Origin of the sequence: Silvimonas amylolytica (assembly GCF_014645555.1) — a bacterium.
Taxonomy (GTDB): Bacteria; Pseudomonadota; Gammaproteobacteria; order Burkholderiales; family Chitinibacteraceae; genus Silvimonas; species Silvimonas amylolytica.
On record NZ_BMLY01000001.1, the window covers coordinates 1,238,511 to 1,296,181 of the forward strand.

The 57,671-nt window shown below is 57.5% G+C and carries 48 protein-coding genes (1 of these 48 only partly in view); 27 read left to right on the plus strand and 21 right to left on the minus strand.

Features of this window, described 5'->3' with window-relative positions; translation table 11 throughout:
* From IEX44_RS05420 to IEX44_RS05445, 6 genes are all read left to right on the plus strand, one after another.
* Positions 1-171, plus strand: the 3' portion of a protein-coding gene (locus IEX44_RS05420; protein ID WP_373287762.1) for a NarK family nitrate/nitrite MFS transporter. Its footprint begins 1,230 nt before the window's first position; the window shows 171 of its 1,401 coding nt (coding positions 1,231-1,401); the start codon falls outside the window, past its left edge; its stop codon occupies positions 169-171.
* A gap of 153 nt (positions 172-324) precedes the next feature.
* Positions 325-4,077, plus strand: coding sequence for a nitrate reductase subunit alpha (locus IEX44_RS05425; RefSeq protein WP_188689899.1), 3,753 nt, complete (start codon positions 325-327; stop codon positions 4,075-4,077).
* 778 nt (positions 4,078-4,855) lie between these two features.
* Positions 4,856-6,415: a nitrate reductase subunit beta gene (narH, locus tag IEX44_RS05430; RefSeq protein ID WP_188689902.1), complete on the plus strand. Its 1,560-nt coding sequence runs from the start codon at positions 4,856-4,858 to the stop codon at positions 6,413-6,415.
* Positions 6,405-7,103: a nitrate reductase molybdenum cofactor assembly chaperone gene (gene narJ / locus IEX44_RS05435; RefSeq protein ID WP_229678764.1), complete on the plus strand. Its 699-nt coding sequence runs from the start codon at positions 6,405-6,407 to the stop codon at positions 7,101-7,103. The genes narH and narJ overlap by 11 nt, the downstream gene beginning before the upstream one ends.
* Entirely contained in the window at positions 7,100-7,804 is a 705-nt protein-coding gene (gene narI / locus IEX44_RS05440; RefSeq protein ID WP_188689909.1) for a respiratory nitrate reductase subunit gamma, read from the plus strand. The genes narJ and narI overlap by 4 nt, the downstream gene beginning before the upstream one ends.
* Before the next feature lie 2 nt (positions 7,805-7,806).
* Entirely contained in the window at positions 7,807-8,526 is a 720-nt protein-coding gene (locus IEX44_RS05445; RefSeq protein WP_188689911.1) for a peptidylprolyl isomerase, read from the plus strand.
* A 66-nt stretch (positions 8,527-8,592) separates the two neighbouring features.
* Here IEX44_RS05445 and IEX44_RS05450 read toward each other — a convergent pair whose 3' ends face one another.
* Positions 8,593-11,781, minus strand: coding sequence for a bifunctional diguanylate cyclase/phosphodiesterase (locus IEX44_RS05450; protein WP_188689913.1), 3,189 nt, complete (start codon positions 11,779-11,781; stop codon positions 8,593-8,595).
* 173 nt (positions 11,782-11,954) lie between these two features.
* Positions 11,955-12,599: an MliC family protein gene (locus IEX44_RS05455; protein ID WP_188689917.1), complete on the minus strand. Its 645-nt coding sequence runs from the start codon at positions 12,597-12,599 to the stop codon at positions 11,955-11,957.
* A 157-nt stretch (positions 12,600-12,756) separates the two neighbouring features.
* Between IEX44_RS05455 and IEX44_RS05460 the strand changes: the two genes are divergently transcribed.
* Complete coding sequence (locus IEX44_RS05460; RefSeq protein ID WP_188689920.1) at positions 12,757-13,353, plus strand: NAD(P)H-dependent oxidoreductase; 597 nt, start codon at positions 12,757-12,759, stop codon at positions 13,351-13,353.
* Positions 13,354-13,374: 21 nt separating this feature from the next.
* The gene (locus IEX44_RS05465; RefSeq protein WP_188689922.1) at positions 13,375-13,683 is read left to right on the plus strand and encodes a putative quinol monooxygenase; all 309 of its coding nucleotides are present in this window, start codon (positions 13,375-13,377) and stop codon (positions 13,681-13,683) included.
* A gap of 26 nt (positions 13,684-13,709) precedes the next feature.
* On the opposite strand, the gene IEX44_RS05470 is transcribed toward IEX44_RS05465, so the two are convergent.
* A complete protein-coding gene (locus IEX44_RS05470) occupies positions 13,710-14,378 on the minus strand; it encodes an HAD-IA family hydrolase (protein ID WP_188689925.1) in 669 nt (222 codons plus the stop codon).
* Between the two features lie 173 nt (positions 14,379-14,551).
* The gene (locus IEX44_RS05475) at positions 14,552-15,631 is read right to left on the minus strand and encodes a BamA/TamA family outer membrane protein (protein WP_188689927.1); all 1,080 of its coding nucleotides are present in this window, start codon (positions 15,629-15,631) and stop codon (positions 14,552-14,554) included.
* Between the two features lie 262 nt (positions 15,632-15,893).
* Here IEX44_RS05475 and IEX44_RS05480 point away from each other — a divergent pair, with 262 nt between their 5' ends.
* From IEX44_RS05480 to IEX44_RS05490, 3 genes are all read left to right on the plus strand, one after another.
* A complete protein-coding gene (locus IEX44_RS05480; protein ID WP_188689931.1) occupies positions 15,894-16,109 on the plus strand; it encodes a hypothetical protein in 216 nt (71 codons plus the stop codon).
* Between the two features lie 192 nt (positions 16,110-16,301).
* Positions 16,302-17,927 carry a response regulator gene (locus IEX44_RS05485; RefSeq protein ID WP_188689934.1) on the plus strand — a complete coding sequence of 542 codons (1,626 nt, stop codon included), beginning with the start codon at positions 16,302-16,304 and terminating at the stop codon, positions 17,925-17,927.
* An 89-nt stretch (positions 17,928-18,016) separates the two neighbouring features.
* Positions 18,017-18,289, plus strand: a complete 273-nt coding sequence (locus tag IEX44_RS05490) for a hypothetical protein (RefSeq protein ID WP_188689937.1) — start codon at positions 18,017-18,019, stop codon at positions 18,287-18,289.
* Between the two features lie 61 nt (positions 18,290-18,350).
* Here the strand turns inward: IEX44_RS05490 and IEX44_RS05495 are convergent, their stop codons facing one another.
* From IEX44_RS05495 to xylB, 4 genes are all read right to left on the minus strand, one after another.
* On the minus strand, positions 18,351-19,553 hold the full coding sequence (locus IEX44_RS05495; protein WP_188689940.1) for a sugar ABC transporter permease: 1,203 nt from the start codon (positions 19,551-19,553) through the stop codon (positions 18,351-18,353).
* 59 nt (positions 19,554-19,612) lie between these two features.
* The gene (xylG, locus tag IEX44_RS05500) at positions 19,613-21,160 is read right to left on the minus strand and encodes a D-xylose ABC transporter ATP-binding protein (protein ID WP_188689945.1); all 1,548 of its coding nucleotides are present in this window, start codon (positions 21,158-21,160) and stop codon (positions 19,613-19,615) included.
* Positions 21,161-21,306: 146 nt separating this feature from the next.
* On the minus strand, positions 21,307-22,326 hold the full coding sequence (gene xylF, locus IEX44_RS05505; RefSeq protein WP_188689949.1) for a D-xylose ABC transporter substrate-binding protein: 1,020 nt from the start codon (positions 22,324-22,326) through the stop codon (positions 21,307-21,309).
* Between the two features lie 124 nt (positions 22,327-22,450).
* The gene (xylB, locus tag IEX44_RS05510) at positions 22,451-23,917 is read right to left on the minus strand and encodes a xylulokinase (protein ID WP_188689952.1); all 1,467 of its coding nucleotides are present in this window, start codon (positions 23,915-23,917) and stop codon (positions 22,451-22,453) included.
* 34 nt (positions 23,918-23,951) lie between these two features.
* Between xylB and IEX44_RS20910 the strand changes: the two genes are divergently transcribed.
* A complete protein-coding gene (locus IEX44_RS20910; RefSeq protein WP_229678765.1) occupies positions 23,952-24,239 on the plus strand; it encodes a hypothetical protein in 288 nt (95 codons plus the stop codon).
* Positions 24,240-24,473: 234 nt separating this feature from the next.
* Here the strand turns inward: IEX44_RS20910 and xylA are convergent, their stop codons facing one another.
* The gene (gene xylA, locus IEX44_RS05515) at positions 24,474-25,793 is read right to left on the minus strand and encodes a xylose isomerase (RefSeq protein WP_188689955.1); all 1,320 of its coding nucleotides are present in this window, start codon (positions 25,791-25,793) and stop codon (positions 24,474-24,476) included.
* A gap of 222 nt (positions 25,794-26,015) precedes the next feature.
* Between xylA and IEX44_RS05520 the strand changes: the two genes are divergently transcribed.
* From IEX44_RS05520 to IEX44_RS21230, 3 genes are all read left to right on the plus strand, one after another.
* Complete coding sequence (locus IEX44_RS05520) at positions 26,016-27,236, plus strand: XylR family transcriptional regulator (protein ID WP_188689958.1); 1,221 nt, start codon at positions 26,016-26,018, stop codon at positions 27,234-27,236.
* 85 nt (positions 27,237-27,321) lie between these two features.
* Positions 27,322-28,350: an aldose epimerase family protein gene (locus IEX44_RS05525; protein WP_188689961.1), complete on the plus strand. Its 1,029-nt coding sequence runs from the start codon at positions 27,322-27,324 to the stop codon at positions 28,348-28,350.
* 495 nt (positions 28,351-28,845) lie between these two features.
* A complete protein-coding gene (locus IEX44_RS21230) occupies positions 28,846-30,168 on the plus strand; it encodes a methyl-accepting chemotaxis protein (RefSeq protein WP_188689963.1) in 1,323 nt (440 codons plus the stop codon).
* 111 nt (positions 30,169-30,279) lie between these two features.
* On the opposite strand, the gene IEX44_RS05535 is transcribed toward IEX44_RS21230, so the two are convergent.
* Both IEX44_RS05535 and IEX44_RS05540 read right to left on the minus strand, forming a co-directional pair.
* Positions 30,280-30,918 (minus strand): response regulator, encoded by a 639-nt coding sequence (locus IEX44_RS05535; RefSeq protein WP_188689965.1) that lies wholly within the window; start codon positions 30,916-30,918, stop codon positions 30,280-30,282.
* A 463-nt stretch (positions 30,919-31,381) separates the two neighbouring features.
* A complete protein-coding gene (locus tag IEX44_RS05540; protein WP_188689968.1) occupies positions 31,382-34,081 on the minus strand; it encodes a cation-transporting P-type ATPase in 2,700 nt (899 codons plus the stop codon).
* Between IEX44_RS05540 and IEX44_RS05545 the strand changes: the two genes are divergently transcribed.
* The 4 genes from IEX44_RS05545 (at position 34,068) to IEX44_RS05560 (ending at position 37,117) form a co-directional block, all read left to right on the plus strand.
* On the plus strand, positions 34,068-34,385 hold the full coding sequence (locus IEX44_RS05545; protein ID WP_188689972.1) for a hypothetical protein: 318 nt from the start codon (positions 34,068-34,070) through the stop codon (positions 34,383-34,385). The genes IEX44_RS05540 and IEX44_RS05545 overlap by 14 nt on opposite strands.
* Positions 34,386-34,568: 183 nt before the next feature.
* On the plus strand, positions 34,569-35,030 hold the full coding sequence (locus tag IEX44_RS05550; protein ID WP_229678766.1) for an FKBP-type peptidyl-prolyl cis-trans isomerase: 462 nt from the start codon (positions 34,569-34,571) through the stop codon (positions 35,028-35,030).
* A 271-nt stretch (positions 35,031-35,301) separates the two neighbouring features.
* On the plus strand, positions 35,302-36,372 hold the full coding sequence (locus IEX44_RS05555) for an alpha/beta fold hydrolase (RefSeq protein ID WP_188689975.1): 1,071 nt from the start codon (positions 35,302-35,304) through the stop codon (positions 36,370-36,372).
* A gap of 451 nt (positions 36,373-36,823) precedes the next feature.
* Positions 36,824-37,117 carry a hypothetical protein gene (locus IEX44_RS05560; RefSeq protein WP_188689980.1) on the plus strand — a complete coding sequence of 98 codons (294 nt, stop codon included), beginning with the start codon at positions 36,824-36,826 and terminating at the stop codon, positions 37,115-37,117.
* A 304-nt stretch (positions 37,118-37,421) separates the two neighbouring features.
* On the opposite strand, the gene IEX44_RS05565 is transcribed toward IEX44_RS05560, so the two are convergent.
* Entirely contained in the window at positions 37,422-38,246 is an 825-nt protein-coding gene (locus IEX44_RS05565) for an SDR family NAD(P)-dependent oxidoreductase (RefSeq protein WP_188689982.1), read from the minus strand.
* 760 nt (positions 38,247-39,006) lie between these two features.
* Positions 39,007-39,591 (minus strand): cytochrome P460 family protein, encoded by a 585-nt coding sequence (locus IEX44_RS05570; RefSeq protein ID WP_229678767.1) that lies wholly within the window; start codon positions 39,589-39,591, stop codon positions 39,007-39,009.
* A gap of 464 nt (positions 39,592-40,055) precedes the next feature.
* On the opposite strand from IEX44_RS05570, the gene IEX44_RS05575 reads away from it, so the two are divergent.
* On the plus strand, positions 40,056-41,339 hold the full coding sequence (locus IEX44_RS05575; RefSeq protein WP_188689985.1) for an MFS transporter: 1,284 nt from the start codon (positions 40,056-40,058) through the stop codon (positions 41,337-41,339).
* Positions 41,340-41,477: 138 nt separating this feature from the next.
* Here the strand turns inward: IEX44_RS05575 and IEX44_RS05580 are convergent, their stop codons facing one another.
* Genes IEX44_RS05580 through IEX44_RS05590 form a run of 3 tightly spaced genes read right to left on the minus strand, consistent with a single transcriptional unit; the run spans position 41,478 to position 44,646 of the window.
* Complete coding sequence (locus IEX44_RS05580; RefSeq protein ID WP_188689988.1) at positions 41,478-42,164, minus strand: M24 family metallopeptidase; 687 nt, start codon at positions 42,162-42,164, stop codon at positions 41,478-41,480.
* Between the two features lie 14 nt (positions 42,165-42,178).
* A complete protein-coding gene (locus IEX44_RS05585) occupies positions 42,179-43,201 on the minus strand; it encodes an FAD-binding oxidoreductase (RefSeq protein WP_188689990.1) in 1,023 nt (340 codons plus the stop codon).
* A 29-nt stretch (positions 43,202-43,230) separates the two neighbouring features.
* Entirely contained in the window at positions 43,231-44,646 is a 1,416-nt protein-coding gene (locus tag IEX44_RS05590; RefSeq protein WP_188689993.1) for an APC family permease, read from the minus strand.
* A gap of 140 nt (positions 44,647-44,786) precedes the next feature.
* Here IEX44_RS05590 and pdxR point away from each other — a divergent pair, with 140 nt between their 5' ends.
* Entirely contained in the window at positions 44,787-46,301 is a 1,515-nt protein-coding gene (pdxR, locus tag IEX44_RS05595; RefSeq protein WP_188689997.1) for a MocR-like pyridoxine biosynthesis transcription factor PdxR, read from the plus strand.
* Between the two features lie 135 nt (positions 46,302-46,436).
* On the opposite strand, the gene IEX44_RS05600 is transcribed toward pdxR, so the two are convergent.
* Both IEX44_RS05600 and IEX44_RS05605 read right to left on the minus strand, forming a co-directional pair.
* Entirely contained in the window at positions 46,437-47,309 is an 873-nt protein-coding gene (locus tag IEX44_RS05600; protein WP_188690000.1) for a patatin-like phospholipase family protein, read from the minus strand.
* Between the two features lie 153 nt (positions 47,310-47,462).
* The gene (locus IEX44_RS05605) at positions 47,463-48,050 is read right to left on the minus strand and encodes a TetR/AcrR family transcriptional regulator (protein WP_188690001.1); all 588 of its coding nucleotides are present in this window, start codon (positions 48,048-48,050) and stop codon (positions 47,463-47,465) included.
* Between the two features lie 83 nt (positions 48,051-48,133).
* On the opposite strand from IEX44_RS05605, the gene IEX44_RS05610 reads away from it, so the two are divergent.
* From IEX44_RS05610 to IEX44_RS05625, 4 genes are all read left to right on the plus strand, one after another.
* The gene (locus IEX44_RS05610) at positions 48,134-48,934 is read left to right on the plus strand and encodes an SDR family NAD(P)-dependent oxidoreductase (protein ID WP_188690005.1); all 801 of its coding nucleotides are present in this window, start codon (positions 48,134-48,136) and stop codon (positions 48,932-48,934) included.
* Between the two features lie 232 nt (positions 48,935-49,166).
* Positions 49,167-49,985, plus strand: a complete 819-nt coding sequence (locus IEX44_RS05615; RefSeq protein WP_229678768.1) for an SDR family NAD(P)-dependent oxidoreductase — start codon at positions 49,167-49,169, stop codon at positions 49,983-49,985.
* 36 nt (positions 49,986-50,021) lie between these two features.
* A complete protein-coding gene (locus IEX44_RS05620; protein WP_188690008.1) occupies positions 50,022-50,330 on the plus strand; it encodes a hypothetical protein in 309 nt (102 codons plus the stop codon).
* A gap of 16 nt (positions 50,331-50,346) precedes the next feature.
* Positions 50,347-51,237 (plus strand): sigma-70 family RNA polymerase sigma factor, encoded by an 891-nt coding sequence (locus IEX44_RS05625; protein ID WP_188690471.1) that lies wholly within the window; start codon positions 50,347-50,349, stop codon positions 51,235-51,237.
* A 10-nt stretch (positions 51,238-51,247) separates the two neighbouring features.
* On the opposite strand, the gene IEX44_RS05630 is transcribed toward IEX44_RS05625, so the two are convergent.
* Positions 51,248-51,964 (minus strand): dienelactone hydrolase family protein, encoded by a 717-nt coding sequence (locus IEX44_RS05630; protein WP_188690011.1) that lies wholly within the window; start codon positions 51,962-51,964, stop codon positions 51,248-51,250.
* 366 nt (positions 51,965-52,330) lie between these two features.
* Between IEX44_RS05630 and IEX44_RS05635 the strand changes: the two genes are divergently transcribed.
* Positions 52,331-53,167, plus strand: a complete 837-nt coding sequence (locus IEX44_RS05635; RefSeq protein ID WP_188690014.1) for an SGNH/GDSL hydrolase family protein — start codon at positions 52,331-52,333, stop codon at positions 53,165-53,167.
* A gap of 58 nt (positions 53,168-53,225) precedes the next feature.
* On the opposite strand, the gene IEX44_RS05640 is transcribed toward IEX44_RS05635, so the two are convergent.
* Positions 53,226-53,852 (minus strand): TetR/AcrR family transcriptional regulator, encoded by a 627-nt coding sequence (locus tag IEX44_RS05640; protein ID WP_229678769.1) that lies wholly within the window; start codon positions 53,850-53,852, stop codon positions 53,226-53,228.
* Positions 53,853-54,149: 297 nt separating this feature from the next.
* Positions 54,150-55,289 (minus strand): NHL repeat-containing protein, encoded by a 1,140-nt coding sequence (locus tag IEX44_RS05645; RefSeq protein ID WP_188690020.1) that lies wholly within the window; start codon positions 55,287-55,289, stop codon positions 54,150-54,152.
* A 609-nt stretch (positions 55,290-55,898) separates the two neighbouring features.
* Here IEX44_RS05645 and IEX44_RS05650 point away from each other — a divergent pair.
* On the plus strand, positions 55,899-57,425 hold the full coding sequence (locus IEX44_RS05650; protein ID WP_229678770.1) for a DUF1214 domain-containing protein: 1,527 nt from the start codon (positions 55,899-55,901) through the stop codon (positions 57,423-57,425).
* Positions 57,426-57,671: the final 246 nt, after the last annotated feature.

A 57,671-nucleotide genomic window follows, 5' to 3' on the forward strand; every position in this document is an offset into this window, starting at 1 on the left:
AGCGCCATCGGGGCATATGGCGGGTATTTCATCCCGCAGAGTTTTGGCGTGTCGATGGATGCCACCGGCTCCGCCGAAGCAGCGCTCTATGCCTTTATCGTGTTCTACATCACCTGCGTTTTGCTGTGCTGGTGGCGTTATGCCCGCAAGGGCGCTGCCATGCCTTGCTGAACAGCGTGCTGAAATCGGCCCTGCAACGGCGTGGGGCACGGTAGATACCTCTGATGCGCGCCACTTCCTTGGGGTGAAATCGGCGCGCAGCGACACTTCACCCTACGACGAGCGCCGGGCCAAGCCCGACCACGCCATTTGCCGGGGCAAGTCATGAGCCATTTTCTTGATCGACTGACCTTTTTCACCCAGAAACGCGAACCGTTTTCCAACGGCCACGGCGAACTACGGGCCGAAGACCGGCAATGGGAAGACGCCTACCGCCTGCGCTGGCAGCACGACAAAATCGTGCGCTCTACGCACGGCGTGAACTGTACGGGTTCCTGTTCCTGGAAAATCTACGTCAAGGGCGGCATTGTGACGTGGGAAACCCAGCAAACCGACTACCCGCGCACCCGGCCGGACATGCCCAATCACGAGCCACGCGGGTGCTCTCGCGGGGCCTCTTACAGTTGGTATCTATACAGCGCCAACCGCATCAAATACCCCATGATCCGCGGCCGCCTGGTGCGGCTGTGGCGCGAGGCCCGCAAGACGCTGGCACCGGTCGAGGCCTGGAAATCCATCGTCGAAGACCCGGCCAAAACGCAGCAATACAAAGAGATTCGCGGCCGGGGTGGCTTTGTGCGCGCCACCTGGGAAGAAGCCAACGAGATTGTCGCCGCTGCCAATATCTACACCATCAAGACCCACGGCCCGGACCGGATCATCGGGTTCTCACCCATTCCGGCCATGAGCATGGTCAGCTACGCCGCGGGCGGCCGTTATCTGAGTTTGCTGGGCGGTACGCTGATGTCGTTCTACGACTGGTACTGCGACTTGCCGCCATCCAGCCCGCAAACCTGGGGCGAACAAACGGATGTGCCCGAATCAGCAGACTGGTACAACTCGGCGTTCATTATTGCCTGGGGCTCCAACGTGCCGCAGACGCGCACGCCAGACGCCCATTTCTTTGTTGAGGCCCGCTACAACGGCACCAAGATTGTGGCGGTAACGCCGGATTACTCTGAAGTCGCCAAGCTCTCTGACATCTGGCTACACCCCAAACAAGGCACCGACGCCGCGCTGGGCATGGCTATGGGCCATGTGATCCTCAACGAGTTTCACGTCAAACGCACTGTCCCCTACTTTGATGATTACTGCCGCCGCCTGACCGATCTGCCCTTGCTGGTACAACTGAAGAAACACGGCGAGCATTGGGTGGCTGATCGCTTTTTGCGCGCATCTGACTTTGCCAATCACCTTGACCAGGCTAACAACCCCGAATGGAAAACCGTCGGCTTTGATGAAACCAGCCAGCGCTTTGTCGCGCCTCAGGGTTCGATTGGCTATCGCTGGGGTCAGCAGGTTGAAGGTGATCTGGGCAAGTGGAATCTGGAACAAAAAGACGGCGCGGGCAGTGAGGTGAAACTGGCGCTCAGCCTGATCGAGGCCAAAGAAGATGTGGTTGGCGTGGCTTTCCCCTACTTTGGCGCAGAAGAACACGAACACTTTGCCCACAACGACCAGGGCGGTGACGTGCTGGTACGCAATGTACCGGTCAAGCATGTGGGCGAGACGCTGGTGACCACCGTGTTTGATCTGATGTGTGCCAATTACGGCATCGAACGCGGGCTGGGCGGTCAGGCAGCCCAAAGCTACGACGACGACATTGCCTACACGCCCAAGTGGCAAGAAAAGATCACCGGCGTGCCGCCGGACAAGGTGATTGAAGTTGCCCGCCAGTTTGCGCAAACGGCCGAGAAAACCGAAGGCCGCAGCATGGTCATCATCGGTGCTGCCATGAATCACTGGTATCACCAGGACATGAACTACCGCGCCGCCATCAATATGCTGATGTTGTGCGGTTGCATTGGCAAAAGCGGTGGCGGCTGGGCGCATTACGTGGGTCAGGAAAAACTGCGCCCGCAAACCGGCTGGACCGCGCTGGCGTTTGCGCTGGACTGGTCGCGCCCGCCGCGCCACATGAACAGCACGTCGTTCTTTTATGCGCACACCGATCAATGGCGCTATGAGTCGTTAACCACGGCGGAGGTCCTCTCGCCCCTGGCCGACACCAGCCGTTACGGCAAAACACTGATCGACTGCAATGTGCGCGCCGAGCGCATGGGCTGGCTGCCCTCGGCGCCGCAGATCAATATCAACCCGATCAGCGTGGCCGGCAAAGCCGCTGCGGCGGGCGTCGAACCCAAAGACTGGCTGGTGCAACAACTGAAATCCGGCCAGACGCGCATGGCCTGCGAAGACCCGGATGCACCAGAGAATTTTCCGCGCAATCTGTTTGTCTGGCGCTCTAACCTGTTTGGTTCATCCGGCAAGGGGCATGAGTATTTCCTCAAGCACTTTGTCGGGGCGCAGCATGGCATTCAGCAAGGGGATATGGGCGAAACCGGTGGGGAAAAACCGGAAGAAGTGGTGTGGCATGACAAGGCGCCAGAAGGAAAGCTGGACCTGATTACCACGCTGGATTTCCGGATGAGCACCACCTGCCTGTATTCAGACATCGTGCTGCCCACGGCCACCTGGTATGAGAAGAACGACCTCAATACCAGCGACATGCACCCCTTTATCCACCCGCTGTCTGCCGCCGTCGATCCGATCTGGCAAAGCCGCAGCGACTGGGAGATCTACAAAGGATTTGCCAAGAAGTTCTCTGAGCTCGTCCCCGGTCACCTCGGCGTTGAGAAAGACCTGGTGCTCGTGCCGCTGCAACACGATACCCCGGGGGAGCTGGCGCAACCCTTTGAAGTGCTGGACTGGAAAAAAGGCGAGTGCGATCTGATCCCCGGTAAAACCGCGCCCAACATGGTGATGGTTGAACGTGACTACCCCAACGTCTACAAGCGCTTTACCGCACTGGGCCCGTTAATGAAAAAACTGGGGAACGGTGGCAAGGGCATCAACTGGAACACCGACCATGAGGTCGATGGCCTTGGCAAACTGAACCGCCTTGTCACCGAAGAAGGCATCAGCAAAGGCTTGCCACGCATCGAGACCGACATCGATGCCGCCGAGACCATCATGCAACTGGCGCCTGAAACCAACGGTGAGGTCGCCGTCAAAGCCTGGCAAGCGCTGGAGAAATTTACCGGCCGCCAGCACAGCCATCTGGCCGATGTGCGCGAGGACGAGAAAATCCGCTACCGCGACATTCAGGCGCAGCCACGCAAAATCATCAGTTCCCCCACCTGGTCTGGCATTGAAAGCGAGCACGTCAGCTACACGGCCGGCTACACCAACGTGCACGAGCTGATCCCGTGGCGCACGCTGAGCGGCCGCCAGCAGTTTTATCAGGACCATCGCTGGATGCTGGATTTTGGCGAAGGCCTCGTGAGCTATCGCCCACCGATAGACACACGCACGGTCGCGCCGCTCAAGGGCAAGCAGTCCAACGGCTTTCCGGAGATCACGCTCAACTTCATCACGCCGCACCAGAAGTGGGGGATCCACTCCACCTATACCGACAACCTCATCATGCTGACGCTCAGCCGTGGCGGGCCGATTGTGTGGTTATCTGAACTGGACGCCCAAAAGGTGGGTATTGAAGACAACGACTGGATCGAACTCTTCAACGTCAACGGCGCCATCGCCGCCCGCGCCGTGGTCAGCCAGCGGGTGAAAGAAGGCATGTGCATGATGTATCACGCACAGGAAAAGATCGTGAATGTGCCGGTCTCCGAAATCACCAAACACCGCGGCGGCATTCACAACTCCGTGACCCGCGCGGTACTTAAACCCACGCACATGATTGGTGGCTATGCCCAGCTTTCCTACGGGTTTAACTACTACGGCACGGTGGGATCGAACCGGGATGAGTTTGTAATTGTGCGCAAGATGAACCGGGTGAACTGGGCGGATGCGGCGGAGGATCATGTGGCGGCGCTAGATGTGGATAAGGCGACGTAGAGCTCCCCGTCGAAGTTGCTTTTGAAGTTGCTTTTGAAGTTGCTTTTGAAGTTGCTTTTGAAGTTGCTTTTGAAGTTGCTGTTGGGGTTGTTCTTGACGTACCTCCCCTTCGGCAGCGCCGAGCATCGCAGCGAAGTCCGGGGTTTCGGCGCAAGGGTGTTTGAGGGCGTAGCCCGAGTTCCCTGGAGCCAGCCGGACTTTGCGAGAAGCGCAGGGAACCCACGTAGTGGGCGCTGTCGTCGGGGTCGCCTTTCTTTTGGTTACTTTTCTTTGGCGAAGCAAAGAAAAGTGACGTGGGCCCGGCACCCCGGGTTTGTACACACCGCGCCGTCAGGCGCTAACACAAGTTGCAACGGTGACCAATCAATGAACCGTGTTAGCGCCTATGGCGCGGTGTTAAAGGCGATTTGATACCGGCGGTGGCCGGAGCACGTCACTTTCTTTGCTTCGCCAAAGAAAGTGACCAAAGAAAGGCGACCCCAGCCTGGCGGCCCTCCGGGCTTCCCTCAGTCGGTCGGGAGCCTAAGGTCTCCCTCCACTCCTTCGGCGCTGGGCTTTGACGGGGGAGGAAAGTCAAAAACAACGGCAACACCGCAAACCCAACAGCAACAGCAACAACGAACCAGGCCAGCAACCCCGGATTTCGCCAAAGGCTCGGCGACGAAGTGGCATCTGCCAACGGCATTGCTGGCTTCCGGCTCAAGGCCGGAATGACGAAGTAGTCACGCAAGTACACGTGCAATCAACGCCCACCCGGCGTTCTGGAGAACACACGCAAATGAAAATCCGCGCCCAAATTGCCATGGTTCTGAACCTGGACAAATGCATCGGCTGCCACACCTGTTCGGTCACCTGTAAAAACGTGTGGACCAGCCGGCTGGGCGTGGAATACGCCTGGTTCAACAACGTCGAGACCAAACCCGGTGTCGGCTATCCCAAAGACTGGGAAAACCAGGAACACTGGAAAGGCGGTTGGGCGCGCAAGGACAACGGCAAACTCAAGCTCAAACAAGGCAGCCGCTTGCAGGTTCTGTTGAACCTGTTTGGCAACCCCAACCTGCCAGAGATTGACGATTACTACGAGCCGTTCACCTTCGATTACGAATACCTGCAAACCGCGCCAGAAATGAAAACCCAACCGGTGGCGCGGCCGATCTCCATTCTCACTGGCCAACGGATGGAGAAGATTGAATGGGGCCCGAACTGGGAAGAAATCCTCGGTGGAGAGTTCTCCAAACGTAGCCAGGACTACAACTTTGAGTCGGTCCAGAAAGAGATTTACGGCGAGTTTGAAAATACCTTCATGATGTATTTGCCGCGCCTGTGCGAGCACTGCCTGAACCCGGCGTGCGTGGCGTCCTGTCCGTCCGGGTCGATCTACAAGCGTGAAGAAGACGGCATTGTGTTGATCGACCAGGACAAATGCCGCGGCTGGCGTATGTGCGTGTCGGGCTGCCCGTACAAGAAGATCTATTACAACTGGTCGTCCGGCAAGGCCGAGAAATGCATCTTCTGCTACCCGCGCATTGAAGCCGGCCAGCCGACGGTATGCTCGGAAACCTGTGTCGGCCGCATCCGTTATCTGGGGGTGTTGCTGTACGACGCGGACCGGATCGAAGAAGCCGCCAGCGCTGAAAACCCGCAAACGCTGTACGAAGAACAATTGGGCATTTTCCTGGACCCGTATTCCGAAGCCGTGCGTGAGCAAGCCCGCAAGGACGGCATCCCGGAAAACTGGCTGGACGCCGCCCAGCAGTCCCCCGCCTACAAGATGGCGGTGGAATGGAAGATTGCCTTCCCGTTGCACCCGGAATACCGCACCTTGCCTATGGTCTGGTACGTGCCGCCGCTCTCCCCCATCCAGGCCCGCGCCAATGCGGGCGAAGTGGGCGTGAACGGGCATATTCCAGACGTCAACAGTTTGCGCATTCCGGTGCGTTATCTGGCCAACCTGCTGACTGCCGGCTCAGAAGCGCCCGTGGTCTCTGCGCTGGAACGCATGCTGGCCATGCGCGCGTTTTTCCGCCAGCGCCAGCTTGAGGGCACGGATGATATGGCACTGCTGGATCAGGTGGGCATGAGCCTCAATCAAGTGGAGGACATGCATCGCTATCTGGCCATCGCCAATTACGAAGACCGTTTCGTCATCCCTTCTACCCATCGCGAGTACGCGGAAAACGCCTATCAGCTGCGCGGCGAATGCGGGTTCTCGTTTGGCAATGGTTGTTCGGACGGGACCACCGAGACCAGTCTGTTTGGCGGCAAGATGGGCACCAAGAAGGTCTTCCCGCTCAAGACCATTGCCGGGAATTCGCCGGAGAAAACCGTTGACTACTGATACCGGATCGCACGCCTTACCCTTGCGCGCGCTGGCGGCGTTGCTCAGTTACCCGACACGGGAGATGGTCGCGGCTGTGGCAGAAATCCACAATGTGCTGATGGCCAGCCGGTTGCTGGCACAAGCACAGAAAGAGCAACTGATGCCGCTGTGCACGCGTCTGGCCACCAGCGACCAGCTCGATCTGGAAGAAACCTGGGTCAGCCTGTTTGATCGTGGTCGCCGCACGTCGTTGCATCTGTTTGAGCATCTGCATGGCGAATCACGTGATCGCGGCTCGGCCATGGTCGATTTGCTGCAAACCTACGAGACCGCCGGACTGTATCTCAAGGACGGCGAGCTGCCCGATTACCTGCCGGCGCTACTGGAGTTCTGCAGTTGCGTGGATGCCAAAACCGCGCAGACCTTCATTGCCGATTGCGCCCATCTGTTACGCCCGGTGGGCGAGACCTTGCTCGGCAAAGGGAGTGACTACGCTGCAATCTTCGAGGCCATCTTGCAATTGGGCCGGCAAGGCGGACTGGACTGGACCAACGCCACGCCGCCCGAGCCCGAAGACATCGACAAAGAGTGGCAAGAAGAACCCGCCTTTGGCCATCAGAGCAAACGCTGCGGTAACGAACCTGTTACGCAAACCATCCAGTTCATGTCCCAACCGGCCTTGCGCCGATCAGGAGCCTCATCATGACCGATCCCTGGTGGCATCAGTTTCTGTTCGGGTTTTATCCATATATCGCGCTGACCATGTTTTTTGTCGGTAGCCTTGTCCGGTTTGAACGTGAGCAGTACACGTGGGAGAGCGACTCGTCCCAACTCTTGCGCAAACGCCAGTTACGCCTCGGCTCCATGCTGTTTCACCTTGGTGTGCTGGTGGTATTTTTTGGTCACCTGGTCGGTTTTTTGATGCCAGAGCCCATCGTCCTGGCACTGATGAGCCCGCACGTGCACGAAATGATGGCCATGGTGGCCGGCGGCGTGGCCGGCGTTTTCGCCCTGATCGGCATTACCGTCCTCGCTTATCGGCGTTTTACCGACCCGCGCATCTGGTCCAATACGCGGACGTCTGACGTTCTGGTGCTGGTCATTCTATGGCTGCAACTGGTGCTAGGGCTGTTAACGGTGGTGTTCTCGCTCAACAAGCTGCCCGGCTACAGTTTTGAGGTGCTGGTGCAATATGTACAAGGCATCGTGACATTTCGCCCTGGCAACGCTGACCTGTTGATTGGTGTGCCATGGGTCTATCAGGTGCATATCTTTCTGGGGCTGACGATCTTTCTGGTGTTCCCGTTCACCCGACTGGTTCATATCTGGAGCGGCTTTGCCTCTGTGTTCTATCTGATCCGGCCCTATCAGATCGTCCGTACTCGCCGCCGTAGCCTGGAGCGTTGAGCATGCCATTTGCCACCATCAATGAAGTACGCATCGAAGCCGAAGATCAACACAGTCTGGCAAGCGCAGCGGTCGAAGAACTCTTGCGTCAGCGGGCTGTGGAACTGGGCTTGTTGACCCCGGACGCGGAGGATGACGACCTGGCGGCTGGCCTGGAACAATTGCTGGCGCAGGAAGTTCATATTCCCCAACCCGAAGCGGCGGAACTGGCGCGGTACTACGAAGCACATCAGAGTCGCTACAGCGCAGGTGAGTTGGTCTGGGCGTCGCACATCCTGTTGCAGATGACGCCAGGTATGCCAGTGCCAGCCTTGTTGACCCGGGCTGAGGGCATTTTGCATTACGTGCAGGCGCATCCAGAGCACTTTGAAGCCTCTGCCCGCGAGAACTCCAACTGCCCTTCGGCTGAAACTGGCGGCAGCCTTGGACAATTGCAGCGCGGCGATACCGTGCCGGAGTTCGAACAGTCACTGTTTGCCGATCAATCCATCGGGATCTGGCCCCAACTCGTGCGCACCCGCTACGGTTTTCATATTTTGCGTATTGATCAGCGCGAACCTGGCAAGGTGATCCCGCTGGATGCCATCACCGAGCGCGTGCGCAAAGATCTGCAGCGCCAGGCACTCAACAAAGCGCTGGCACAGTATGTGAGTGTGCTGGCAGGTTCAGCACAGATCGAAGGCGTCACGCTGGACCGGGCGACCTCGCCGTTGATGAATTAGGTGGAGTGACCGAGGGGTTGCAGAAAGCGCGTCAGGGTTTCAGCCGGCACACCTTCAGCATACGGCTCAACCCGTCGCGCTCAGCATGAAGTCTGTCGCTGGCACCGCCTTGCCCCAGTGATACCCCTGCCCCATATCGCAGCCAATGGCCTTCAGCCAGCCTGCCTGCTCGGCGGTCTCTACACCCTCTGCCACCACGCGCATCCCCATGCCATGCGCCATGGCAATGATGGACTGCACCAGCACCGCGCTGGAGGGCTTGTTGATGACGTCCTTGATGAATGAACTATCAATCTTGAGCGTGGTAATGGGGAAATGCGTGAGGTAACTGAGCGCGGAGTACCCGGTGCCAAAATCGTCCACGGCAATGTTCACGCCCATGGCATAGATGGTTTCCAGCGTGCTACGCGTGGCGGCGTGATCTTTCAGCAGCAGACTCTCGGTCATTTCCAGCTCCAGCCAGCGTGGGGCACAGCCGGTGGCCAGCAGCGCCTTGCGCACAGTGGCACCGATATCGCTCTGCTGGACCTGACGCGGCGAGATATTCACAGCCACGTGCAGATCACGCTTATGGGTGCGGTTCCAGTCCACAGCAACCTTGCAGGCATCCAGCAGCACATATTCGCCAATCTCGATAATCAGACCGGTGTCTTCAGCAATACCGATAAAACTATCGGGTGCTACCCAACCGCGTTCCGGGTGATGCCAGCGCAAGAGTGCCTCTGCGCCAATCACCTCCCCGCTGCCAAAATCAAATTTGGGCTGGTAATAAACCATTAGCTCGCCGCGCGCCATACTGCGGCGCAGGTCCGCTTCCAGCCCCAGCCGTTCATGATCACGCTGGCTGATTTCTTTTGAATAAAACTGGAAATTGTTGCGGCCTTTGGATTTGGCATCATACAAGGCGCCGTCCGCATTCTTGACCAGCGTTTCTGCCAGTACGCCATCTTGCGGGTACACCGCAATACCCACACTGCCAGTGACCACCAGCTCGCGCCCGTCCAGCATCATGGGCGCTGCCAACCGCCCCAGAATATGGCTGGCCAGCGAGTTCAGGCGCGTTTCCTCACGGATTCCCGGCAAGACCAGAATAAATTCATCGCCCCCCAGTCGGGCGACCGTGTCAGAGGCACGTACACAACTTTTCAGGCGCAGCGCGGTTTCACACAGCAGGTCATCCCCTGCCGAGTGCCCCAGTGTGTCATTGATGGTCTTGAAGCGATCCAGATCCAGCATCATGACGCCGACCTTTTCGCCATTGCGCTGCGCTGTCACCAGCGCCTGGGCAATGCGGTCGTTGAACAAGGCGCGGTTGGGCAAGCCCGTGAGCACGTCATAGAACGCCAGCGAGTGTATCTTCTGGCGGTAGGCCAGCAACTCCGTGATATCACGCCCCACCGCCAATACGGATACCACATTGCCTAGCGGGTCGAACTCCGGGTTCAGTCGCATCTGCCAGGTTTTGAGTGGCTGGCCGAATTCAACATCAATCACATCTGCCAGACCCGTATCGAGCACGTTGCCCAAGGCAATATTGAATGCCCCTGGATTGCGCAGGACGGAGCCCTCGGTCACCGGCTTGTTCACGACGTCGCTCAGTAGCTGGCCGGTGGCATCAGCAAAGGCCTGATTGGCATAGAGCCGGCGCGTATCGTGGTCGTAACGTACGATCAGATCGGGCGAGTTTTCCGCCAGTGTGCGGAAATCCTGCTCGTGAGCGATCAATTGCGCCTGCACGCGCTTGAACTCGGTGATATCCCGGCCAATGGTCAGCGCGCCGCGCACCGTGCCATCGGCATCGCGCTCTGCCACCAGCAAGATATGATAAGTGCGGGCCGTTTCATTGGGTGGCTGGATAACCAGTTCAACCTCATCGTCCGTGCCCATGGCAATGACTTTGCGCAGTGTTTTTACGAAAGTTTTCTGGCTGTTGCCCGGAAAGCGCTCGGGTGGAATCCGTTCGTTGGGGTCATCGGTGGTTTTGCCAAGAATCTGGTGCAGATGCGAATTCATGTACAGAATCTCGCCGCCACGCCCGTATCGGCACACGGCATCAGGCGAGTTCTCTGCCAGCGCCCGGAATTCACGCTCACGATCAGCCAGCAGGCGCTCAACGCGCATGCGCTCGGTAATATCCGCGACCAGTTCGGCGTTGGCATGCTTGAGGGCGGCGGTGCGTTTTTCAACCAGACGGCGGATTTCCACCGCTTGCATCGACTGCCGCCATAACCAGGCCGCCGCCAACAGACTGAGCAGCACACCACCCAGCAAGGTCATCATGGAGCCAACGTGATTCACAAAGAACGGCATGGGCGCGTAGACCACGACATGCCAGGACTGGCCGGCGACCGTAAACGTGCTGGCGCTGATCTCGGTGTTGTTCGGCGTTAACCAGGCAGGCAACCAGATTTGCGGCGCAACGGCAGGTGGCGGGCCGCCCGAGCGGAAGGCCAGATTGTGTTCATCCACCTTGTGCCCGGCGTAAATACTCAGGTTCACATGAGATTTGGGGTCGTACTCGCCGGCGCTATCGAGCAAGGTTTTGAAGAGGCCTTCGGTGCGAAACACTGCGGCAGTGTCACCAATGGAAGGTGTACCCGGTGGTGCGTTACGCGCATAAACCGGCATCAGCATCACGAAGCCAAGGCGGGACATAGTGCCAGGCCGCCCCTGCGCCAGTTGCAGCAGACCTGTAGAGGCCGGTTTACCCGTTGCCAGCGCATTGGCCAGTGCATCACGCTCAGCCAGATTACCGGTGACATCCAGCCCCAGTGCGGCTTCATTACCGGCAAGGGGTTCCAGGTAATCAACCACGGTATAAATCGGCCGATGCGGGCTGGGCAACACTTTGCCGTTTTTCAGATTGGTGATGGTAAAGCCAGGCCACGTCTTGCGCATTTGCGCCTCGTAGCTGGCTCGCTCACTGTCCAGAATAATGCGATGGAAGTTGAACGCCTGCACGTACGGATAGCGCGCCAGCAAGGGCTGGGTAAACACATGGAACTGTTCGCGCGTGACCGGGGTATCGACCGTGACAAACAGCTGGTTGAGCACCACCAGCACCTGCGACATGTCGTCCAGCCCATCACGCACGGCAAAAACGCGCTCGTTGGCCTGCTGCCGGAAATCGAGCGAGACCCGGTCGTATTCAAGCTGCCCGACTGCCAGAAACAGCAACGCGGTGGCAGACAGCCCCGCCAGCAAGGCAAACAGGGCCGCATAAGGAAACGCAAACAACCCGCGGGATCTGAACAAGTCAGCCGTCCTCTCTTGCCTGCGGACCGGGCAAAGCCATGCCGTTGCCTCCATTGCGTTGTCATTATTTCGGTAAACGCGAATCTAACCCAAGCCCCGCCGGACGGCTACGTTCTCTCCCCGCAATGATGCACGAGTGGAACAAACCGGTGCATTTGCGCCCCAAAACCGGCTCAGGAACCCTGATCGCTGTTGTCGATAGTGCATTGGGCATCCGGCTGGCCAGGTTGTTGCAGCAATACGTCGGGGCCCTTGTTCCACAGAGAGAACAGGCCCTCCCCGGTGTTGTGTTGATAGTGTGCGCCAGAGGCGGCTACAACTTGCGTCAGAACCAGTTTGCGGCCCGGCAGCGCCGCGTAGGCGTAGCCCGCCCCCACTTGCACAAAGGCGGTCGGGATGGCGTCGTCGACACCAGGACAATGCATGAGGAACGGCCCGGTGCTCGTACTGGCACCGCTGTTGCGATGCGTTGCCGGAAAGTCCGCGCGCAATTCATAAATACGCATGACATAGCTGGCAGTGATACAGGCATTGAGGTCGCTCTCCTTCCAGCAATCATTTCGGCCTTTGATCCAGCCCCGTTGTACAGCCTTCAGATTCTTGCGTGCGGCAGGATCGGCACTTTTGTCAGTGCTGGCCAGTTTGTACAACCGGCTGGTTTCTCTATCCAGTGCGGCCAGGTCGTCATCGGCGCAAATGGCTTTTTCCGCGCTGGTCGACACCCGTGCGCAATTGAATGAAGGCTTGGCCGCCTGCGCCATGTGACTGAGAAATAAAGCGAATGTGACGATACCAAGCACGATCGGGTTGAACTTCATGACGGCTTCCGGATGGGTTAGTGGCTGTTTTGTCATTCAAGCACGGATTTTCTTTGACTGCCGGTCAACAGTTTCTTTCCAGCCACATGGTTTTTCTGCCCGCGCGTGACGATTAATCTGGCGGCCTTGAATCAAAACCAACCCTGACAGGCACACCATGACCCGTTTTCTGATCATCAACGGCGGCAAACAATTTGGCCATTCCGCTGGCGAGTTGAATCGCACGCTGGCCGAATTTGCTGAAAAAACCCTGAAAGACTTCCAGTTTGAAGTCGAAACCACATTTGTTGATGGCGGTTACGATGTTGAAGCGGAAATCGAAAAGTACCTGCGCGCCGATGTCGTGATTTATCAGATGCCAGGCTGGTGGATGGGCGCACCGTGGACGCTGAAAAAATACATGGATGAAGTTTTCACCGCAGGTCATGGCCGCTTGTATGCCAGTGATGGCCGCAGCCGCGGCGATGCCAGTCTTAAGTATGGCTCTGGCGGCCTGATCCAGGGCAAGCATTACATGCTCTCACTCACCTGGAACGCCCCGATGGAAGCATTCACCGATCCGGCCCAGTTCTTTGAAGGCGTGGGTGTGGATGGCGTTTACCTGCCCTTCCACAAGGCTAACCAGTTCCTGGGGATGTCACCGCTGCCGACGTTTATCTGCAATGATGTGATCAAAGCGCCCGCCGTTGCGGCGGATATTGACCGTTATTTCGCGCATCTGGCCACTTTGTTTGCTCCGGCCAGCCGTGCTTGATCTGTATTTGTGGAGAAACCCATGCTGACTGTGATTGCCATCATCAAAGCCAAACCGGGCCAGCGCGAGAAATTGCTGGCAGAGTTTGCGAAGATTGTGCCTGCCGTGCTGGCAGAAGAAGGTTGCACGGCCTATGCGCCCATGGTCGACGCCGTGACGCAAGTCGCCTTTCAGACAACCTCGCCCGATACCGTATTCATGCTGGAACAATGGGCGACTATTGAGCACCTGCAAGCCCATATGAAAGCGCCGCATATGCTCACTTATCGTGAAGCGACCAAAGACCTGGTCGAGTCTGCCTCGATCCATATCCTGAACCCGGGGCTGTAACTACCCGCCCCGGGGCAGGCCGGTGGTCAGTCCCGGGTCATCAGGCTCAGACTGCCATCGGCGTTCACGGCGATGCTCAGCGCCTCATAGTTTGGCACGCAGGTATTGGTCGTATCGATGGGATGACTGTGGGTGGCCGTGATCACCACGACGGTCGCCCCGGCTGCTTCACCACCAGCAATTCCGGCGGGAGCGTCTTCAAACACCACGCATTGCGCCGGGTTCACGCCCAGCTTGCGGGCGCCCAGTTCAAAGCAATCCGGCGCGGGCTTGCCGCGCTCGACATCTTCGCCACACACCATCAAAGGCGGCATGGGCAGGCCGGCTGCGGCAATGCGTTTTTCTGCCAGCTCACGCGTGGCTGACGTGACCACTGCCCAGCGATCTTTCGGCAGCGATGCCAAAAACCTGGCCACGCCAGCAATGGGTTCAATGCCTTCCAGGTAATCGATTTCACCTTGCAGGATTTTGGCCGCTTCCGCTTCTTCATCAATCCCTGGCAGTTGCTGTTTCTTGATGGTTTCAATCGCCCGGACACCGTGAATGGTGGGCAGGAAGGTTGCGACATCCAGCCCATGCTCACGCGCCCAGTCGCCCCAGACTTTTTCGGCGGCGGCAATCGAACTGAGAATGGTGCCATCCATATCAAACAAGAAGGCGGAGAAAGTACGAGGAAACAGCGGTTGCGTAGACATGATGACTCGACAGGGAAGTGGCACGGGAACGGCGCGCGGGGTTTTGATTGCTGCGCTGCCGCAGAATTGATTATGTCACAGGCCGCTTCAAGCTTCAGTGAGATACCGGGTTGCAGGCGGAATGAATGCACCTGCCAGTCCACGGCGCTCCGGATTTTCCGGCCTGAGCGCACCTATCGCCATGCACTCCCCACCTGGATATACCACGCGTTCTGATCCCGGCTGTGAGCAATATCGATCCCCATGCCCAAGCCCAATTTGCGGGCGACCAGATAACGGAACCCCACGCCGATACCCACGGGGGTCTCGGCTTCGTCCCAGGTGTGCCAGCGGCCCCACGCACGGCCGGCGCCCACAAACCCCAGTGCAGCCCAGCGTTCGGTCACGTTCCAGCGCAGTTCGGTTTCCAGGTCGATCGTGTTCTTGTCCTGAAAACGCCCCTTCTGTACGCCACGCTGGTCTACATAGGGTTGCGCGTAAAAAGGGACATCCCCCGAAGACGCTTGCACCTGTCCGCGCAGGCCCCATACCCAGGTATTGCCAAAGGGTATCCACGTGTAGGCGCGTGCATCGTAGGTATCGAAATCCTGCGAACTACCCCAGGCGTCGCGCGCATATTGGGCTTCCATTTCTGAATACGTGCCGCGATTGGGCCAGAAGATATTGTCGCGCGTGTCATAGTCGACGACCGCGCCAAGCTTGCTGATCGTGACGTCTTTGTGGAAAGCGCCCAACTCTGTGGCGACGTTTCCGGTGAACTGCGTGTTGGCATCAAGATAAGTGTAACGCGGGCCAATATACCAGGGGCTGTCCAACACTTTGAACAGCACTTGCTGGACCAGAAAGTCGCCGCTCAGTGTGTAAGAACGGGCTACATCCAGCACGCCAAAATATTCCGTTTTGAGATCCATTTTGGCGATCGCGCCCAGGTAACGGATACGGTCACCATCCCAGGTATGAAAATGGAAAATACCACCACCCCAGGTGCCGTTTTCAGTGGCCACGCCCCCCACGCCGGTGATGTTGGGTGGTGCCTTCGCCGCGCCAGACTCTTTGGCCTCGGCACCGGCTTCGGCCAGGGATTTATCAAAGAACAAAATAGCCGCACCGCCCCCGTAACCAATGGCAGGCTCGGTAATGATGGTGGGAACGGGCAGGAAACCTTTCTGGTTCAGAAGGTAGTCGCTCATATCGAACGCGCCGTCTTCCGGATCTTGCATGGTGTTCCAGTCGAATGCGCTTGCACCCGGCATGAACGCCAGCCCGATGAGCGCCTGGCAAACCCGATGTAGCAGTCGGAATCTGGTAAAACGCACCGTATCTATACCCCGTGGCAGCGATGGATGTGTGCATTCAGCATAGAAATAGTTAATCCCGCGTGCAGGATTACCGGATATCACTGTGGCATCAGGTACGACATGCGCCTACGCGCGAATCAGTCGCGCCCCGGCTGTGGGAAGCCACTGACACGCGCAATCTGACCGTGCCAGCATATTTTGAATAGGGGTTATGTACATGAACCCGTCCCTGAAAACCGTCTCTGTCACCGAAGTGGAAAACGCCATTGCCAACGCGCTCAGTGATTTGCTGGACGGGCACGTGATCGTCGCGGTCCACAATATGCAATTCAAGCGCGAAGGCTTGTTCGACTCCGCCAATCATGCTGATTTCACGGTCTCTGCCAGTTTCAAACGCTGGCCCGATGCAGACGCGCCAGAAATTCCGATCTAGCTCATTTTTGCTGACAAGGCCTTTAGAACTCTGTTTTCTGGCTGTCAGACTACCTTTTGTCGCCCACTTAACCTGACCCTGCCGGTAAGCGCCGGTATTCCGGCAAACGGTCTTGAATTGCTGCGTCGCTGCGGACTAACTTGACTCTACAGTTACAAATCAAATCAAATTTGTGCCGTACGGAGTCTCGCTTTGGGCCGCATTCTGATTGCCGATGCTTCGCCACACTTCCGGCAGGCGCTTGTCCAGCTTGTCACGCTGGAAGGCCACCATATCGTGGCGCAAGCGAGCGATGGTCGCACGTTGTTTGAGCAGGTCCGCAAAGAACGGCCTGATCTCGTGATCATTGAGTTAACGCTGCCCGCGTTAGGCGGCGTGGACGGTTTGCGCTGTATTTGCGCGCTGTGTGCCTCCGCCCGCATTCTGACGTTCACCACGCAACCGGCCCGCCATTTTGCCGTGCGATGCGCACAAGCTGGCGCCAGTGGCTATGTCAGCAAATTTGCCGGTGCCCGCGCGCTACGTCATGGCGTTCGTACTGTATTGCAGGGGCGTCGTGTGTTTCCCGAAGCGCCCCCCGTCAAGCCGGCCGAAAATGCCGCGCGGCTCGATAGCCTCTCCGGGCTGGATATCGCCATCATGCAGATGCTGGCAGCCGGGTATTCCAGTGTCGAAATCGGCGAGCAACTGGCGACAGATCGCCAGAACGTGAACCAGTGCAAGCATCGTTTGCTGGAAAAATTCGGTCTGGAAACCCTGGCCGGATTGATTGACCTGACACGAGCGCACGGCCTGGATCTGGGCAACAGCCTGCGTTGCGACAACAGCAATGTGGCTGCCATGGACAACATGCATTTACTGCGGGCAATGATCGAGTCCTCGCCCAATGGCATGTTCCTGCGTGACCGGGAGGGCCGACTGGCGCTCTGCAACCCGCGCTTTATGGATCTTTACGCCGCAGCCCTGGCTGATCCTGATTACGCTGCGGTGGATGAAGCCACCTGGTTTGATCCGGCCCTGCAAGCGCATGTGGCTGCGCATTTCCAGATGCAGATGCAAACGGGCCGCACCATCGCGGTTGATACACACGTCCACGTCAACGGCTCATTACGCGCTTTGCACGTCTGGTGCACACCAGTGCGTGACGCAGCCGGGCAAATTCAGGGTGCCATCGGCGGCCTGATTGATTTCACCGATCGCGCCAACCCCGTTCCCCGCCTGACCGGGCCAGCCTCCGCGGCCAGACCAGCCCACGCGCCAGAGGACAGTTACACCACCTTCAAACACACCACCGCCGATACGGTGGTCGCCGGCGAAACCCGTGTGGTCAACCTGGTCGAAGCCAGTTCCCGCCTCTACCGCACGGTACTGGAACTCTCCGAGTTGATCCGGCTGGGTGCGGCTACACCCGTGCCGCAACCCGACCAGGTTGTTTCACTGCATGGGGTGGTACACCACTGGCAAAAGGCATACCGGGCGGCGCCATGGGCATCCACCTTTGACTTGCGTCGGGTCGCCGTCGATGAGATCTGGATGGATGGAGGTCGTCTTGCGCAATTGCTGGATAAATTGGCGCAAGTCGCCGCGCACCCGGCGCATCTGACGGTGGTCAGCCAGACGCAGCCGCAAACCACCGCGCGCATCACCATCACCGCCAAAGCGGGGCTAACAACACACACTGGCGGCGATATCGCAGTGACGTTGGCGTTGATCCAGGCCATGGCGCAGTCGCTGGGGGGCTCGCTGCAGATGGAGCGCACCGGGCATCTGGCAGTCACACTGGCAGCCAGCGTGGCTCGCCCAGCCAGGGCGGCTTGAAACACCCTGATCTTTTTACGGTTTTTTTATAAGGTCGATCGTTGTCGCAAGCTATAGTCAGCGCGTCACTGCATTGCAAAGAGGACACCATGCTGACCAATCAGGACGCCCGCGACCTGATGTATCGTTGTTATATCGGCTACTGGAGTGCGCTGTATTACGCTGCCGGTACCGGTATCGTGCAATCGTTTGATCACCTGCGCGAAGAATGCAGCCAGTTCACCCAACCGGCGCTCAGTGAATGGATCGACTATCAGGCACAGCACGCCCCGCCGCGTAAATCCGTTTTCGGCGGCACTTACTGGCTGTTGCCCTGGGCCAAAGCACTGACCAGAGCCACGCCCGACAAGCGCGATCATTAACCAGCATAAATAAAAAAAGCCGGTGCACAGGGCCCCGGCTTTTTTCAATGCTTCCGCAGCGTCAGCGGCTACTACCGCGCGACACGACGTCAATCCACACCGCGAGCAAGAGGATGGTGCCCTTGACGATCATCTGCCAGAACGAATCCACATCCAGCATCGACATCCCGTTATCCAGACTGGCCATCACCAGGGCACCGATCAGTGCGCCGTGAACCGTCCCTACCCCACCTCGCATGGATGTACCGCCAATGAAACAAGCGGCAATGGCGTCCAGCTCGCCCATCGACCCGGCAGAGGGCGAGCCCGCGGCCAGGCGTGCGGTATTGACCACGCCGGCAAACGCACACATCAAACCCATCAATGCAAAGATGGCCAGTTTGACACCGCGCACATTCACGCCAGACAAGCGCGTGGCCTCCATATTGCTGCCGACAGCGTAAATACGGCGGCCAAACACGGTCTGCGTCGCCATATAAGTAAACACGGCCAGCAATACCATCAACAGCAGGACGGGAATGGGGATACCGTCATAGGCATTGAGCACGCGCACGAAGCCCAGAATCACCAGACCGGCCACCACCACCCGCGCTATATCGCGCCACAGCGGCACCACCGGCAGGCCATAACGCACGTTGTTCATGCGGGCACGCCAGGTCACCACACCGGCGATGACAAAGATGATCACCCCCATCAAATCGCCCCACAGCGTAGGCAGATAGCCCTGACCGAGGTAAACCAGCTGCTCGGACACCGGTGCAATGGTCGAGCCCCCCGTCACGCCCAGCAGCACGCCACGGAACGCCAGCATGCCGGCCAGACCGACAATGAACGACGGCACGCGCAAGTACGCCGCCCAATAGCCGTTGAACAGACCGACTAGCAACCCCAGACCGCAGACAATGGCCAGGTTGACAGCCAATGGCATGTGGTAATGCACATCCAGCACTGCCGCCACGCCGCCCAGCAAACCCAGCAACGAGCCAACAGAGAGGTCGATCTCGCCCGAGATAATGACAAAGACCATGGCACTGGCCAGCATGCCGGTAATCGACATCTGCCGTAGCAGGTTAGAGATATTGCGCGGCGTCAGATACCCGCCCTCGGTTTTCCAGGCAAAGAATGCCCAGATCAAGGCAATGGCGATCAGCAGCGCCAGGATCTTGTTCTGGCTGAACAACTGCTTCACACCAGGAAAGCCGCGCGCGGGTTTGTCCTGACCCGCCAGGCTAGTGGTTGCGGCAACGGCGCCGGTCTTGATCATTGCGAACTCCTCGTCTTTCTGTGTTTTGTCAGGCGGCGCTTTGCGACGCCTGGTGTTCTTCAGGCGGCTTCCGGGATCACTTCATCAATGGGTTTAAGTGCTGCGGCCAGTACCTGCTCTTGTGTCAGTCCCTCATTACTGAACTCACCCCGCAATTCGCCCTCGCCCATCACCAGTACGCGGTCACTCACGCCCAGCACTTCGGCCAGTTCACTTGAAACCATGATGATGCTGATACCCTGACGTGCCAGATCGAACATCAATTTGTAGATTTCATATTTGGCACCCACGTCTACACCCCGAGTGGGTTCATCCAGAATCAGGATGTCCGGCTTGGGTTGCAGCATCTTGGCCAGGACCACTTTTTGCTGATTACCGCCAGACAGGCCTGTGATCTGCAAATGCGGACTGGCGGTCTTGATGCGCAGTCGGCCAATCTCATGCATGACCGTTTTCAGTTCAGCGCTTTTATCAATACGGCCCAAGTGCGTGTATTGGCCAAGCACCGGCAGCGAGATATTCCAGCCCACGCCAAACTCCGGCACGATGCCGTGATGCTTGCGGTCTTCCGGCACCATGCAGATGCCGTTACGGATCGCTTTTTCCGGCGTAGAGACATCCGCCACCTTGCCGTTGATGTAGACCGTCCCTTCCGACTTGCCACGCCACGCACCAAACAATGCGCTCACCAACTCTGTCCGACCCGCGCCAACCAGACCCGCGATACCGAGAATCTCGCCCTTCCTGAGGTTGAACGAGACATCCTTGACCTTGCGCCGCTGCGGGTTGCTGACGTCGTAGCAGGTGATGTTTCTGGCTTCCAGCACCACCTCACCGACCTCATGCGGTTCACGCGGATAAAGGTTGGCAATATCACGGCCGACCATCATCGAGATAATCCGGTCTACCGACATGGTGCTCATCGGCTGAGTGCCAATATGCGTGCCATCGCGAATCACCGTAATGGTGTCGCCGATTTCAGCTACTTCATCGAGCTTGTGCGAGATATAAACGCATGCCACACCGCGCGCTTTCAGGCCCTTGATAATGTTCAGCAAGACGCGAATCTCGGCCGTCGTCAGCGAGGATGAGGGTTCATCCAGAATCAGCAACCTGGCTTTCTTGTTGAGTGCCTTGGCGATCTCCACCAATTGCTGCTGACCACCGCCGTAGACGGACACGGGCAATGCCACGTTCACATCCGGCATTTCCAGTTCTTTCATCAGCGCCTGGGCGCGCTGATGCATGGCGGCATAATTGAGACGCCCACCCGGCAAAGTGATCTCATTACCGAGGAAAATGTTCTCGGTGACCGACAACTCAGGCACCAGCATCAATTCCTGGTGGATGATGACAATGCCGGCCTCTTCGGTTTCACGAATGGTGTGCGCGGCCAGCGGCTGGCCTTGCCAGAGGATTTCTCCCTCCCACGTACCGTGCGGATACACGGCGGAGAGCACTTTCATCAGCGTTGACTTGCCAGCACCGTTTTCGCCACACAAACCCACGCATTCGCCGGCCTGCACCCGCAGATCAATCCCGTCCAGCGCTTTCACGCCAGCGAAGGATTTGCGGATATTGCGCATTTCCAGCAGGTATTCAGACATACCAGTTTCCCGATGACTCAAACCAGTTCAACAAGCAGGGCAAACCGGGAGGACCGAGGTCTTCTGGTTTGCCCTGGCATTTCGCCGCCCGCGCCCTGGTCGTTGCAAACCGGGGCGCGGTCAGCGGGCCCTTGCCGGCCCGCTGATTACTGCGCGGCCAACTGAGCTTGAGTGTAGAACCCGTCCTTCACCAGGATGTCTGCTGCATTGTCTTTGGTCAGCATGGTCGGCTTGAGCAGGATGGTGTTGACCTTCTTCTTGCCGTTATCCAGTTGGGTATCGAACTTCACCGGTTTGTCTTGCACCAGGTTGATCGTCAGTTGAGCTGCTTCTGTGGCGATCAGCTTGAGCGGCTTGTACACGGTCATGGCTTGCGTACCACCGATCACGCGTTTCACAGCAGCCAGGTCAGCATCCTGACCGGATACCGGCACTTTGCCGGCCAGCTTTTGTGCGGCCAACGCCTGAATAGCGCCACCGGCCGTACCATCGTTGGAGGCCACAATCGCGTCAATCTTGTTTTGATTGGCGGTCAGTGCATCTTCAACAATGTTCAGGGCCTTTTGCGGGCTCCATTCGTCGACCCATTGCTGACCGACAATCTTGATGTCGCCCTTGTCGATATACGGCTTGAGCACTTTCATCTGACCATCGCGCAGCATGCGGGCGTTGTTGTCGGTCGGTGCGCCACCCAGCAGATAGAAATTGCCCTTGTTCTTGAACTTGAGCACGCCTTCCGCCTGCATCTCGCCAACCTTGGTGTTGTCGAATGTGATGTAGGCATCGATGTCGGCATCGTTGATCAGGCGGTCATACGCCACCACCTTGATGCCCGCCTTCTTGGCTTCCGCGATGGTGTTGGTCAGCACCTTGCCGTTGAACGGCACGATCACGATGGCATCTACACCGCGCGAGATCAGATTTTCAATTTGCGAAATCTGGCGTTGCTCGCTGGCATCAGCCGATTGCACAAACACCTTGGCACCCTGCTTTTCAGCCGCAGCGACGAAGAAATCACGATCGCGCGCCCAGCGTTCCACGCGCAGATCATCAATAGAGAAACCGATAACAGGCTTGTCCTTGCTTGCGTGTGCTGCCGGAGCGGCAAACAGCATCACCGAGGTCAGGGTGCTGGCGAGCAGGGTCGTGATCAATCTGGCTTTCATGGTGACTCCTCAGTTCATTTAGTTGTGGGCAAAACATTTACCGGGATGACGCTGCGGTTGCAGACGCCAGGGTGTTGCCGTACTTCTCCTCCTGCTATCTGGCCCTGTGCACGGGGCACGTGGTTCAGAACAGCGGTTCAACAGCCCGATACAAAGTGGCAAAGCGCGCGCGGCGCGGCGAGAGCCACGTCGTGCGTTTTGCATCGGGGGTAAAACGGCCCGTTACCGGTGGTACCGGGCAAACTTTTGCGATATCTGCGGTGGGATCAACAGCCAGGTGAGCAAGTCGCGCAGCGCCCAGCGCCGGGCCAACTTCACCCCCTTCACGACACACCAGTTCACGCCCCAGTACGTCGGCCAGCATCTGCACCCAATAGCTACTGCGTGAACCACCACCAATGACGGTGACCTCGTCGGGCACCACGCCAGTGGCTTCCAGCGCGTCGACACCGTCTGCCAGACCAAAAGCAACGCCTTCCAGCGTGGCATTGGCCAGATCCGCCGGGGTAGTGGCTGCGGTCAAACCAAAGAACGCGCCTTGAGCCGCCGGATTATTGTGTGGCGTACGCTCGCCGGTCAGGTAAGGCAGAAACAGAGGGGTACGCGCATCGAGACCCTTGCGCTCGGCGGCCTGCAGCAGGGCGGGCACATCGGCAAAACCAGCCAGTTGCGCAGTGAAATCAAGGCAGGATGCGGCGGAAAGCATCACCGACATCAGGTGCCACGTGCCCGGCAATGCGTGGCAAAAGCTGTGCACGGCCCGTTGCGGGTTGGCAGAGAAACCATCTGATGCGGCAAAGTACACGCCGGAAGTCCCCAGCGAGAGCATGGCCTGACCAGGAGCCACGATGCCGGCACCGATTGCGCCCGCCGCGTTGTCGCTGGCGCCCGCGACAACCGGGACACTGCGCAGACCCCAGCGGGCCGCAAGTTCTGGCTTGAGCTGGCCAGTAATCTGGTTGCCTTCAAACAATTTGGGCATGTGCGCACGGGTCAGACCGGTCGCAGCCAGAATCTCGTCACTCCAGTCCCGCTTGCCGACATCCAGCCACAATGTGCCAGCGGCATCAGACAGATCGGTGGCGTAGTTGCCACTCAGGCAGTAACGCAGGTAATCCTTGGGCAAGAGAACCGTCGCCACCTGCTTGAACACGTCGGGCTCGTGTTCGGCCACCCACAAGAGTTTAGGGGCGGTGAAGCCGGGCATCATCAGATTGCCGGTGATCTGGCGTGATTGCGGCACGCGCTTTTCCAGCGCAGTACATTGGGCAAAAGCGCGACCGTCGTTCCAGAGCATGGCAGGACGCAGCACGTTGCCGGATGTATCCAGCAAGGTGGCGCCATGCATCTGGCCAGTCAGGCCAATGGCTTCGATATCGCTGGCGACAATGCCTTCGCTGGCGGCCAGCGCCAGGACGGCAGGAATAGCGGACTCGCACGCAGCCCACCAGTCGGCAGGGTTTTGTTCAGACCACAAGGGTTGTGGGCGCGATACGGTTAATGGCGCGCTGGCGCTGGCACGCACGGTACCGGCGCGGTCCAGCACGATGGCTTTCAGGCTGGAAGTGCCCAGGTCAATACCAATAAACATCGTGACTCCTGCACCAGCTCGGTGCAATTCATGCATGACAAACAAGTGGACACAGGTTCTGCTTGTAGTCGGTTTCGGACAATTACAAAATCTGCCGAAACGAATGACGTTTTTTCAGCAGAAAATTCCGTTTGAAATCAAACACAAAAACACAGGACAAAAGAAAGGCGCCACGGAATACTCCGCAGCGCCAATGCTGTTAGCGCCGTCATTGCCACAGCGGCAAACAGCCAGCGAGGAAGGCCGTCATCGGCCCGATCTGCACGCCCCGCGAGCATGGGGTCAGGCGGGTTGTGCGGAACACAAAAGTGACCTCGGATGATCAGGGTGCAGGCTGGACTCACGAAGCTATCCGCCTTTACTTTCAGGTGGATGGTCGCTTTCGCTCCGAACCCACCCTGCGTCTATTGTCGAAGCCACCTGTGAGTGAGCGAGCCAAAGCAGTCTGATTTCGCCCGAAGCACAAAAACCGGCACGTACGAGTTGTCCGAGAGGATTTCGAACATTGGACGAAATCAAGAATGCGCAGGCGCAATCGCTCAGACAGTCACTCAAATCAGCCGTAGATGTAACGGTTGACGATGTTCTCCAGATGCTCCTGGCGACCACTGACATGCTTGGGCGAGATGTCGTTGGAGATCGCCCACTGCGCGACATCTTCCAGCGATTGCTGACCGGCCAGAACCTGCTTGCCAAACTCGCCATTCCAGCCGGCGTAACGCTTGTCTTTCAGCTCAGCCAGCGTGTCTTTCTCGATCATCTTTGCGGCACGCTTGAGTGCCAGCGCCAGCACATCCATGGCACCGATGTGACCGATGAACAGATCTTCCAGGTCGGAGCTTTGACGGCGAACCTTGGCGTCAAAGTTAAAGCCACCGTTGGTGAAACCACCGCCTTTCAGGATCTCGTACATGGCCAGCGTCATTTCTTCCACGCTGTTCGGGAACTGGTCGGTATCCCAGCCGTTTTGCGGATCACCGCGGTTGGCGTCGATCGAACCCATGATGCCCAGCGACACCGCCGTGGCAATCTCATGCTGGAACGAATGACCAGCCAGCGTCGCGTGGTTGGCTTCGATGTTGACCTTGATTTCCTTCTCCAGACCAAAGTCTTTCAGGAAGCCATACACAGTCGCGCTGTCATAGTCGTACTGGTGCTTGGTCGGTTCTTGCGGCTTGGGCTCGATCAGGATCGTGCCCTTGAAACCCAGTTTGTGCTTGTGCTCCACCACCATCTGCATAAAGCGGCCCAACTGCGCACGTTCACGCTTCAGATCGGTGTTCAGGAGGGTTTCGTAACCTTCACGACCGCCCCACAACACGTAGTTGGCACCACCCAGACGCTGGGTTGCACCCATGGCGTTGAACACTTGCGTGGCGGCGTAGGCAAACACTTCCGGATTAGGGTTGGTGGCAGCACCAGCGGCGTAGCGCGGGTTGCTGAATACGTTGGCGGTGCCCCACAGCAATTTCAGACCGGTTTCAGCCTGCTTCTTTTCCAGGTAATCGGTCATCTGGGCGAAGTTTTCTACGTATTCGCGGATGGAGTGCCCTTCCGAGACTACATCGCAGTCATGAAAGGTGTAGAACGGTACAGACAGCTTTGAGAAAAACTCGAACGCGGCATCTGCCTTGCCCTTGGCCACGCTGATCGCGTCACCGCTGCCAAACCAGGGGCGCTCAAATACGCCGGGGCCAAACACGTCAGAGCCCGGCCAGCAGAAGGTATGCCAGTAACACACCGCCAGACGCAGATGCTCGGCCATTGTCTTGCCCAGCACGACTTCATCCGGGTTGTAGTGCCGGAAAGCAAACAGGTTGTCGGATTGCGGACCTTCAAAACGGACCTTGCCGACGTTGGCAAAGACTTCAGCCATATGCGTAACTCCAGGAATAACGGGTTAGTTGAACCACCGAACGAGGCAAATGCTAGGACTTGTAGTCGTCATGCCACAATTACGAAATCGGCCAGCGACATTGCCGTTTTTTGGCAAGGGGGTGCGCCCCGAAGCGGCGCAAATTACAATCCACCTCATACTTTTAAATCGTTTCCGGGCCGTTGTTTGCACCATGATGGCGCAACCACTCAAGGACACAGCATGAATCACCCCAGTCAGGCGGACCGCAGTGGCAAAGTGCCGCACCGCATTGCCCTTTTATTCAATGCCAACAAGATTTATGACCGCGAAGTCATCACTGGCATTGGCGAATACCTGCGCTCTACCCGCGTTGCCTGGGATCTGTTCCTGGAAGAGGATTTCCGCTGCCGGCTCTCTGGCATCGAGCACTGGCAGGGCGATGGCATCATTGCTGACTTCGACGACCCCGCCGTGGCTGAAACCCTGAGCCGCAGCCCGTTACCAGTCGTGGCTATAGGCAGTTCGTATCAAGACGAGGCCGACTATCCCCAAGGTGTGCCTTATGTCGCCACCGACAACTTCAAGCTGGTGCGGCTGGCGCACGATCATCTGATTGATGTGGGTCTGGAGCGCTTTGCGATGTACAGCCTGCCGGAATCCCCGGTGAACCGCTGGGCGCAAGAGCGTGAGAAAGCGTTCATCAAGCTTGCCGGTATTGATGCGCCCATCAATCGTGGGCTGGCGACCTCTCCGGATGGCTGGAACGGTGCCAGCGAACGCCTGGTCAGCTGGCTCAATGCTTTGCCTAAACCCGTCGGGATCATTGCCGTGACCGACGCGCGCGCCCGTCACTTGTTGCAAGCCTGTCTGACGGCGGGCATTGCTGTACCGGAAGAAGTCGCCATTATCGGTATCGATAACGACCCGCTGACCCGCAACCTCAACCGTATTCCGTTGAGTTCGGTCGCACAGGGTTGTGAAGAAATGGGCCGCACCGCTGCGCACATGCTGCATCAGATGCTGAATGGTGCCCGCCTTGGCAATACCCGTATCCTGGTGCCGCCGGTGGGCATCAACGTGCTGGCCTCCAGTCAGTATCAGCCGCTGTCGAGCCCCTATGTCATGCGTGCCCGGCATTACATTCGCCAATACGCTTGTCAGGGGATCAAAACTGAGCAAGTGGCCGATTATGTTGGTGTGTCGCGCTCATCGCTGGAAAGCTATTTCCGGCGTGAGCTGGGTTACACCGTGCACCAGGAAATCTTGCTGTTCAAACTGGAAAAAGCGCGCGAAATGCTGCTGCAAGGCGAGCTTTCAACCAGCGAGATCGCCATTCGCTGCGGCTTTACCTCGTTGCAATACCTGCACGCCGTGTTCAAGCGCGAACTCGGTTGTACACCACGTGAGTTCTATGATCGCAGCAAGGATGCGCGCGGCGTGCCACCAACTGTCACGCAGTAACAGCCAGATCATGATCAGGGCCGGCGCCAGTCCGGCCAGAAACAAGAACAGAAACAGCGCCTTACGCTTTATCCCCGGAGATTGAATGTCCATTTTGCCTATCCAGACTACGCCCTGGGATAACGGCGCCAGCTTGTTTACGCTGCGCAATTCCCACGATATGCGCGTGGTGGTTACTGATGTTGGCGCCTCACTGGTGTCCTGGTATGCACCGGATCGGGCTGGCCGCATGGCCGATGTATTGCTGGGCTACCAGGATGCAGCAGGTTATCTGGACGGCACGGGTTTTTTTGGCAGCGTCGCCGGCCGTTGGGCCAATCGCATCAAGGGTGCGCGCTTTAATATTGATGGCCAGGAATTCAGTCCGGATGCCAACGAAGGCACCAATCATCTGCACGGTGGATTTGCCGGTTTTCACAACCAGCGCTGGCAAGCCCATGTGTCACTGGATTCTCTGCGCCTTTCGCTTGTTTCGCCCGATGGCGCCGCCGGCTTTCCGGGCAATCTGCGCGTTGAAGTGGATTACCGGCTGGACGACACCGGCACGCTCACCATTGCATACGCTGCGGCTACGGATGCCCCTACCCCGCTGAATCTCACCAGCCACGCTTATTTCAATCTGTCAGGTGGTGAATCGGACGTGCGTGATCATTTGTTATCCATCAACGCCGACCAATACCTGGCGATTGATGACGAATCCATCCCGGTCGCCACCGTGCCGGTTGCAGGTTCGCCCTTTGATTTTCGTACTGCGGCCCCCGTCGGCTCCCGTCTGGACTGGCCCGACGAGCAACTGACCGTCGCCAGCGGTTTTGACCATTGCTACGTACTCAACGGCGAGCCTGGCGTACTGCGAGATGTCGCCACACTTTACGATCCCGGCAGTGGCCGCGAAATGGTGACATCGACCACCGAACGTGGCTTGCAGTTGTACACCGGCAACTTTCTGGATGGCCTGAAAGGCCGACGCGCCTGGCAAGCCCGCGATGGCTTGTGCCTGGAGGCACAGCGCTTTCCCAATCAAATCAACTCTGAAGAGGCGGAGCTTGTCATCTTGCGGCCCGGTAAAATCTATCGGCAAGTCACCACTTACCGCCTGGGCGTGCGCAATTAACCCATTCCACCTGCCCAACAAAAAAAGCCGCATTAAATGCGGCTTTTTTTGTTGGGTCTTGATTGGTCAGCAATTAACCTGATTGCAGGAATATCAAGACAAATCTACGCGTCCGTATTTGCATGCTCGCGCATATATTTATTTGCCTTTATATGCTGGAAATCTGTAATAACGCTGATATTTTCCGATCAATCAGCCGAAGCGGAAATATGGCTGAAACATAGGCATTACATTGATGCCAGATATACAAATCCGACCGCTGGCGCCCGCCCAGTTACCGTTCATCAAAAAACATACACTTTTGTATATAAGTTTTTGCTGAAGTTGTCTTAATCAAAAAAATCATCCTAATATTTTCTATTGCCTGCCCATTGCCTCATGGCGGCACAGGCACGCGCTGAATAACAGCAATGCCGTTTTTATGCAGGCCGCCCCACATCGGCAGCCTTTCACTATGCAAAACCAAAAATCAAAAATGCAGGGGAAGAGCAAATCATGTTCAACACATCGTTGAAACTGAAAATCAGGCAGCAAGAGCAGCAACTTAAACAACAAGAAGCGCTGTTAAGCGCACTCAACCGCTCAACCGCGCTGATCGAATTCGCTCCGGACGGCACGATTCTGGATGCCAATGAGAATTTCAGCAAAACCACGGGTTACCGCCGTGATGAACTGGTGGGCAAACATCACCGCATGTTGTGCGACACCCAATTCACTTCATCTTCTGAATATGCAGACTTCTGGCGGCGGCTGGCACAGGGCGAATATTTTGGCGGCAATTACAAACGTATCAACAAAAATGGCCAGCGCATCTGGCTGGAAGCCACTTACAACCCGGTATTTGATGAACACCGTCATGTCGTTAAAGTGATCAAATTTGCGCACGACATCACACGCCAGGTCGAAGACAGCCTTGCACAACACAATATGCTGGAGGCGATTGATCGCTCGATGGCGATCATTGAGTTCAACCTGGACGGCACCATCATCACCGCCAACCAGAATTTCCTGCAGGCCACCGGATACCGCCTGGATGAAATCAAAGGCCAGCATCACCGGATGTTCTGCGATCCGGACTATCGCAATAGCCCGGAATACGCCGATTTCTGGCGCGCGCTCAATCGGGGCCAATTCAGGTCCGGCCAGTTCAAACGCGTGGCCCGCAATGGCGCACCACTATGGATGGAGGCCACCTACAACCCCATCTTCAACAGTGACAACCAGCCCTACAAAGTGATCAAGTTTGCCAATGACATCACTGAGCGGATGCTGCAACAAGAGGCTGACGCGCAAAACGCGCGGCACGCTTATACGATCAGTGAAGAAACCGACGTGGTCTCTGAACAAGGCAAACAGGTGATCCACCGGGCGGCGCAAGAAATGCACGAGATTGCCAATACCGTGCAATCGGCCTCGAAAATGATTGAAGACCTGGGCGCCAAGTCATCGCAGATTGGCAGCATCGTCAACACGATCAAAGAGATTGCCGATCAGACCAATCTACTCGCCCTCAATGCCGCCATTGAAGCTGCCCGCGCCGGCGAACAAGGGCGCGGTTTCGCCGTTGTGGCCGATGAAGTACGCAAACTGGCTGAACGTACCGGGGTATCTACCACCGAAATTGCGGGCATGACCGGCAAAATTCAGGAAGGGACGCGTTCCGCCATTGAAAGCATGGGCCTTTGCGTGAATCAGGCCAATGATGGTGTAGACCTCGCACGCCAGGCGGGTGATGCCATTACCCGGATCAGCGAAAGCTCCAAACAGGTAGTGCGTGTGATCGGGGAATTCTCTGCGGTGAAATCAGCAGCGATATAACCTGGCAATTGCTCAAAATCAAAAGAAAAGGGCCTGTGGGCCCTTTTCTTTTTGCGTATCGGTATCCGACATGAGCCCAACCAGACCACCGGTTGCATCTGCTTTGCCAGATCAGTTAGCCGGGCTGATCAAACCGGTACTGACCGCGTATTGATAGAGGTCGTAGTCAGTACCCAGGCCCAGTTTGCGCATGGCCACAACCTTTTGCGTACTGATGGTTTTGGAGCTACGGTTGCAAATACGGGCGATCTCGACCACGGGCAAACCCGTGGCGCACATACGTAAAACCTCGGTTTCGCGCTTGGACAACAAGTTCTCACGCGTGGTTGAACTCATGGTTGCCAGCAACGCCTTGACCGAAGTTGGCATGTAACTGCCATGCCGGTGTACCGCATGGATGGCGGGGTTGACGTGCGCCAGTTTGTCGCCCTTGTTGATCACCGCGCGAATTCCCGCCTTCTGGATGGTATGAATCAGCGCCGGGTTATCCAGCATGGTCATCACCACCAGCTGGACCTTGGGATAGCGCCGTTGCAGCATTTGCAGCATGGGCAAGCCATCACCAAACTTGCCGCCTGGCATGGCGTAATCGGTCACTACGACATTGCATTGGTTTCTGTCCAGCAGCGGGAAAAGCTCCGTTGAACTGGCCGCTTCCGCCAGCAGTTGCAGCTCCGCATCTTTCTGGATTTCGCCCACAATGCCAGCCCGAACAACAGGGTGATCGTCAGCCACGATGACGGTGATCATTTTGCAGATGTCCTTTTTCAGGTGGCACCGAAAAAAAGGGGACGGTCCACCGGTTATTCAGATTGCGTTATCAAATAACGCGTTTTCACTGACACCGATTTTAGGGAAGTTCTTAAGTGGCGTTTTTAGGGCAAAACCTAAATTGAGATAAGCATTTGTTGAATTGCCCTGAGGTGCGCACAAGTCGAGACCGGCGCGTGTACCCACCGCGGGTGAGGGCTCGCAAAACAACGGCGGTAATGCTTCAACGAGCAGGTTGGTTTGTCTGTAACCCGGTCAGACGCATCGCGAATATCGCGGGCGCTCGCTCAGTCGGTGCTACCGTTTTGATTGCCTCACCGTGCATCAGCACCGGCTTGCTCTTGTGCCCCTGGCGCCCGGTTCCGCATAGCGGGCACCCCCGACAAACAAAAAAAGGCGCGGTTTTCCGCGCCTTGAAAACGGGTAACGACAACCAGACGGATCACGCCGTCTTGCGACGACCAAACAGCCATTTTTCTGCTTCGATCAGCACAAAAATCATGGCACCCACTCCCAGCGACATAAACCAGTACGAAGCCGGCAACGGTGCAGTACCAAAGATGCGGTTCATGGTGGGCGAATAGATAATCGCGTACTGCAGCGCGGCCAGAATGCCGGTGGTAATCCAGAGCGCAGCGTTCTGGAACATGCGCAAGTTCAGCGAGAAACCCGTTTGCTCACGGCAGTTGAACATATATACCCACTGCAATGTCACCAGCAATTGCAGCACCGCGGTGCGGATAAACGCCTCTTCCAGCCCTTGTGCAATCAAGGTCGCTTCCAGCCAGTACGCCCCACCAGCGATCAAAATCCCGACCATGGCAATTCGCCACAGGCCATGCAAATCCAGGATATTGATATTGGTTTTGCGGGGTGGTCGCTTCATCAAACCGGCTTCTGCCGGCTCAAACGCCAGGCCAAAAGCCAGCGTGGTTGAGGTGGCCATGTTCATCCACAAGATCTGCAATGGTGTCAGCGGGATGGTCGAACCAGCCAGCAAGGCAATCACAATGATCAACCCCTGCGCCAGGTTGGTGGGCAAGACAAACAGGATGGTCTTTTTCAGGTTGTCGTACAGACGGCGCCCTTCGGTGACGGCGGCAGCGATGGTAGAGAAGTTGTCATCCGCCAGGACCATATCAGCGGCCTCCTTGGTGACTTCTGTGCCCTTGATCCCCATGGCGATGCCCACATTGGCTTGCTTGAGCGCCGGTGCATCATTCACGCCGTCTCCCGTCATGCCGACCACGTGCTCCTGCGCTTGCAGGGCCTTGACGAGGCGTAACTTGTGGGCCGGGCTGGTACGGGCAAATACGTCATAGTCGCGGCTGGCGGAGATCAGTTCTTCATCCGACATGTGCTCCAGGGCTGCGCCGGTCATGACATGATCGGTACGATGCATGCCCAGCATGCGGGCAATGGCCATGGCGGTTTCCGGATGATCACCCGTGATCATTTTGACTTCGATACCTGCGGAGCGGCATGTGGCAATCGCGCTTATCGCCTCAGGACGTGGCGGGTCCATCATCGCGGCGACACCCAGCCATTGCAGGCCGGTTTTCAGGTCCTCATGATCAATCTTGCCTGTGGTGGCATCCACGGGTTTGATACACGCGGCCACCATGCGCAGGCCCTGCCGTGCGAGCATGGCCATTTGCTCTTCCCACCAGGCATGGCGCACATCACGTTGGCCATCGGCAACGGCCTCGGATGCGGCCATGGCCAGCAAGATATCCGGCGCACCCGTCACCAGAATATGACGTTGGCCATTGATCTTGTGCAAGGTGGCTTGATACTTCCACGCCGAATCGAAGGGGATTTTGTCCAGCAAAACGGTGTCGTCAAACACAAAGCCAGACTTGGCGGCGAGCACTTGCAAAGCACCCGCTGTCGGCGCGCCCACCACCTGCCAATGGCCATGATCATCCTGACGCAGACTGCTGTCGTTGCACAAGTGGATGGCCGCGACGAACTGGGCAAAAACCGGATCCGCCTGCATCGTCGGTACCGCATCGGTAGCCCGGTTGCGCACTTCGCCTTGCGGGTTATAACTCTGACCAGTGATTTTGTACTGCTGGTCAGCCAGCACGACTTCTTTCACCGTCATTTCATTCATGGTGAGCGTGCCGGTTTTGTCAGAGCAAATGACGGTCATGGCACCCAGAGTTTCCGCCGTTGGCAGGCTACGGATAATCGCGTGTTTGCGCGCCATGGCCTGTACACCCAGCGACAACATGAGTGAGATCACCGCAGGCAAGCCTTCCGGCACGGAAGCCACTGCAAGGCTGATCAAGGCCAGCAACAGTTCGCCTACCGGTACGGCATGGAACACCATGCTGTAGATGAACAGCACGGCCATGGCGCACAGAATGGCCCAGAAAATACCGTGCCCAAGTTTGTCGATCTGCTGCAACAACGGGGTTTTGGTCCGCTTCACATCCGCCAGCATGCCGTTGATCTGACCTAGCTCTGTCTGGGCGCCAATGGCAATCACGACCCCCTTGCCCGTACCGGCACTCACGGTGGTACCAGAATATGCCAGGTTGATCCGGTCCCCCAGTTGGGCGTGGTCGGCCAGGGCATCAGTCTGTTTGGATACAACCGTAGACTCGCCCGTCAGAATGGCTTCTTCGACCTGCAGGCTGTGCACCTCCAGCAGCCGCAAATCCGCCGGGATCCGATCCCCCGGACGCACGGTGACCATATCTCCAGGCACCAATCCGGTCGCATCAATGTGCTGTGGTTTGCCATCACGAATCACCGCAGCGCTGCTTGAGAGCATATTGCGAATACCCTTGAGCGATTTCTCCGCCGCGTTTTCCTGGATATATCCAATCAAGGCATTGATTACAGCCACACACACAATAACGAGGGTGTCGATCCAGTGCCCCATTGCGCCGGTCAGCACCGCCGCCGCCAGCAGGATGTAGATCAACACATCGTTGAAATGGCCAATAAAGCGGCGCCAGGCCGGAATGGGCGGTTTTTCCGGCAGGCTATTCGGGCCATATTGCGTGTGACGTCGCTGTGCGGCGGCACCACTCAGGCCATCTGCACTGGTCTCGAGTGTGTCGAGTGTCTGGTTGATATCCAGTTGATACCAGGGCGTTGTGTTCAGGCCAGGCAGCTTGTCGTGGTTCATTGAGCACCTCCTGCCTGGCGGCGGAGATGGCGGCGTGAGCCGGAGTAATGAAGTCGAGGCACGTGTTTGCTCCTTTGTCATGTTGAACAAAGTCAAACAGGTGCCGCGGCAAGGCGGCGAGCAGACAATGGATCAAACAACTCTGGCAAATCTGCAGAGTTTGATGATCAGGCAATATGTTGATGTTCTGCGGTGGTTGTTTGACCTGTGTCCTGAGTGGGAAATGGGCGGGTTCCGGGCATCAAATTTATCAAATAACCTATTGAATAATCAGTTAAATGTTGCCGTCATACCGCGCATGTAAATATTTGCCCCAGACAGCCATATCATCATATTGCCCGAGCCGTCTGTGCCGAATTTGGCAAACCGGACCCACACCTTGCCACACGCACCAACACCATATCAGGCGATGCTAAAACACCTCGCCGCCCTCCCCGAAACCACCAACGCCACACGAGCGTAGAGCAACAGCCCGACGAGCGATATCATGGTGCCTTCACTCCTCAAAGAGCCTTCCATGACCTTCGCCTTTGCCCGCCAAGCCCTCCTCGGCCTGACTGCCGCTTTGACCCTGAGCGCGACCTACGCCGCCGGCACACCCGCCGCCACGACTGAAAAACTGCCCAGCGGTGCCACCATCACCCACACGGTTGTCGGCAAAGGTGCGCAGCCTACCGCCAACTCTACCGTGACGGTGCACTACAAAGGCACCTTGCAAAGCACTGGCGCGGTATTTGATAGCTCTTACACCCGTAACCAGCCGCTCACTTTTTCCCTGGCGCAGGTAATCCCTTGCTGGCAGCAAGCCATTCCGAAAATGAAGGTTGGCGGCAAAGCCCATCTGGTTTGCCCGGCCGCTTCCGCTTACGGCACTGCGGGTGCCGGCAATGTCATCCCGCCCAACGCAACCCTGCTGTTTGATGTGGAATTGCTGGACGTGAAGGGCTAAGCAAACACTCGGGCTCAATATCAAGCCCCTGATAAAAAGCCGGACCAGTGCAAATGCTGGTCCGGCTTTTTTATCACTCGACGCCATAACGCCACGGCCTCGCCCCTGATTCACTAGTCTGAAGCTCGGTTGTCATTAACATAAGCTATACCGGAACACAAAATAGTCATGGAAGATCACCCAACTGCCCGGCAACAGGGATGTTGGCGGGGTCTCTGGTCACCGCCCTCCCCTGATCATTACTTCGCAATCAAGGCGTTGGGTCTCCGAAATGAAAACAATCGCGTTACTGGCATTGATGGTGGGTCTGAGCGCTTGCACCTCAACCTCGACGCACCCCATTACCGATCAGCAAGGGGCAGTTATCCCTGGCAGCATTGCCAGTCTGGAAGCGATTCAGCTTGGCGGCGTGAGGCAATGGATTCTCATCCGCGGCAAAAGTATGACCAACCCGATTCTGCTGAAGCTGCATGGCGGGCCAGGACAGGCAGAAATGGCCACCGTGGCCTTCAATCGCCAACTTGAAGATGAATTTGTGGTGGTGGAATGGGATCAGCGAGGCGCTGGCAAGTCTGCGGATGCCATCAACCCGGAGCGCGCGATGACCACCGACCAGTTCGTCCAGGACACCCATGAATTAACCCGATTATTGCTGCAGCGGTTTCACCAGCGCCAATTGATTCTGGTCGGACACTCCTGGGGCAGCATCATCGGCTTGCTGGCTGTGCAGAAATACCCGCAGGACTATCAAGCATTTGTCAGCACCGGACAGATCGTCAGTTTCAGCCAGGGTATGGCGGTGAGTTACGCCTTCTTGCTGGATGAAGCCAAACGACGTGGAAACACCGAAGCGCTCGATCAACTCAGCCAGATCGGCCCACCGCCTTATCAAGGCCCTGACAGCAAGTCCAGGCGGGACGTCTATGAGAAATGGCTAGGCCATTTCGGCGCATTGTGGCACGGCAACACGGGGTTTGACCGCGTCGGCTGGATGATCTCGTCAGTCGAGTATGCATGGCCAGAAAAACTGGCATTTGAACGCGCGGCAGAACGGTCATTCGATCTACTACTCCCCCAACTCGCAACCACAGATCTGGCCACCACCGTACCCAAGGTCGACGTCCCGGTATATTTTGCAGTCGGCCGATATGACCATCTCGCCCCGTATGAAATCAGCCAAGCGTATTTCACCCACCTGCAAGCACCTGCCAAAACATGGGTCTGGTTTGAAAACTCAGCACATTTTCCACAGTGGGAAGAACCGCAGAAGTTTCATGATTTGCTCACACAGAAAGTACTACCTGAAACAGAAGGACTACGCGTCAGATCTACTGACAAATGACGCAAACCCCGCCACATGAAACACGGCTTGCAAATGAAAAACGCCGGATCAGTCTTTGAACTGATCCGGCGTTTTTTTGTATGGCCGGAATGGCGGGATTTAAACAAAGGCATCCTCCGGGACCGGCACGCGAATTCTTGCTAAAAAAAGTATGGAAAATTTTGCTTCATTCCGACGCGATTACGTATCCGGTGGCCCCATACACCGCGTCATGCACCCAAGGAATGGGTACGCAGGCTGGCAGCAATTCGGCCTGAGCAGACGGTGAAGCAACCAGCTCTAACTGGCCACTTCCACATTAGAAGCGGACGCTCCGTTTTATTCGTGGGACCATCATAAAAGCCATCTAGCGTCCCAAGGGTGACGCTAGTGACCAATATCTTCCACTTGCTCGTGCCGAATGTATGGCGGCCTGTAGCAGAATGCTGGTTTAAACAATAGAAGCTGCATCATGGATATCCGTGAACTTGAAGAAAGCCGTGTCTTATCTATCGCAGTGGATCAAGCACATCGATATTTTGAGATGGTTGTCAGTCTCGATGACGGGACCAGAATCAAACTGATGGCATGGAATACGGACGGCACAGAGCTAACTATCAAGTTTGGTGCCCTTGACGTTAAAAACTCCCGCGAACTTGGAGAGCTTGAAGGGATAAACATCGTTGATAGTGTTTTGTTCCTCGAAGGTGATTTTGGAGATTTAACAATTCGATCCACCTCGATTTCTATTGAAAAGCTGATGTAACTACGATGCGACGGGCTTCATCGAGCTGAAAGCTATCTGTCACCGGTGATTGCATCTGGCCACAGACGGCATATCGCCAACGTCAACTTTGACGTCCATAACGGACGGCGAAGCTACGAAGTACGAGCGGCGGCTTTGGCCGATGAGTTGCCTATGTTTGGTCGGGCCTGGCGGCAATTCGGCCGAAGCGGCCTTTCCATTTCACGAGCACGGACGTCCGCTACCGACCCCAAGCGGACTGCCTGCCTGGCAATAGCCAAGACTCCCGACCTGGTATCCAAAAAACCTCTCAGCCCTAAGCTAGTTAGCCTGACGCAGATACACTCAGGCTATGCCACGCTTCGTCGGTTTGAGCCAAATTTGCCGCTGCGAGTGCTGCGTATTTGACCGCATCTGTACCGATCAGCAAGCGTACAGGTGCATCCGAACGACCTTCTATCTGCAGTACGATCGCAGCGACCTTGGCAGGGTCTGATGGCTCAGTGCCTGCTGCGGCCCGATGCGATCCAGCCCTCACCCCAACTGTTTGTTGATAAGGTTCGCTGATGGCAGGAATGGTCATGGATGAACCAGCCCAATCTGTCCTCATGCCACCCGGCTCCAGCACTGTCACCTTGATGCCCAGGGGGGCTACTTCGAGTGCGAGAACCGTGGAAAACCCGCTCACTGCCCATTTCGCGCTCTGATATGCAGCCAAGCCTGGCGTACCCAGACGCCCGCCCAGCGAGGATACCTGGAAGATGTGGCCGCTACCTTGAGCGCGCAGGATCGGCAGCACGGCTTTAGTCACATTCACGACGCCATAAAAATTTGCGTCGATTTGTGCTTTGAAGTCGTCCAAAGTCACATCCTCCACAGAGGCCATGTCACCGTAACCGGCGTTATTGACCACCACGTCAATGCGCCCGAAGTGCGCCACTGCGGCATGGATAGCGCGCTGCGCCTGTGCGTTGTCAGTCACATCGAGCGCGAAGGGATAGATCGCGTCGCCATATTCAGCCACCAGATCGTCAAGTTGCTGAGGCTTGCGCGCTGTTGCAACTACACGATTGCCTGCCTGCAATGCTGCCTTTGCGATGGCGCGGCCGAGGCCGCGAGAACTTCCGGTAACAAACCATACTTTGGACATGAAATCGCTCCTTGAAGTTGGAAAGACATCCCTCAACCGGCAACGACTTCACGCGGCATCATCGCTGGCATGAGCGTGATTGTGAGCGAAGCGCTTGCTGCGCTCCTCGCCCAATCGTCCATGTAGACCTTCCATCTTTGTTCTTACCTAGCGTTCTCTTGAGGTTGGGGCTGGGTAAGAGTCAGCGCATTGCGTTTTTTTCCTGGCAAATTGGTCCCGGGGTCTGCAGCTAACACTGGATCACAACGCATAACGTGCGAGCCAGGTGGTACCGCCATAGGATTCCATTGGAATAAAACCTGTGGTGCGGGCCGGGTTCTGGCCAGTTGCCACGAGGACCTGTCCCGACATCAAAGAATTGGCCAAATGGAACCGCACAACGCAATTTACACAGCAAGCGTCCGCGTGCATGTCTGCCGCAATTGCACGAACCGCAGTGTCGAAGAACGCTTCAAAGATCTGCACAGACCGGCCCAAGCAAGGGGCGACGTCACGGCTCTGGAAGAGCACCTTCGTGCTGGCTGGTCGCCCAACGCCCCAAACCCGATGCGATTGGCCAAGCGGGAACCAGACGCGTGAAAGCAAACTATTGGGTATTAATTTCAGTTGCCGTCGCCGCCGCGGTTACAACTTGCACCAGCACCAAGGTTCACTCAGCCGAGAGCACGCAGTCACCTCTGACTGAGAAGGTCTGTTCCATAAGAAATGTGCCCCCTTCTCAACCTCATGGACAATTCCGCGGATGTGAGGAAGAGGCGGTTCAGGGTGCGAAGCGCGTGAACACGTAATCGCGGTCCTTGACCAGCGCGGCGTGGCAGGCGAAGCAGGTCTGGTGCTGGGCTAGATCGGCTGGCTTGCCATCAATGAAGCGACCGAAGCCCCAGCCGCCGGTGGCCGCATAGCGTTTGGAATCCTTGACCATGACCTGCACGGTCGTCGGCGCGCCGGGCACCAGCGCAGTGCCGAACTCCGGTGATGGCTTATGCTTCCAGGCCAGTTTGACGAGCACCGTGCCCTCCGGGAAAGGTTTGGTCTTGTCGGTCTTATACGCATCCATCGCCACATCGTTGCCTAGTACCGCGCGCAGCTCATTGAGCTCACCCGCCTCCAGTGCCGGTGCCACGAACTGCCACTGGCGATAGCCTTGCGGCACCTTGACGCCGTAGATCGGCGAGGCTGCAGGGTCGTTTGCTGGCGGCAACTCTCCCGCGCTGGCCCACATCGGGCTGGCGATCGCCGCAGCCACAACGGCGCAGGCCGCGAACCATGCCAGCGGCTTGATGTAGGGGTGACGGCAGGCGGCAGTGGTGGTTTTTAGCGCGTTCTCTGGCTGCAATTCATTCATGTTCTAACTCCGGGGCACCATCGGTGGTATGGCGCTGATTCTGGGCGAAGTATTCCCGGCGCTCTTCGCCCAATGGTCTGTGCCAACAATCTGACCATTGTCAGACCCTGTATCCCGTTGAGAAGAATCGGCCGGTCACAACTGAAAAGATGGAGAGTGCTGGGGCCGTGACCATGGCGGGATGGAGAGGAATCACAACAAAAAACAGCACAAACCGGAACGAACTGCGCCGAAGTCCGGAAGCTGAAGGAATACGCGCTTTCTTATGCAAATTCCGGTCACGACTTACCTATGCGGATAGCAATGTCCCCCAAAAACGGCACAGAAGGGAATCTGCCAAGCCTCCGGACTCTGAACACACACGAAACTTAGCTCGTATCGCTTCGATCCCGAGAAAAGGTGATTGACCATAATTTGGTAGAAATGGACAGTGATACTTTTCCAGGCTCGTCCAGCTACGCACCATGCCACCGCATTCAAAATTTGAACCCCATCAATTGCTAGCGCAGTCAAATGCACTCGGTTGGTTTCAGGAGATGGATGAGCGGGGCAAGAAAGCTTTCTACGCGGCCTGGGCAGGCTGGGGGGTTGATGCATACGACTTCGTGACCTTCAGTTTCATCGTTGTGACACTGATCAATCTGTGGGGAATCGGTCGTGAGGAGGCCGGGCTACTCGGTACTGTGACTCTGCTGTTCTCTTCCCTTGGCGGCTGGATAGCGGGGATTCTGGCCGATCGCTACGGACGCACGAAGCTACTGCAAGGAACGATTATCTGGTTCTCAATATGTACCGTGGGCATAGGGTTTGCCCAGGACTTCACGCAGTTTTTCATCTTGCGTGCTTTGCAGGGATTAGGGTTTGGCGGTGAATGGGCTGTTGGCGCAGTGCTGGTCGCGGAGAGTGTTGCACCAAAAAATCGTGGCAAGACCGTCGGCATCATGCAAAGTGGCTGGGCGATCGGCTGGGGCATGGCCGCGATACTTTACAGCCTTGTTTACCTGGTTCTCCCCGAAGATTTGGCTTGGCGGTGCATGTTCTGGCTAGGTGCTATTCCCTCCCTGTTGGTCCTTTATATACGCAGAAACGTCGTCGAGCCTGAGGTCTTTGTGCAAACGAAGGCCGCGAAAGAGCAAGCTCAGCTGCGCACTTCAGCGCTTACAATCTTCTCCGCTCCACTTTTGCGGACGACATTGCTGGCTACACTGTTCTGCACAGGTATGCAGGGTGGGTACTACGCCACGTCGATCTGGTTGCCCATGTTCCTGAAAACGGAAAGGCATTTATCGGTGCTGAGCACGGGCGAATATTTGCTGGTGGTCATCCTTGGCTCCTTCCTGGGATATGTCTGTGGCGCGTACCTGGCAGACTACTGGGGAAGGCGGCGCAACTTCGTCGTTTTCTCTACACTCTCTGCAGCCAGCACGATCCTCTACACGACGCTGCCCCTTTCCAACACGCAGATATTGCTCTTGGGTTTTCCACTTGGTTTCACCATCAGTGGCATTTTCGCAGGTGTAGGGGCCTATCTGTCGGAGTTGTTCCCGTCTGAGCATCGAGCAAACGGGCAGAGTTTCTCATACAGCTTCGGACGTGGCATCGGCGCGCTTTTTCCTGGACTCGTCGGCCTCCTCGGCGACAAGCTGAGTCTTTCTTCCTCCATTGCGATCTTTGGTGCTGCGGCTTATGGGGCGGTACTCGTCGCAGTTATATTGCTGCATGAGAACAAGGGCCAGCCGTTCGAATGATGAGGTAATCAAGCATCACGCTTTGAAATGATCGAAGCGATATCGCATCCATTCCGACTTTCGTATTGATGTGAAAAACCGGGGCATAGCTTTGCTGCCCCGGCATGATGGCGCCAACTGATCTAACTACTCAGTGACTCAGAAATAACTGTCTGCCAGCAGCATGTCTTCGAAGAATGCACCGTATGGTTTTTCAGGGTGGCGGATATGGATTTCCAGCACCCACAACAACGGTGACGGACAGAATTGGGTGTCGGCCAGCGGCCCTTCATAAATCAGGGTATGCGGGAAGTCAGACAGTCGATGCCCCGACAAATCCATATTCAGTTCCCATCCCATTTTGCGGGCGCCCGCCACGGCAAACTGGTACAGCGCTTCGCCGGTACACCGGTCGGCTTCCCACTTCTTGCGCACGATATGGAACAGCTTGCGGGCATCTTCCGCGCAACGTTTCATGTCAGGGTCGTCACCGAACACGAACGTGTCGCCGCCATCGCCCTCCCATTTCTCGAACACCGGGCCGATGTCGACAAACATGATGTCGTTCTCACCCAGCACCACACCCGGATCAGATTCAGCACCAAAGGTTTTGGTGGTGTTGGTGCCAAAGCGCACATATACATCGTGCCAGCCGCGCAGCATGTGATGTTCGGCCAGTAGCGCTTTGGCCATGGCCACTGCGTCTTCCTCCACCATGCCCGGGCGGCAGCGCGCCGCAATCTGATGCACGAGATCGCGCGTTTTTTGCCGAACTACCAGCATTTTGTCTTTATCAAATGCGGCGCCAACTTGCTCAAGATGGTTCTGTTCCAGGACTTCCGTCATTGTCGTTCGCTCCTTCAGAATGACCCGGTTGCAGGCAGGCGAAGTGCCAGCCCGTCCAGGTCAGGGGTTAACTGGATCTGGCAGGCCAGCCGGCTGGCGGCCGTGGTGTCTGGCAGGCAAGCCAGCAGGTTATGTTCGGCCTTCGATGGGGCAGTAATCCGGGCTAGCCACGCAGATTCAATCAAGACGTGGCAGGTGCCGCAGGACGCTTTACCGCCGCACACAGAGAGGATTGGCAGCCCGGCCGATTTCAGCCCGGCCAATAGCGACAGGCCGCTGGGGGCTTGGGTCACCACGCCTCCAACGGTCAGGCTGATCGTGGCCGCTGCAGACTTGGCTTGCGTGCTTACGGGTTCACACTCGGGCGAGGGCTCGAAGACATCGCACATGAATTCAAGGACCGGTGTGCCCAGGTTCGACACAAAGGTGGCTCTGGCCGCTTCCACCATTTGCGGGCTGCCACAAGCAAGTACATGGGTTGCCTGCGGGCAAGACATTTCACGCAAGGCCAAGTCCTGGACATAGCGTGACGTGGTTTCCCGGGTGACCGGCACGAAACCAAAATGGACGTACTGCTCCTGCCAGGCCAGCAATCTGTCCCGTGCATACAGGTCTGCGCTGGAACGCCCACCCCAGTACAGCGTGATGGGACGCGTCGTGTTGAGGGGCAGTTGCTGTTCCAGCATGGCCAGAAACGGCGCAATACCGGTGCCCGTGGCCAGCATCACCACCGGGCCATCGCCTGCGGGGAAGCGGAAATCTCCGAGCGGGCCGGATATTCCCACGTGCTGCCCGACGCCGATCTGGCTGATGCCCCGGTCCGAGAACGCCCCACCGGTACGCCGCCGGATATGCAACTCGATCGTGCCGTCGCCATTCGGGGCCCGCGCCATCGAATAACAACGGCTCGGGCCATCCTGGAGAGTGACTACCAGATGCTGGCCTGGCTCGAAGCTGAAGCGTTGTTCCGGCTTGAGCCCCAGTACGCGCACATCCGGCGACAGCATGGTGTTAAGCGTGACGCTAGCTGCAATCATGGTTGTGGATTCCTGACGAGCAATGTGGATCAAACGTTGTTGGCGGGTTGCGGCTGAAACTGCGCGTGAACGTGATCCAGATCCTCAAGAATCGAGCGGGATACGTGGGGCTTGCGCTTGTGCAGGGACGCAATCCACGCAATGCCGATCGCCAGGTAAGCCAGATAGGCATACGGAAAATAATTGAGTGGCGCGGCGGGGACCGGATACACCGAACCCACGGCGGGGATGCCCAGCAACAGCAGGGAACACACGCAAAGCACCCAGTCTTTGGGCCGCAACACACCCAGTTTGCGCAAGTAACCCGGGGCACTCAGCGTGATGAAGGCATAGGGCACCAGGAAGCCGAATGCCGCCATCGTGCCGGCCCAGTTGAAGATATCCAGCGTGGCCTGGTGCATCAGCGTGAGTACACAAGGGACCAGAAACGCGGCGATGCCCATGATGGAAACCGCGATATGGGGCGTGGCGTTCTTGTGATGGGCCTCGGCCATGATGGTCGGAAAGACCCCATGACGGCTCATGGCAAAGATCACCCGCGCACCGGCGTTAAGACAGGACAGGCACAGCGCAAAAAAGCTGACCATGGCGCCAATCGACAACGGAATCTGCAACAGGCCAACATGGGCAAGCTGCGCCATGACATTGAGCGGCGCGTCAATCTGGTCCAGTTTCTGGGCGTAGCCACGGGTGCCGATAATCATGGTGTAGGTGACGAACACAAAGAACGTTCCGGAGATCACCAGGCTCCAGATCACCGCGCGCGGAATGGACTGCAGCGGATTTTTGGCCTCATCACCGAATGCCGTGGCGCATTCGAACCCCACCAGACTGAAGATGGCCACAACCACCCCTAGCCCCAGGTTGGACCACGGCAGCGTGGCCGTATCGAACTGGACGGCGTCCAGTGCAAAGTGGTGCTGGCCCAGCACGATGAGCGACAGGATCAAGATCAGCGCCATCGACACGCCTTCCAGCAGCAACATCAACATGGCCGACAGTTGTACGTTCTTCCAGGCCAGAAAAAATGCCGTGCCGGCGCAGATCGCAAACAGCAGGAACGGCGGTGCAGAAAGCCCGACCATGGCCAGCAGCTTGCCAGCAAAGATGGTGAACCCGGTGATCCCGGCGATGGAAATCCCCAGATAAGCCCAGATCAGTGACCAACCGCCAACGCCGCCCGCAGTCAGACCCAGCCCCCGGCAGATGTAGCTGTACATGGAGCCAGAGGTCGCCGAGCGTTTGGCGAACTGATTCAGGTTCATGGCCACAAACAGCAGCATGACGGTGCCCAGTGCGTACGACAGCCAGCTCCAGTTCCCGGTATTGCCATACATCACCGGAATAATCAGCGCCGCCGTCATCGTGGGCGAGATCAGGGCAATGCCCTGGGCCAGTAGTTCGACGAAGCTCAGGCAATTCGAGCGTAATTGCACGGTTCCCATTGGTCCTGTCCTTGTAAAAGTTGCAAAGTGATTCCGGTGGATTGGCTTTGATCTGAATGTCGACGGGGCCATGCTATGCTGGCTTCTGGTCCACCTTAAACATCCAGTTTTTTTATTTTTACTGGTCCAGGAGTGCAGCCATGTTGCGACCGTGGGATTTGAAAATCCTGATCCGCAGAGACGGTAGTTCGGTGTCACGCCAGATCGTCCAGGCGATCATTGAGGAGATCCGCCGGGGGCGCTTGCTGCCTGGCACCCCACTACCTGGAACCCGGGACCTGGCGCGGGCACTGGACCTGAACCGCAAGACGGTGATCGGGGCGTTTGATGAGCTGACGGCGCAAGGCTGGTTGGTGACCGAGGGTCGGCGCGGCACGTTTGTATCGTCAGAGTTACCCGGCGACAGCGTTGTCGCAGAGAAACCGGCCGATGCCCGCGTCGCCCTGCAACCGGGCTTTGTGTTGCGTGGCGAAAGCCCGGATGTGTCTTGCCTGTACGCCGAGGATGGATATTTCACGTTTGACGATGGCGCGCCGGACACCCGCCTCGCTCCGGTGAGCGAAATCGCCGCCGCCTGGCGCAAGGCGCTGGTTTCTGCCTCCAAACGCAACCGGCTGGGCTATGGCGACCCACGCGGTAGCCTGGTGCTCCGCCGTGAAATCCTGGCCATGCTTAACAGTGAGCGGGGGCTGACTGCTGCAGAGGACAACATCTGTGTTGTGCGCGGTAGCCAGATGGGGATTTATATCGCCGCCCGCGTATTGGTGCGGCCCGGTGACATTGTGGTGATGGAAGCGCTGAGTTACCCGCCAGCGCGAGAGGCGTTTCGGTCTGCCGGAGCCGAAGTGGTCACTGTCGGGCTGGATGAAGACGGGATGAAGATTGATGAACTGGAGCGCCTCTGCCGCAAAAAGCGCGTGCGGGCCGTGTATGTCACGCCGCATCACCAGTTTCCGACCACGGTCTTGCTGCCGGCCGCCCGCCGCATGCGCCTGCTGGCCCTGGCCGAACAGTTTGACTTCGCCATCATCGAAGACGACTACAGCCATGAGTTCCATTTTGCCCATCGGCCGATGTTGCCGTTAGCCAGCGTCGACCGTGGCGGCAAGGTGGTGTATGTCGGCTCCATGTCGAAATTGCTCACCCCATCGTTGCGCGTGGGTTATCTCATCGCCCCCGCCGCCTTCATTGAACGGGCGGTAGCAGAGGTCACCATCATTGACCGGCAAGGTGATCCGGCGACAGAGGCCGCTGTGGCCGATTTGCTGGCCAGCGGGGAGATCCGGAGTCACACCAAACGGGTCGTCAAAATCTACGCAGAGCGGCGCAATCAACTGGCCCAATTGCTCACCCAGCAATTTGGCGAGCGCCTGGCCTTCACCCTGCCCGTCGGCGGCCTTGCTCTCTGGGCGCGTTTTACGCCAGAGGTAGATATGCAACGTTTGAGGGAATGTGCAGCCAGTCAGCGACTTCGGTTTCTTGGAGCAGAAACATTTGTGCTGGAAAACCAGGCGCCAGCCGCGCTTCGCCTGGGGTTTGGCAGTCTGAATCAGGTTGAACTCAAAGAAGGTGTGGACCGGTTAGCACAGGCAGTCGCCATGCTCCAGGCCGATGACTCACGTCACGCAAGAAAACTCGTTGACCCTTGCGAGTAAACCAATTGATGGCGGAAGCACTTTTTTATGCGGAAGAGATGGGCATTCCCGCCTTTGTTCCATTGCTGCGCCCTCAACCGCCATGTCGCGCGAGGCATCCGAATCCAATGCACCGTAAACCCCGCGGCTGTCCGTTCAGGCGAAGGTCCATTCCATCTGCTGTGCATCGGTATAACCCTGCTCAAAAGCAGCTTCTATCGTGGCGTGGCGAGTGCAGTCCCAAGTGGATACCGGCACAGGCGCGCTTGGCTGCCAATACCAGCGGAATGCGTGCTGAAATAGGGCTGGCCGGCCCGGATAATGACGGGTGAGCAGGATGAGCGTCCGGTTCTTTTGTTTGCGGGTTTGGGGTGGGATTGCCGCATTGTCCACGTAGCCACCATCCATGCCCCAACTCGCCCCCAACTGAATCGCCGGAAACCAGGGTAATGCCGCTGCAGATGCACTGAGTGTTTCATGAGCAGTAGATGCATCCGTACATTGGTTCAAGGGGATGAAGTCCAACCGAAGGCCAAGGTAACGGGGTAAGGGAGAATGCAGCCGATGCCAGAGCAGTTCATCGACAAACCAGCCTAATGTGCCAACAGCGATACTTCCAGGCAAGCCAAGGCCCGACACCGGTCGCGTGACCGCAACGTTTAGCAACGATGGGTGAGACTGGAAACGCCGGAAATTGCCAGCATGCAAAAAGGTATGGATCCACGCCGCGTACAGATGGATGTGTGGAAAGCCAAATCTGAATTCACGTAGACGATGCCAGTCAAAAGCGTGTTCACAGGTATCGAAAACCTTGCGGCAGGCCGTGAGCACCCGATCTGGACCGTCCACCATACAGGCAGCAGCCATCGCCGCGCCCCCGCTGGTGCCCACGAGGTTTTTGGGTAATACGTACCCTTGTTCCAGCATCCGGGCCATCAGCCCGGCCTGCCACCAGCAGCGATTACCGCCGCCAGCAAATGCAAGTGTCTGGATCTCGTCCAGCTCGAAAATATCAGCCAGTTTTGCCATGGGTCAGTCCTGCACGCAGTCAAACTCCAGGGTCTTCCCCCCCGGAGACGCAATGACAATGTCAAGCGAAAAGCGTAGCAAAACCGTGCTGATTCTCTAGCCCGGATCGGTGGAATGATTCTTCAGTCTATCGGCCAATCACAGGCAAATCGCTCAGGATTTCTGTTCGGCAGCAAGAACGCTGAAGAGCGCCTCAAGGTAGCGGGCCAGATATTCAGGCCTGGCCTCAGTGAGGGCCTCCATTTCAACGATCTGCCGTAGTACCTGGACCCCGGCAATGACAGCGAGGAACAGCGCGGCGCGCTGGGGTGTTTCGCTGCCTGGAAGCAGGCCAGCTAATGGTTGCGCGAAATGGGCCTCAAACTTCTTGCGCAAGATGGCAGTGGCCTGGGCATTGTTTGCCGATCGCAACAGGATCAGAAATCCATCCATCGGCGTGGCCTGTGGCATCGTTTTTGCCACCAGCGCAGTAGCGATATCCCGGCACAGGGTTGGCATGTCGGGGGCGTTCTTCATGAGTTCCTGCGTCAGAATCCCCGGCGCCGCCAGGGTCGCCTCGACCACTTCCTCGAATAGTTGCTCCTTGGAGCCAAAATAGCGGTTGACCAGCATCGCCGTCACGCCGGCTTTCTCCGCGATCTCGCGCACCCCGGCGTCGTAGCCCGCTTGTGTGAACGCAAGGCGCGCTGATTCCAGGATCGCTTGCCGCGTCGCTGTCCCCTTCTTGCCCAAAGATTGCATTTATTTATACACCTGTAGACTTTTGATATTAAAAAGTCTACGCTTGTATAACTTTATCGGCAATCTGAATCTGTGAGGACTGTATGGATCTGAAATTAAACGGGAAACGCGCCCTGGTGACGGGGTCAACGACGGGGCTGGGCGAGGCCATCGCCAAGCTGTTGGCAGCGGAAGGTGTGACCGTCATCGTGCATGGTCGTGATGCCAAGCGCGCCAATGCGGTTGCCGAAGCCATCGCCATCGCCGGCGGACGTGCGCAAATCGCGCTGGGCGATCTGGCCACTGACGAGGGCGCTGATGCGGTGGCTGCGCAAGCGCAAGAAGGCGGTGCCATCGATATCCTGGTCAACAATGCTGGCTACTATCACCACCTGAACTGGACGACGGCGTTGCCGGACAAGTGGATTGATACCTACCAGGTCAACGTCCTTTCTGCCGTCCGCATGATTCAACGGTTGGTGCCGAGCATGCGCGAACTGGGTTGGGGCCGGGTGATCCAGATTGGCGGCGGCCTCGCTGGGCAACCGATCCCCATGCAGCCGGATTACAACGCGTCGCTTGCTGCCCGGCACAACCTGGCGGTTTCGTTGGCGCGCGACCTGAAAGATTCTGGGGTCACCTCGAATATCGTGGCGCCTGGCGCGATCCTCGTCCCTGCCGTCAAGGAGTTGCTGGAGAAGATTGCTCCGCAGCATGGCTGGGGTGAGACCTGGGAAGAGATCGAAAGCGGTTGCGTGCGCGATATGGTGCCTAACGATGTTGGCCGTCTCGGTCGCCCGGAGGAAATCGCGGCCGCCGTCGCTTACCTGGCAAGCCCGCATGCCGACTATGTAAGCGGCGCCACGATACGTGTCGATGGCGGCACGATCCGCTCGGCATTTTGATTTCATTGTCGGGGCGACCTCTAACCGGGTTTGGGTGGCATTGTGATTCTGGGTTCATGCATCGCGCAGGTTTTCGAAGCGGGTGCTGGACGGCTGCCAGCGTAAAGCGAACTTGTGCTGCCGCCCCCCGACTTCCGCTTCAGCCCAAGAGTGAGCGAAGCCGGACCGCATCTTTCTGATCCCCTCAAACGTCTTCGAAGGTATCTGCAACCTGACTTGAAAGGATTCAGTCATGTCGATACCCAAAATGAGCGATGCGCCACGGCTGGCGGGAAAGCGGGCCATCATCTATGCCGCGTCTGGTGCGATTGGCAAAGCAATCGCGCTGGCGTTTGCCAGTGAGGGGGCCAAGGTCTTTCTGACGGGACGCAACCTTGCCAAGGTCCGGCAGGTTGCAGAAGAAATTGCCGCTTTCGGGGGCGATGCGCAGGCAGCAGAAGTCGATGCGCTGGATTCGCAGGCGGTCGAGCATCACTTTTCGACGGTGGTGACGAGCGCCGGGCGGGTTGATATTTCGTTCAACGCAATCAGCATCCCGCAGGAAGGCATCCAGAGTATTGCGCTGGCCGAACTGTCGGTCGACAGTTTCATGCGCCCCCTGACCCATTATTTTCAATCCCAGTTCATCACCACGCGATCTGCAGCGCGGCATATGGTCATTCAAAAGTCAGGGGTCATTCTGATGCACACCCCCGAACCGGCCCGCTTGGGAGCGCCCCTGGTCGGCGGCATGGGGCCCGCATGGGCGGCCATTGAGGGGCTGTCGCGCGCCCTGTCTGCCGAAGTGGCCGCACACGGCGTCCGTGCGGTCTGCCTGCGCACCACCGGCATACCCGAGACAGGGACGATCGAGCTGGTATTTGGCCTGCATGCGAAGGCGTATGGCATGACGCGGGAGCAGTTTCAGGCGTTGATGGAAAGCCGGACGCATAGACAGCGCTCAACCACTTTGCAGGAACTGGCCCAGGTGGCTGCGTTCGTGGCGTCAGACCAGGCCGCCGCGATGACCGGAACCGTGGTCAATCTGACGGGCGGGGCGATTGTGGATTAGCACCTGGCCAGGCATACCAGCGATGATGGAGGCAACATGAAACGCATGATGGTGCAGTACAAAATCAAGGCCGATCGCGTACGGGAAAACGAAGCCTACATCCGGAGCGTGTTCGAACAATTACGCAACGAACAGCCGCAAGACTTGCATTACGCCTCTTTCAAGCTAGCCGACGGCCTTACTTTTGTGCACATCGTGGCGCAGGAGCTTGCCGGGGAGCATAGCCCGTTGTTAGCGCTATCGGCCTTCAAGGCGTTTGTATCCAGCATCAAGGATCGGTGCGACGAGCCGCCGGTCTCTGTGGAACTGACTGAGATAGGGTCCTATCGTGCATTTACCGACTGATCCCGTGTTGAACGCCATGCACCAGGGCCGCGCACAATTTCTGGCCCTGGTGCAGGAGGTTCGGCCTGAGCTGCATCGCTACTGCGCGCGCATGACGGGCTCCATCGCCGATGGCGAGGATGTCGTCCAGGATACGTTGGCGCGGGCCTACTTTGAACTGGCAGAACTCAACGAACTACCGCCGCTGCGGCCCTGGCTTTTCAGGATCGCCCACAACCGGGCGATTGATGTACTGCGCAGCCGGGAGTACCGCAAGAGCGAATCGCTTGATGCCACCGTAGACATGGCTGGCGATGCGGCACTCGAACCCGGTAGCGTCTGGTCACGCGCTGACGACGTGCACTGTGCCGTGTCCAGATTTATGGAGTTGCCCGCGACGCAGCGCAGTTGCGTGATCCTGATGGACGTTCTGGAGTATTCCCTCGAAGAAATGGCCGACATGCTTGACCTGAGCGTGCCAGCCATCAAGGCTGCACTGCATCGCGGCCGGACGCGTCTGCGGGCGTTGGCGCAAACCCAGCTGCCAGCACCCGCCAGGCGGCTGGCGTCCCCCACCATCGTTCGTTATGCAGCACTCTTCAACGCTCACGACTGGGATGGTGTGCGCGCCATGCTGGTTGACGACGTCAGGCTTGATCTTGTCGGCCGCATGAAGGCCACAGGGCGCGACGCTTTGACGTATTTCACCAACTATGCGGGTGCCAGCGGCTGGGGCCTGGCACCCGCATGGCTCGACGGCCGCGAAGTGCTGGCCGTCTACAGGGATCGGGCCGATCCCCGCCCGGGCTATTTCATTGAACTTGAGTTCATCGGCGACCGGATTATCGGCATTCGTGACTTTCGGTACGTACCCTACATCGCCAGCGAGGCAGAGTTCGTATCCATTGATACCGGGGCAGATCACTAATATTTCATGACTAACCGATCACCTCAGCCACAAAATTCGCGATGGCCTGTCGTGCTCGCTGTGCCGAGGTCGGTGAATAGACGAGACGAGCGTTTGGATCAGTGCCTGCCTCCGGGTTATCGAATGCGTGGTGCGTCTGGCTATAGAGCTCAAAGCGTACGTCGTTTCCAGCCTCGTCCATTTCTTTGATGACTGCCGCAATCGTCTCCATTGGGGAAACTTGATCCTGCGTGCCTTGCAAGATCAAAACGGGTGCGGTGATACGGCTCTTCATTCCCTCTGCGGCCGTTTTCAGTAGCGCCGAGCAGACGATAATGCCGGCGATATCCCCACTGCTGCGGCCGTAGTCCAGAGCAACCATCCCGCCAGCGCTGTAGCCCAGGATCAAAACAGGTGTACCGGCAGGCAGCTCTTTTCGCACTTGTTCTACGCACGCGGCCAGTCCTTCCACCCCTTGCGCTCTGTGTGCGATCAAACGTTGAACCATTGGGCCCACCTGATCCGGACTGTCCGGGCTGAAACCATCGCCGTAAAGATCCGCAATGGCCACTGCGCATCCGAGTTCGACGAGGTAAGCCGCATGATCCCGAGCCAGGGGGCTTTGACCGCGCCAATCTGGCAACAACACCACGGCGGCCTTCGGTACCAGGCCCGAACCTTTAATCAGCAAACCGCGATAGTTCTGCTGCCCGGCAGCGTAATCAAGACGGGTTTCGACATTGCTCATCAGTACCTCCTGGGAAAGTCATCACTGAGTAAAAAGTGGGGCTCTGTCCTATGACCAACGGGCACCCGGTATTGCCGGGCCATGCAGCCCAAGCCATTGCCTTGAGGAGTCTAGGTCTAAACCAGGATTAATCAGCAGCAAAGCACGTTGCCGCACGTTGAGTGGCGTGGGCAGGTCCGTTTATCCACAAAGGCCCATCATCGGCCTGCCTCTGGGCAATGGCCAAATCTGAAAACGGATCTTATATTTTACGAATTTGTTTTAAATTTCAATTGGTTAAATTTAAAAGCAAAGCGAGTAGCAGACACACCGCAGCCCCACTAATCTTTCACCTTACACAGACATTCAAAGGTGAGAGGTCATTCCATGTCGAACGAACAAGTGAACTGGCTGCTGAAGGTGATTCAGCCCGAGCACAGCCTCGCTGCGCTTCCCGGTGGTGCCTATTTGGGCCAGGATGCTCATGCCGCGCTGCTTAACCTGCCGGTCGAGGTCTATACGGCAGAACTGGGCCGCATGCAAAATGAAGCGGTTCAAGCGGCTGCCACCCTGCTTGCTGACGAGGCGGCGGGATCAATGATCGATCAACTCCCCCTTCGCAAGGGCGCCAAAATCCTGGTGTTTGGCGATAGCCTGACGTCTGATCCGCAATCCTGGGCGGTGATTCTGAGAGAAATGCTGGCCATGCGGCGAGGTGCCGATGAGATTGCGCTCACCATCAGGGCGGTAGGCGGCGAGACCACGACCCACGGTCTCGTCAGGTTTGCGGAGATTGCCAACGCCCAACCCGATTGGGTTCTCTTCTTGCTCGGCACCAACGACGTACGCACGCAGGGGCCGCATCCCACCAAGACACTGGTCCATCATGAAGAGACCGCCCGCAATATTGCAGAACTGCGTCAGCGCGTGGCCACTGAAACCCATGCCCGCACGCTCTGGATTACGCCGCCGGCGGTTAACGAGGCGCAGGTCGCGGCGCATTGGGGCCTTGCCCGGTTCGGGGTTCGGTTTCGCAATGAAGACCTGGAGTGCGTCGCCAGCATCATCCGCGACAGCGAGGAGCCGGTGATTGATGCCTTCGCGGCATTGGACAATCCGCCACCTGCAGACCTGATGGTCGACGGCCTTCATTTCACGCTGGAAGGCCAGAAACGCATGGCACTCGAAGTCATCCGGGGCTGGAGCCAGCTCAAACTCAACTGAAACCGGGGCACAAGGGTAGCCCGGCGCGGCTTTGATGCTCGCGCACGCGCTGTTGAAGTCAGAAGTATCTTGGCGCACTGCCCCGAAACGAATTCACGTAGAGCAGCACCGTGCGGATTGCCTCGCTGCCGGCGCCATCGCGGGAGAGGTCAGCCGGCGGGTGGTGGGCTGCGCCGTGCACCAGCGATTCCACCATGCGTGGCAGGACAAAAAGCATACGCTCCCTCTCTTGCCGGTTATACGGCTCCTGGTCGGTGCGCGACAGCGCCAGCCCAAACGTGTGATGCAGCGCATTCCTGAAGCCTTGGGCACTTTGCGGAACCGCAGAGGAAACAAGCTCGTGCAGCTCTGCCAGATCGGCGTGGGCCTGCACCAGGCCATGGACAAGTTCACGTGTGAACTCCCCGAGGGGCGCCGTGGCCCAGGCGGTCGTAGTCTGTTCCATCACCTGGCGGACATCATCGACGTGCCGGTCATAAAGCGCGGTAAAGATGGCGCGCTTATCGGGGAAGTACTGATAGAGCGTCCCGACGCTGACACCGGCAACCTGTGCGATGCGATTCGTGGTCACGGACTGGGGCCCGTAGCGCTTCGCCACGATCTGTACAGCCTGAAGCACGGCATCCACGGTGAACCTGGCGCGTTGCTGCCTGGGTTCGCGCCGCGTATGGGCTCTTTCGCTCATCATGGTGCCACCTCGCTATCCGGGTCGCCGGGCCGGGCCCGGATTCAGAATAAAATAATAGCAGCAGCCACGAGCGCCACACTCAAACTACGCCGCGAGCGCACCCGGTGCTTACGGCAATGCATCAAACTGCGCCAAAGCCCGAGCAGAAGTTGGCAGCCGCAGCAGTACAAGTCTGCTTTGCATTGGAAATCAGCTGCAGTGGCACTTCCAATCAAAAAAGCCCCGATCATTCGGGGCTTTTTTATATCTCGAGACCGACCGGAAAATGGTCAAGGATTCCCGGCCAATCAATGGCTAGGGAGCTGCAATCTCGTACAATGCGGCCGGGTTCAGGGTTGCCGCATAGACATTACCAGCAGTATCCACCGCCACACCTTCTGGCAGATTGATCTGCACAGATCCTGTAGAGATAGCAGTTACAGAGCCACCCGCCGAAATCTTGTAGACGCTATTGCTACCAAAACCAGCTACAAAAATATTGCCATTCGCATCCACAGCAGTATGCCAGGCCGAAGTGATGACGCTTGATCCAGCGATTAGCGTGCCTGTTGAACTCCCAGCCGGGATTTTATAAACACCCGTTCCGCCGGTAGTGACATACAGGTTACCCGCCGTATCCAGACTCAGGAATGCGGCCCCGGCAATCGTGTTGGTCACCGGGGTTGCCGTGGAAGAGCCTGCAGGTATTTTGTAAATGCGGCTGGTATTCTCATCGGCCACATAGACCGTCCCCGCCGCATCGACGGCTACCCCGGATACCGAACTGAAGCTCTGAGAGATAGCCAGTGTCGTTGCCGTGTTTGCACCAGGTACAATTTTCCAGATCACGTTGTTGATACTACTGTCGGCAACATAAAGGTTGCCGCTCGAGTCCAGTGCCAGGCTCTCGCAATAGCCAAATGTCGTGCCTGGGGCAAGGATTGTAGCCGTTGCCGCACCAGGGGCAATCTTGTACACATGCCCACCAAAGATTTCGCAGGCATACACATTACCGCTTGCATCCACCACCACACTGGATAGACCAGCAAATGTGGTCGACGGCGCAAGCTGAACCACCTGGGTGCAACTCACGTTGATGGTCGTCATGTCCGCGATGACATTCGCGCCGCTGCCATTGCTCACCTTGCAGAGCAGCCCCGCAGGTTGCGTGTCTACAGTCACGTTGTAGCTTGCCCCCTGCTCAATGCCCTTAGCAAAGGAGAATGTGCCGTTGGCGGACACGGCCAGCGTATCGGTCCCGTTGTTTTTCAGGACCAGCGTACCGCCTGTCAAACCTGATACCGTCCCACCCACAGCATAAGTGGTAACAACCGGTGCGGGTGTTGGCGTGGGTGTCGCACTCGTTGTAGTGGTCGTCGAATCACTGGAGTCGAGCACACACCCTGTGAGTACCAGGGCCAGAACACCGGCCAGGAAAAACGGCAGCAATTTCATGACATTCGCATTGCGGACAAAAGTGCTCGAATCTTAAAGTCCTCTTCAGCTTGTGGCATCTTTTATCAGTTGCGTATGTTGCGTTCTCCATGAATATATTTCTCTTCATCACTACGCGATGATTGAAGGTCTCACTACTAGCTATTCTTCCGCATTTTCCCCACCTGGCCAATTGCCTCTACCCAGTTCACTAGTACCTTGAGCAGATGCAAGATCAAGGGGTGCTTTGATGCTCAAAGCAGCCAGCGCCGACGCTGCTATGAACGTTTTCGTCGGCAGATTTGCCGCCAACCCCGAACAACCGCAGACAGGTCATCACCCGAAGCGGACGTTGGCCCGAAAGCAATGGTGGGTCTGCTTTCGCTTTAATTACGTACTTCAGCGCTTGAATTCATCTGCGCTCACTGAAGTGCGTCATCGACAAGTCCTCCCTATTGGCGCAATGGATCGAGCCTGGGCACTGGAGTTGCCGGTAGTTGGGCATTCATCCGCAAACTTGTGAGGGCACACAGCTCCGCCTATAAATCTGGTCAGAGTCCCCAAAGACAGACCAGTGCGAGTACGTCCAGCCCGTTGCACTGAGCCCCATCCCCGCATCAGGAGCCTGCCTTGTTACATTCCCTTGCGCGTAACGCATTCTGCCTTGCTTTGGTTGGCATGCTCGCCGCCTGCGCCAGTACCTCGCAATCCACGGTTTTATCGACCAGCAGCCCGCAGTATGGCCAGTGGAATACGGGCGCCGGCGAGGCCAACGAGCCGTCTGGTGGCGAACCGCCGAAGGGGGCGATGCCTTCGGTGCAAGACTTCGATTATCAGGCCAAGTACCAGGCGGCGTTCCAGGTCATGCTCTGGAGCCGACCCGCCGCCGCGATTTACCGACCATGGGCGGCTTCCAAGTCCCAACTGCAAATTGATGACACCACCGTCATCACGTATGACCGCGTGGCAACGCCTCGTCTGGAAGCCATTACCGCCAACAGTTCAACGCCCTACATCTTTGCACTGCCAGACCTGCGCAAAGGCCCGGTCGTCGTTGATGTGCCGCCATCTGGTCCGGACGGCTCGCTCTATGGTCAGGTGGTCGATGCCTGGCAGCTGACCATTGCCGATATCGGGCCGGGTGGGAAGGATGATGGCAAGGGCGGTAAGTACCTGTTCACACCGCCTGGATACCAGGGTGAGATTCCTGCCGGGTACATTCACGTGGCCTCGCCCAACTACCGGATTGCCTTTGCGTTCCGTTCCATCGTTGCGCCAGGCAAAACCGCTCAGGATGCCGTTAACTATGCGCGTCGGCTGAGGGTCTACCACTTCCAGGATGCAAATTCGCCACCGCCAGAACAGAAGTTCATGGTGGCTGATGAACGCGTGTTCTCGACACTGCCTTATTACGATGAACGAGCGTTTGACGACATTTACCAGATTTTCAGCGTCGAACCGGCCCGTCCGCAGGACAAAACCATGATGGGCATGTTGGCCACGCTGGGCATCGTGCAGGGGCAGCCGTTCAATCCGGATGAGACCACCAAAAAGGCCATGCGCCAGGCGGCGATTGACTCTTGGTACTACCTGCAATACTGGTTCGACCACGTCCCAGCAGACCAGCTCTACTGGCCTGACCGCCACTATGTGTCGCTACTGATGGCTGACAAGAGCCGCACCTTCACCTGGGATTACACCGACCGTATCGATTACACCGCACGTGCAGCGGAGTATTTCTGGTGCACCTTCATGCCCCATGTCCTGAGTGATTCGCCCTCCACGCAATACATGATGGCGACGGCCGACAACCAGGGCCAGCCGCTGCTGGCCGGCAAAACGTACAAGCTCAATGTCCCCGCCGACATGCCGGTCAAACAGTTCTGGGCATTGACGGTGTATGACCGGGCCACCATGGCCTTCATTTACACGCCATCTTCGCGGACTACCTTGTCCTCTTACGACCTGGACAAAATGAAGAAAAATGCGGATGGATCGGTCTCGCTGTACGTCGGCCCGAAAGCGCCGGACGGGCTGGAATCCAACTGGATTCCCACCAATGGCAAGCGGCCGTTGCCTGCCATGCGGTTCTACGGCCCGACTCAACCGATGAACGAGAAGACCTTCAAACTGCCGGATTTTGAGCGGGTTGATTAAATCATATAGACCGAACAGGTAAGCCATCGACATCTCGTTGATGGCTTACCCTGGAGATGCGGACTGTTCGTCCATAGTCTGGTTTCTGTCAGTAATCAGCCATGTCGGTTCACGGTTCAGAACGGGGGCTTTCGCCGATAACCTGCCAGCCCAATGGTCACTCCGACATCACCACCAGAGCTTCCAACTGCATTCACTGGAATCAATCGCCCAACCCGGGTGGGCTCGATGGGGCCGCACTTGAAC

Bases quoted from the DNA above. Each gene is read 5' to 3' on its own strand.
- IEX44_RS05620 (WP_188690008.1), top strand. From the start codon at position 50,022: ATGAAACGCATGATGGTGCAGTACAAAATCAAGGCCGATCGCGTACGG.
- IEX44_RS05470 (WP_188689925.1), bottom strand. From the start codon at position 14,378: ATGTCTACGCAACCGCTGTTTCCTCGTACTTTCTCCGCCTTCTTGTTT.
- IEX44_RS05480 (WP_188689931.1), top strand. From the start codon at position 15,894: ATGAACCCGTCCCTGAAAACCGTCTCTGTCACCGAAGTGGAAAACGCC.
- IEX44_RS05425 (WP_188689899.1), top strand. From the start codon at position 325: ATGAGCCATTTTCTTGATCGACTGACCTTTTTCACCCAGAAACGCGAA.
- IEX44_RS05475 (WP_188689927.1), bottom strand. From the start codon at position 15,631: ATGCCGGGTGCAAGCGCATTCGACTGGAACACCATGCAAGATCCGGAA.
- IEX44_RS05640 (WP_229678769.1), bottom strand. From the start codon at position 53,852: ATGAGCGAAAGAGCCCATACGCGGCGCGAACCCAGGCAGCAACGCGCC.
- IEX44_RS05605 (WP_188690001.1), bottom strand. From the start codon at position 48,050: ATGCAATCTTTGGGCAAGAAGGGGACAGCGACGCGGCAAGCGATCCTG.
- IEX44_RS20910 (WP_229678765.1), top strand. From the start codon at position 23,952: ATGACAAACAAGTGGACACAGGTTCTGCTTGTAGTCGGTTTCGGACAA.
- IEX44_RS05445 (WP_188689911.1), top strand. From the start codon at position 7,807: ATGCCATTTGCCACCATCAATGAAGTACGCATCGAAGCCGAAGATCAA.
- IEX44_RS05520 (WP_188689958.1), top strand. From the start codon at position 26,016: ATGAATCACCCCAGTCAGGCGGACCGCAGTGGCAAAGTGCCGCACCGC.
- IEX44_RS05565 (WP_188689982.1), bottom strand. From the start codon at position 38,246: ATGTCCAAAGTATGGTTTGTTACCGGAAGTTCTCGCGGCCTCGGCCGC.
- xylG (WP_188689945.1), bottom strand. From the start codon at position 21,160: ATGTCTGAATACCTGCTGGAAATGCGCAATATCCGCAAATCCTTCGCT.
- IEX44_RS05535 (WP_188689965.1), bottom strand. From the start codon at position 30,918: ATGATCACCGTCATCGTGGCTGACGATCACCCTGTTGTTCGGGCTGGC.
- IEX44_RS05575 (WP_188689985.1), top strand. From the start codon at position 40,056: ATGCCACCGCATTCAAAATTTGAACCCCATCAATTGCTAGCGCAGTCA.
- xylB (WP_188689952.1), bottom strand. From the start codon at position 23,917: ATGTTTATTGGTATTGACCTGGGCACTTCCAGCCTGAAAGCCATCGTG.
- IEX44_RS05455 (WP_188689917.1), bottom strand. From the start codon at position 12,599: ATGAAGTTCAACCCGATCGTGCTTGGTATCGTCACATTCGCTTTATTT.
- IEX44_RS05460 (WP_188689920.1), top strand. From the start codon at position 12,757: ATGACCCGTTTTCTGATCATCAACGGCGGCAAACAATTTGGCCATTCC.
- IEX44_RS05560 (WP_188689980.1), top strand. From the start codon at position 36,824: ATGGATATCCGTGAACTTGAAGAAAGCCGTGTCTTATCTATCGCAGTG.
- IEX44_RS05580 (WP_188689988.1), bottom strand. From the start codon at position 42,164: ATGACGGAAGTCCTGGAACAGAACCATCTTGAGCAAGTTGGCGCCGCA.
- xylF (WP_188689949.1), bottom strand. From the start codon at position 22,326: ATGAAAGCCAGATTGATCACGACCCTGCTCGCCAGCACCCTGACCTCG.
- narI (WP_188689909.1), top strand. From the start codon at position 7,100: ATGACCGATCCCTGGTGGCATCAGTTTCTGTTCGGGTTTTATCCATAT.
- IEX44_RS05610 (WP_188690005.1), top strand. From the start codon at position 48,134: ATGGATCTGAAATTAAACGGGAAACGCGCCCTGGTGACGGGGTCAACG.
- IEX44_RS05490 (WP_188689937.1), top strand. From the start codon at position 18,017: ATGCTGACCAATCAGGACGCCCGCGACCTGATGTATCGTTGTTATATC.
- IEX44_RS05590 (WP_188689993.1), bottom strand. From the start codon at position 44,646: ATGGGAACCGTGCAATTACGCTCGAATTGCCTGAGCTTCGTCGAACTA.
- narH (WP_188689902.1), top strand. From the start codon at position 4,856: ATGAAAATCCGCGCCCAAATTGCCATGGTTCTGAACCTGGACAAATGC.
- IEX44_RS05600 (WP_188690000.1), bottom strand. From the start codon at position 47,309: ATGGCAAAACTGGCTGATATTTTCGAGCTGGACGAGATCCAGACACTT.
- IEX44_RS05645 (WP_188690020.1), bottom strand. From the start codon at position 55,289: ATGAAATTGCTGCCGTTTTTCCTGGCCGGTGTTCTGGCCCTGGTACTC.
- IEX44_RS05635 (WP_188690014.1), top strand. From the start codon at position 52,331: ATGTCGAACGAACAAGTGAACTGGCTGCTGAAGGTGATTCAGCCCGAG.
- IEX44_RS05585 (WP_188689990.1), bottom strand. From the start codon at position 43,201: ATGATTGCAGCTAGCGTCACGCTTAACACCATGCTGTCGCCGGATGTG.
- IEX44_RS21230 (WP_188689963.1), top strand. From the start codon at position 28,846: ATGTTCAACACATCGTTGAAACTGAAAATCAGGCAGCAAGAGCAGCAA.
- IEX44_RS05625 (WP_188690471.1), top strand. From the start codon at position 50,347: ATGCACCAGGGCCGCGCACAATTTCTGGCCCTGGTGCAGGAGGTTCGG.
- xylA (WP_188689955.1), bottom strand. From the start codon at position 25,793: ATGGCTGAAGTCTTTGCCAACGTCGGCAAGGTCCGTTTTGAAGGTCCG.
- IEX44_RS05465 (WP_188689922.1), top strand. From the start codon at position 13,375: ATGCTGACTGTGATTGCCATCATCAAAGCCAAACCGGGCCAGCGCGAG.
- IEX44_RS05630 (WP_188690011.1), bottom strand. From the start codon at position 51,964: ATGAGCAATGTCGAAACCCGTCTTGATTACGCTGCCGGGCAGCAGAAC.
- IEX44_RS05495 (WP_188689940.1), bottom strand. From the start codon at position 19,553: ATGATCAAGACCGGCGCCGTTGCCGCAACCACTAGCCTGGCGGGTCAG.
- IEX44_RS05540 (WP_188689968.1), bottom strand. From the start codon at position 34,081: ATGAACCACGACAAGCTGCCTGGCCTGAACACAACGCCCTGGTATCAA.
- IEX44_RS05615 (WP_229678768.1), top strand. From the start codon at position 49,167: ATGTCGATACCCAAAATGAGCGATGCGCCACGGCTGGCGGGAAAGCGG.
- IEX44_RS05525 (WP_188689961.1), top strand. From the start codon at position 27,322: ATGTCCATTTTGCCTATCCAGACTACGCCCTGGGATAACGGCGCCAGC.
- pdxR (WP_188689997.1), top strand. From the start codon at position 44,787: ATGTTGCGACCGTGGGATTTGAAAATCCTGATCCGCAGAGACGGTAGT.
- IEX44_RS05555 (WP_188689975.1), top strand. From the start codon at position 35,302: ATGAAAACAATCGCGTTACTGGCATTGATGGTGGGTCTGAGCGCTTGC.
- IEX44_RS05570 (WP_229678767.1), bottom strand. From the start codon at position 39,591: ATGAATGAATTGCAGCCAGAGAACGCGCTAAAAACCACCACTGCCGCC.
- IEX44_RS05550 (WP_229678766.1), top strand. From the start codon at position 34,569: ATGGTGCCTTCACTCCTCAAAGAGCCTTCCATGACCTTCGCCTTTGCC.